The organism is Serratia fonticola (genome assembly GCF_001006005.1).
GTDB classification, from domain to species: domain Bacteria; phylum Pseudomonadota; class Gammaproteobacteria; order Enterobacterales; family Enterobacteriaceae; genus Chania; species Chania fonticola.
The window spans coordinates 4550351-4606963 of sequence record NZ_CP011254.1 but is presented as its reverse complement, the minus strand read 5'-3'; the positions used below and the strand labels follow the sequence as shown (position 1 = coordinate 4606963).

At 54.4% G+C, this 56613-nt stretch carries 60 protein-coding genes (2 of these 60 only partly in view); 36 read left to right on the top strand and 24 right to left on the bottom strand.

Annotated features, from left to right (window positions below):
* Positions 1 to 14, top strand: the 3' end of a protein-coding gene (locus WN53_RS20445; protein WP_021178043.1) for a MalY/PatB family protein. Its footprint begins 1168 nt before the window's first position; 14 of the gene's 1182 nt are visible here — the last part of the coding sequence; its start codon lies off the left edge, out of view; its stop codon occupies positions 12 to 14.
* Between the two features lie 295 nt (positions 15 to 309).
* Entirely contained in the window at positions 310 to 1308 is a 999-nt protein-coding gene (gene add, locus WN53_RS20440) for an adenosine deaminase (RefSeq protein WP_046808212.1), read from the top strand.
* A gap of 43 nt (positions 1309 to 1351) precedes the next feature.
* On the opposite strand, the gene WN53_RS20435 is transcribed toward add, so the two are convergent.
* The 7 genes from WN53_RS20435 to WN53_RS20405 form a co-directional block, all read right to left on the bottom strand.
* Positions 1352 to 1657, bottom strand: coding sequence for a hypothetical protein (locus tag WN53_RS20435; protein ID WP_024486988.1), 306 nt, complete (start codon positions 1655 to 1657; stop codon positions 1352 to 1354).
* A 16-nt stretch (positions 1658 to 1673) separates the two neighbouring features.
* Complete coding sequence (locus tag WN53_RS20430; RefSeq protein ID WP_024486987.1) at positions 1674 to 2669, bottom strand: bile acid:sodium symporter family protein; 996 nt, start codon at positions 2667 to 2669, stop codon at positions 1674 to 1676.
* A gap of 74 nt (positions 2670 to 2743) precedes the next feature.
* Positions 2744 to 3784 carry an oxidoreductase gene (locus WN53_RS20425; RefSeq protein ID WP_024486986.1) on the bottom strand — a complete coding sequence of 347 codons (1041 nt, stop codon included), beginning with the start codon at positions 3782 to 3784 and terminating at the stop codon, positions 2744 to 2746.
* A 247-nt stretch (positions 3785 to 4031) separates the two neighbouring features.
* Positions 4032 to 4949, bottom strand: coding sequence for an arabinose operon transcriptional regulator AraC (araC, locus tag WN53_RS20420; RefSeq protein WP_046808211.1), 918 nt, complete (start codon positions 4947 to 4949; stop codon positions 4032 to 4034).
* Between the two features lie 884 nt (positions 4950 to 5833).
* Entirely contained in the window at positions 5834 to 6817 is a 984-nt protein-coding gene (araH, locus tag WN53_RS20415) for an L-arabinose ABC transporter permease AraH (protein ID WP_024486688.1), read from the bottom strand.
* 17 nt (positions 6818 to 6834) lie between these two features.
* A complete protein-coding gene (araG, locus tag WN53_RS20410; protein ID WP_024486689.1) occupies positions 6835 to 8358 on the bottom strand; it encodes an L-arabinose ABC transporter ATP-binding protein AraG in 1524 nt (507 codons plus the stop codon).
* A 60-nt stretch (positions 8359 to 8418) separates the two neighbouring features.
* Entirely contained in the window at positions 8419 to 9402 is a 984-nt protein-coding gene (locus WN53_RS20405) for an arabinose ABC transporter substrate-binding protein (protein WP_024486690.1), read from the bottom strand.
* A 359-nt stretch (positions 9403 to 9761) separates the two neighbouring features.
* Between WN53_RS20405 and WN53_RS20400 the strand changes: the two genes are divergently transcribed.
* From WN53_RS20400 to rsxC, 7 genes are all read left to right on the top strand, one after another.
* Positions 9762 to 11441 carry a ribulokinase gene (locus tag WN53_RS20400; protein ID WP_024486691.1) on the top strand — a complete coding sequence of 560 codons (1680 nt, stop codon included), beginning with the start codon at positions 9762 to 9764 and terminating at the stop codon, positions 11439 to 11441.
* A 55-nt stretch (positions 11442 to 11496) separates the two neighbouring features.
* Positions 11497 to 13002, top strand: coding sequence for an L-arabinose isomerase (gene araA / locus WN53_RS20395; protein WP_024486692.1), 1506 nt, complete (start codon positions 11497 to 11499; stop codon positions 13000 to 13002).
* 101 nt (positions 13003 to 13103) lie between these two features.
* The gene (locus WN53_RS20390) at positions 13104 to 14516 is read left to right on the top strand and encodes a glycoside hydrolase family 1 protein (protein WP_046808210.1); all 1413 of its coding nucleotides are present in this window, start codon (positions 13104 to 13106) and stop codon (positions 14514 to 14516) included.
* 298 nt (positions 14517 to 14814) lie between these two features.
* Complete coding sequence (locus WN53_RS20385) at positions 14815 to 15255, top strand: DUF2569 domain-containing protein (protein ID WP_024487067.1); 441 nt, start codon at positions 14815 to 14817, stop codon at positions 15253 to 15255.
* 144 nt (positions 15256 to 15399) lie between these two features.
* Positions 15400 to 15981, top strand: a complete 582-nt coding sequence (gene rsxA / locus WN53_RS20380) for an electron transport complex subunit RsxA (protein ID WP_021178056.1) — start codon at positions 15400 to 15402, stop codon at positions 15979 to 15981.
* The gene (rsxB, locus tag WN53_RS20375) at positions 15981 to 16556 is read left to right on the top strand and encodes an electron transport complex subunit RsxB (RefSeq protein ID WP_021804523.1); all 576 of its coding nucleotides are present in this window, start codon (positions 15981 to 15983) and stop codon (positions 16554 to 16556) included. Before rsxA ends, rsxB begins: the two co-directional genes overlap by 1 nt.
* Positions 16549 to 18768 carry an electron transport complex subunit RsxC gene (gene rsxC / locus WN53_RS20370; protein WP_046808209.1) on the top strand — a complete coding sequence of 740 codons (2220 nt, stop codon included), beginning with the start codon at positions 16549 to 16551 and terminating at the stop codon, positions 18766 to 18768. The genes rsxB and rsxC overlap by 8 nt, the downstream gene beginning before the upstream one ends.
* A gap of 34 nt (positions 18769 to 18802) precedes the next feature.
* On the opposite strand, the gene WN53_RS20365 is transcribed toward rsxC, so the two are convergent.
* On the bottom strand, positions 18803 to 19696 hold the full coding sequence (locus WN53_RS20365) for a helix-turn-helix domain-containing protein (protein ID WP_024486622.1): 894 nt from the start codon (positions 19694 to 19696) through the stop codon (positions 18803 to 18805).
* A 295-nt stretch (positions 19697 to 19991) separates the two neighbouring features.
* On the opposite strand from WN53_RS20365, the gene rsxD reads away from it, so the two are divergent.
* The 6 genes from rsxD (at position 19992) to WN53_RS28055 (ending at position 25600) form a co-directional block, all read left to right on the top strand.
* Positions 19992 to 21077, top strand: coding sequence for an electron transport complex subunit RsxD (rsxD, locus tag WN53_RS20360; RefSeq protein ID WP_024486621.1), 1086 nt, complete (start codon positions 19992 to 19994; stop codon positions 21075 to 21077).
* 9 nt (positions 21078 to 21086) lie between these two features.
* The gene (rsxG, locus tag WN53_RS20355; RefSeq protein ID WP_021804527.1) at positions 21087 to 21716 is read left to right on the top strand and encodes an electron transport complex subunit RsxG; all 630 of its coding nucleotides are present in this window, start codon (positions 21087 to 21089) and stop codon (positions 21714 to 21716) included.
* Positions 21713 to 22414 carry an electron transport complex subunit E gene (locus tag WN53_RS20350; protein WP_024486620.1) on the top strand — a complete coding sequence of 234 codons (702 nt, stop codon included), beginning with the start codon at positions 21713 to 21715 and terminating at the stop codon, positions 22412 to 22414. The genes rsxG and WN53_RS20350 overlap by 4 nt, the downstream gene beginning before the upstream one ends.
* Positions 22411 to 23052 carry an endonuclease III gene (nth, locus tag WN53_RS20345; protein ID WP_024486619.1) on the top strand — a complete coding sequence of 214 codons (642 nt, stop codon included), beginning with the start codon at positions 22411 to 22413 and terminating at the stop codon, positions 23050 to 23052. The genes WN53_RS20350 and nth overlap by 4 nt, the downstream gene beginning before the upstream one ends.
* Positions 23053 to 23645: 593 nt before the next feature.
* Positions 23646 to 25154: a dipeptide/tripeptide permease DtpA gene (gene dtpA / locus WN53_RS20340; RefSeq protein ID WP_024486618.1), complete on the top strand. Its 1509-nt coding sequence runs from the start codon at positions 23646 to 23648 to the stop codon at positions 25152 to 25154.
* 293 nt (positions 25155 to 25447) lie between these two features.
* A complete protein-coding gene (locus WN53_RS28055) occupies positions 25448 to 25600 on the top strand; it encodes a Hok/Gef family protein (protein WP_080660769.1) in 153 nt (50 codons plus the stop codon).
* Positions 25601 to 25703: 103 nt separating this feature from the next.
* Here the strand turns inward: WN53_RS28055 and WN53_RS20335 are convergent, their stop codons facing one another.
* Positions 25704 to 26267 (bottom strand): helix-turn-helix domain-containing protein, encoded by a 564-nt coding sequence (locus tag WN53_RS20335; RefSeq protein ID WP_046808208.1) that lies wholly within the window; start codon positions 26265 to 26267, stop codon positions 25704 to 25706.
* Between the two features lie 110 nt (positions 26268 to 26377).
* Here WN53_RS20335 and WN53_RS20330 point away from each other — a divergent pair, with 110 nt between their 5' ends.
* Entirely contained in the window at positions 26378 to 27562 is a 1185-nt protein-coding gene (locus WN53_RS20330; protein WP_021804532.1) for a benzoate/H(+) symporter BenE family transporter, read from the top strand.
* Between the two features lie 6 nt (positions 27563 to 27568).
* Here the strand turns inward: WN53_RS20330 and WN53_RS20325 are convergent, their stop codons facing one another.
* Positions 27569 to 28423: an aminoglycoside phosphotransferase family protein gene (locus WN53_RS20325; RefSeq protein ID WP_024486504.1), complete on the bottom strand. Its 855-nt coding sequence runs from the start codon at positions 28421 to 28423 to the stop codon at positions 27569 to 27571.
* A 126-nt stretch (positions 28424 to 28549) separates the two neighbouring features.
* Here WN53_RS20325 and WN53_RS20320 point away from each other — a divergent pair, with 126 nt between their 5' ends.
* Complete coding sequence (locus WN53_RS20320; protein ID WP_024486505.1) at positions 28550 to 28927, top strand: RidA family protein; 378 nt, start codon at positions 28550 to 28552, stop codon at positions 28925 to 28927.
* 11 nt (positions 28928 to 28938) lie between these two features.
* On the opposite strand, the gene WN53_RS20315 is transcribed toward WN53_RS20320, so the two are convergent.
* Positions 28939 to 29319, bottom strand: a complete 381-nt coding sequence (locus tag WN53_RS20315; RefSeq protein ID WP_021804535.1) for a nuclear transport factor 2 family protein — start codon at positions 29317 to 29319, stop codon at positions 28939 to 28941.
* A 31-nt stretch (positions 29320 to 29350) separates the two neighbouring features.
* A complete protein-coding gene (locus WN53_RS20310) occupies positions 29351 to 29662 on the bottom strand; it encodes a hypothetical protein (protein ID WP_024486506.1) in 312 nt (103 codons plus the stop codon).
* Positions 29663 to 29849: 187 nt separating this feature from the next.
* On the opposite strand from WN53_RS20310, the gene WN53_RS20305 reads away from it, so the two are divergent.
* From WN53_RS20305 to gstA, 5 genes are all read left to right on the top strand, one after another.
* Complete coding sequence (locus WN53_RS20305) at positions 29850 to 30119, top strand: hypothetical protein (RefSeq protein WP_024486507.1); 270 nt, start codon at positions 29850 to 29852, stop codon at positions 30117 to 30119.
* A gap of 38 nt (positions 30120 to 30157) precedes the next feature.
* Positions 30158 to 30823: an HD domain-containing protein gene (locus WN53_RS20300; RefSeq protein WP_024486508.1), complete on the top strand. Its 666-nt coding sequence runs from the start codon at positions 30158 to 30160 to the stop codon at positions 30821 to 30823.
* A gap of 83 nt (positions 30824 to 30906) precedes the next feature.
* Positions 30907 to 31170 carry a YjbD family protein gene (locus WN53_RS20295; RefSeq protein WP_024486509.1) on the top strand — a complete coding sequence of 88 codons (264 nt, stop codon included), beginning with the start codon at positions 30907 to 30909 and terminating at the stop codon, positions 31168 to 31170.
* A 357-nt stretch (positions 31171 to 31527) separates the two neighbouring features.
* Positions 31528 to 32409, top strand: a complete 882-nt coding sequence (gene dapA, locus WN53_RS20290; RefSeq protein WP_024486510.1) for a 4-hydroxy-tetrahydrodipicolinate synthase — start codon at positions 31528 to 31530, stop codon at positions 32407 to 32409.
* A gap of 97 nt (positions 32410 to 32506) precedes the next feature.
* Positions 32507 to 33109 carry a glutathione transferase GstA gene (gstA, locus tag WN53_RS20285; protein WP_021178076.1) on the top strand — a complete coding sequence of 201 codons (603 nt, stop codon included), beginning with the start codon at positions 32507 to 32509 and terminating at the stop codon, positions 33107 to 33109.
* Between the two features lie 54 nt (positions 33110 to 33163).
* On the opposite strand, the gene tyrS is transcribed toward gstA, so the two are convergent.
* The 4 genes from tyrS to anmK form a co-directional block, all read right to left on the bottom strand.
* Positions 33164 to 34438 carry a tyrosine--tRNA ligase gene (gene tyrS / locus WN53_RS20280; protein ID WP_024486511.1) on the bottom strand — a complete coding sequence of 425 codons (1275 nt, stop codon included), beginning with the start codon at positions 34436 to 34438 and terminating at the stop codon, positions 33164 to 33166.
* A gap of 141 nt (positions 34439 to 34579) precedes the next feature.
* Positions 34580 to 35233, bottom strand: coding sequence for a pyridoxamine 5'-phosphate oxidase (pdxH, locus tag WN53_RS20275; RefSeq protein ID WP_021804541.1), 654 nt, complete (start codon positions 35231 to 35233; stop codon positions 34580 to 34582).
* 230 nt (positions 35234 to 35463) lie between these two features.
* A complete protein-coding gene (locus WN53_RS20270; RefSeq protein ID WP_024486512.1) occupies positions 35464 to 35781 on the bottom strand; it encodes an MliC family protein in 318 nt (105 codons plus the stop codon).
* A gap of 44 nt (positions 35782 to 35825) precedes the next feature.
* The gene (gene anmK / locus WN53_RS20265) at positions 35826 to 36947 is read right to left on the bottom strand and encodes an anhydro-N-acetylmuramic acid kinase (RefSeq protein ID WP_046808207.1); all 1122 of its coding nucleotides are present in this window, start codon (positions 36945 to 36947) and stop codon (positions 35826 to 35828) included.
* A 368-nt stretch (positions 36948 to 37315) separates the two neighbouring features.
* Here anmK and WN53_RS20260 point away from each other — a divergent pair, with 368 nt between their 5' ends.
* Positions 37316 to 37780: an outer membrane lipoprotein gene (locus tag WN53_RS20260; protein WP_021178081.1), complete on the top strand. Its 465-nt coding sequence runs from the start codon at positions 37316 to 37318 to the stop codon at positions 37778 to 37780.
* Positions 37781 to 37869: 89 nt separating this feature from the next.
* Here the strand turns inward: WN53_RS20260 and slyA are convergent, their stop codons facing one another.
* A complete protein-coding gene (slyA, locus tag WN53_RS20255; RefSeq protein WP_021178082.1) occupies positions 37870 to 38304 on the bottom strand; it encodes a transcriptional regulator SlyA in 435 nt (144 codons plus the stop codon).
* A 179-nt stretch (positions 38305 to 38483) separates the two neighbouring features.
* Between slyA and WN53_RS28800 the strand changes: the two genes are divergently transcribed.
* From WN53_RS28800 to WN53_RS20240, 3 genes are read left to right on the top strand one after another with little or no spacing between them, the layout of a single operon-like run.
* A complete protein-coding gene (locus WN53_RS28800) occupies positions 38484 to 38720 on the top strand; it encodes a DUF1656 domain-containing protein (RefSeq protein ID WP_024486868.1) in 237 nt (78 codons plus the stop codon).
* Positions 38721 to 38723: 3 nt separating this feature from the next.
* A complete protein-coding gene (locus WN53_RS20245; protein WP_024486869.1) occupies positions 38724 to 39587 on the top strand; it encodes an efflux RND transporter periplasmic adaptor subunit in 864 nt (287 codons plus the stop codon).
* Between the two features lie 3 nt (positions 39588 to 39590).
* Positions 39591 to 41618, top strand: coding sequence for an FUSC family protein (locus WN53_RS20240; protein ID WP_024486870.1), 2028 nt, complete (start codon positions 39591 to 39593; stop codon positions 41616 to 41618).
* Positions 41619 to 41632: 14 nt separating this feature from the next.
* Here WN53_RS20240 and sodC read toward each other — a convergent pair whose 3' ends face one another.
* The gene (gene sodC, locus WN53_RS20235; protein ID WP_024486871.1) at positions 41633 to 42157 is read right to left on the bottom strand and encodes a superoxide dismutase family protein; all 525 of its coding nucleotides are present in this window, start codon (positions 42155 to 42157) and stop codon (positions 41633 to 41635) included.
* A gap of 239 nt (positions 42158 to 42396) precedes the next feature.
* On the opposite strand from sodC, the gene WN53_RS20230 reads away from it, so the two are divergent.
* A complete protein-coding gene (locus WN53_RS20230; RefSeq protein ID WP_046808206.1) occupies positions 42397 to 43734 on the top strand; it encodes a histidine phosphatase family protein in 1338 nt (445 codons plus the stop codon).
* Between the two features lie 39 nt (positions 43735 to 43773).
* Here WN53_RS20230 and WN53_RS20225 read toward each other — a convergent pair whose 3' ends face one another.
* From WN53_RS20225 to WN53_RS20215, 3 genes are all read right to left on the bottom strand, one after another.
* Positions 43774 to 44670 carry an aldo/keto reductase gene (locus tag WN53_RS20225; RefSeq protein ID WP_024486929.1) on the bottom strand — a complete coding sequence of 299 codons (897 nt, stop codon included), beginning with the start codon at positions 44668 to 44670 and terminating at the stop codon, positions 43774 to 43776.
* A gap of 108 nt (positions 44671 to 44778) precedes the next feature.
* A complete protein-coding gene (locus tag WN53_RS20220; protein ID WP_021804547.1) occupies positions 44779 to 45018 on the bottom strand; it encodes a DUF1289 domain-containing protein in 240 nt (79 codons plus the stop codon).
* Positions 45019 to 45039: 21 nt separating this feature from the next.
* Positions 45040 to 45969, bottom strand: coding sequence for a LysR substrate-binding domain-containing protein (locus tag WN53_RS20215; RefSeq protein WP_024486928.1), 930 nt, complete (start codon positions 45967 to 45969; stop codon positions 45040 to 45042).
* 138 nt (positions 45970 to 46107) lie between these two features.
* Here WN53_RS20215 and WN53_RS20210 point away from each other — a divergent pair, with 138 nt between their 5' ends.
* The 6 genes from WN53_RS20210 (at position 46108) to rnt (ending at position 51920) form a co-directional block, all read left to right on the top strand.
* Positions 46108 to 46749 carry an NAD(P)-dependent oxidoreductase gene (locus tag WN53_RS20210; RefSeq protein ID WP_046808205.1) on the top strand — a complete coding sequence of 214 codons (642 nt, stop codon included), beginning with the start codon at positions 46108 to 46110 and terminating at the stop codon, positions 46747 to 46749.
* Positions 46750 to 46871: 122 nt separating this feature from the next.
* Complete coding sequence (gene eptA, locus WN53_RS20205; protein WP_024486439.1) at positions 46872 to 48503, top strand: phosphoethanolamine transferase EptA; 1632 nt, start codon at positions 46872 to 46874, stop codon at positions 48501 to 48503.
* A 162-nt stretch (positions 48504 to 48665) separates the two neighbouring features.
* A complete protein-coding gene (locus WN53_RS20200) occupies positions 48666 to 49271 on the top strand; it encodes a TetR/AcrR family transcriptional regulator (RefSeq protein ID WP_037413224.1) in 606 nt (201 codons plus the stop codon).
* Positions 49272 to 49352: 81 nt separating this feature from the next.
* Positions 49353 to 50450: an alkene reductase gene (gene nemA / locus WN53_RS20195; RefSeq protein ID WP_021178092.1), complete on the top strand. Its 1098-nt coding sequence runs from the start codon at positions 49353 to 49355 to the stop codon at positions 50448 to 50450.
* 312 nt (positions 50451 to 50762) lie between these two features.
* Positions 50763 to 51170 carry a lactoylglutathione lyase gene (gloA, locus tag WN53_RS20190; protein WP_021178093.1) on the top strand — a complete coding sequence of 136 codons (408 nt, stop codon included), beginning with the start codon at positions 50763 to 50765 and terminating at the stop codon, positions 51168 to 51170.
* A 69-nt stretch (positions 51171 to 51239) separates the two neighbouring features.
* On the top strand, positions 51240 to 51920 hold the full coding sequence (rnt, locus tag WN53_RS20185; RefSeq protein WP_024486437.1) for a ribonuclease T: 681 nt from the start codon (positions 51240 to 51242) through the stop codon (positions 51918 to 51920).
* 85 nt (positions 51921 to 52005) lie between these two features.
* Here the strand turns inward: rnt and WN53_RS20180 are convergent, their stop codons facing one another.
* Positions 52006 to 52353, bottom strand: a complete 348-nt coding sequence (locus WN53_RS20180; RefSeq protein WP_172413932.1) for a Grx4 family monothiol glutaredoxin — start codon at positions 52351 to 52353, stop codon at positions 52006 to 52008.
* A gap of 410 nt (positions 52354 to 52763) precedes the next feature.
* Here WN53_RS20180 and WN53_RS20175 point away from each other — a divergent pair, with 410 nt between their 5' ends.
* The gene (locus tag WN53_RS20175; protein WP_024486436.1) at positions 52764 to 53579 is read left to right on the top strand and encodes a C40 family peptidase; all 816 of its coding nucleotides are present in this window, start codon (positions 52764 to 52766) and stop codon (positions 53577 to 53579) included.
* A 214-nt stretch (positions 53580 to 53793) separates the two neighbouring features.
* Positions 53794 to 54372: a superoxide dismutase [Fe] gene (gene sodB, locus WN53_RS20170; protein WP_021178097.1), complete on the top strand. Its 579-nt coding sequence runs from the start codon at positions 53794 to 53796 to the stop codon at positions 54370 to 54372.
* A gap of 64 nt (positions 54373 to 54436) precedes the next feature.
* Here sodB and cydH read toward each other — a convergent pair whose 3' ends face one another.
* Complete coding sequence (gene cydH, locus WN53_RS28255; RefSeq protein ID WP_158645289.1) at positions 54437 to 54526, bottom strand: cytochrome bd-I oxidase subunit CydH; 90 nt, start codon at positions 54524 to 54526, stop codon at positions 54437 to 54439.
* Between the two features lie 324 nt (positions 54527 to 54850).
* On the opposite strand from cydH, the gene purR reads away from it, so the two are divergent.
* Positions 54851 to 55876, top strand: coding sequence for an HTH-type transcriptional repressor PurR (gene purR / locus WN53_RS20165; RefSeq protein ID WP_021804552.1), 1026 nt, complete (start codon positions 54851 to 54853; stop codon positions 55874 to 55876).
* Here purR and punR read toward each other — a convergent pair.
* Positions 55873 to 56613, bottom strand: partial view of a DNA-binding transcriptional activator PunR gene (gene punR / locus WN53_RS20160; RefSeq protein ID WP_046808204.1) — the 3' portion only. It continues 237 nt past the right edge of the window; only the last 741 of its 978 coding nucleotides appear in the window; its start codon lies beyond the right edge, outside the window — the gene reads right to left on this strand; the stop codon is at positions 55873 to 55875. The genes purR and punR overlap by 4 nt on opposite strands.

Below are 56613 nucleotides of genomic sequence, written 5' to 3'. Positions count from 1 at the left end.
TGGATGCAAAATAAGTTATATCGCCAGGGGCGTAGTGCCCCTGGTTTTTCATTGAGCGTCAACTCCCCTCAGCATTGTCATGCTACCCGTTAAAACCAGAACCCATTGCGATTGACCTGATTTCATCGACTAATGACCTGAGAGCATGCCTCTGCTTACCCGCCTTATACATCTTCCTCTTATCCTGAAGTGCGAACTTACGATTTAATGTGATTACAATCACTTTTTTATGCAACGCAATAGCTATTTTCATTCGTTTGTTTTTATACTGATCTGCACTTTACCTATACAAAAACAATGAGTGCCGCCATGATTGACTCCCGCTTGCCCCTTACCGATATTCACCGTCACCTGGACGGTAACATCCGCGCGCAAACCATTCTTGAACTGGGCCGCCAGTTCAATCTAGCCCTGCCAGCCAACGAGCTAGCTGCCCTGCTTCCCCATGTGCAAATCACCCAGACTGAACCCGATCTGATGAGCTTTTTACAAAAGCTGGACTGGGGCGTGGCGGTGCTGGGCGATCTGGATGCCTGCCGTCGCGTGGCCTATGAAAACGTGGAAGATGCAGCAAACGCTGGATTGCACTACGCCGAACTGCGTTTCTCCCCATACTACATGGCGATGAAGCACCAGCTACCGGTGGCTGGCGTGGTGGAAGCGGTAATTGACGGCATTCGCTCTGGTTGCCGCGACCGCGATATTGATGTGCGCCTGATCGGCATCATGAGCCGTACCTTCGGCGAAGCGGCCTGCCTGCAAGAGCTAGACGCTTTGCTGGCCCACCGCGACGGGATTACCGCGTTGGATCTGGCCGGTGATGAGCTGGGCTTCCCTGGCAGCCTGTTCCTCAGCCATTTCAACCGTGCTCGTGACGCAGGCCTGCGCATTACCGTTCATGCCGGTGAAGCCGCTGGCCCAGAAAGCATCTGGCAGGCGATCCGTGAGTTGGGTGCAGAGCGCATCGGCCACGGGGTTAAAGCGGTAGAAGATCCGGCACTGATGGATTACCTGGCGCAGCATGCCATCGGCATTGAATCGTGCCTGACCTCGAATATACAAACCAGCACTGTAGCTTCGTTGGCACAACATCCGCTGGCCACCTTCCTGCGCCATGGCGTGGTGGCCTCAATCAATACCGACGATCCGGCCGTGCAAGGCATTGAGATTGAGCATGAATACCGCGTGGCGGCTCCACAGGCGGGATTAACGCCGCAGGAAATCCGCACCGCGCAGGAAAACGGCCTGAAGATGGCCTTCCTCAGCGAGCAGGAAAAACAGGCGCTACGCGCGAAAGTACTTGGCTAAGGCAATATCCAGGCTCAGCCGCTGTTAAGGCTGAGCCTGTTTTTCATGATTGATATGGCAGCACCACCCGGTGGCTCTCTTCGATCAGGGCCACAATCTCGGTACGTGGCCCCTCCAACCAGGCTTTGCTGCGGTAGAAGGCCTGCAATACCTGTTCCATTTCCGCCATGCCGTCAAACCGCCGCATCAGGTAGTAGGCATCAGGATCGTGTAGCGAGACACCGTGCTCCAGCACGGTGATCCCTGCGGCCTTATGGAGCGGCACGCTATCATGCTGCATGAGGTGGTGAAAACGCTTGCCACTGCCCGCTTGTAAACGATATTGCAAAATCTCGACTACCTTGCTCATGCTACGTCCTTGTCTTTTATTTAGTTACGGCAACTTCGCGTTGCTGTGCTGTTTTACGCGCATAGCGCTGTGCCAGTACTGCACATACCATCAACTGTACCTGATGGAAAATCATCAAGGGTAATACCATAGCCCCAACGGCAGCGGCCGGAAATAGCACGTTAGCCATCGGAATGCCGTTGGCCAGGCTCTTTTTCGAACCACAAAACACGATAGTGATCTCATCGGCGGTATCAAACCCCAGCCAACGTGCAGCATAGGTGTTGATAATCAGTACCACCGCCAACAGCACCAGCGACATCACCAGGATCGTCAGTAGCGACCAGCCGTCAATGGTGTGCCAAATCCCCTCAACCACAGCCGCGCTGAACGCGGTATAGACCACCAGCAGGATCGAGGAACGGTCGGTGAGGTTAATCAGTTTGCGATGGCGATCGATCCATTTGCCAATCAGCGGACGCGCCAGATGGCCAATAACAAACGGCACCATCAGTTGCAGAATAATCGAGCCGATGGCATGCAGCACGTCAGTATTGCCTCCCTGCGTATGCATCAATGCCCCCACCAGCAGCGGAGACAGGAATACCCCAAGAATGCTGGATGCCGAAGCGCTGCAGATCGCCGCCGCCACGTTACCTCCGGCTGCGGAGGTGAAAGCGATTGCCGATTGCACCGTGGCAGGCAGAGCACACAGATAGAGGAACCCCAGATAAACGGTGGGCGTCATCAAGCCCGGCACCAGTACGTTCATCGACAGCCCTAGCAGCGGGAAGAGCGCAAAGGTACTGAGAAACACCACCAGGTGCAGCTTCCAGTGGCTCATTCCGGCAACGATCGCCTCACGGGAAAGTTTCGCCCCATGCATGAAGAACAACAGGGCTATTGCGGCGGTGGTTAAATGTTCGAAGAAGGTCTGCCAAATCCCTTTACAGGGCAACAATGAGGCCAACAGCACCACCATCAGCAGTACCAGTAAAAACTTGTCGATACGTAGACGTTGTAACCAGGACATCCTGCAAAATTCCTTGCTATTAATGCGTAAAAAAGGGTTCAGAAGCGCTCTGAACCCTACTGTTATTATTGATATTAGCTGACCGGTAGCGCTTTTTGCTGTTTGGCCGACTCAATGCCCAGCTCGATCATTTCCATGACCTGTATCGCCTCGCTGGCCGGAACCGGGTTGGTACCGGCACCGGAAATTGCGTCGCGAATGGCGGCGTAATAGGCCGGGTAATTGCCCGGAATGGTCAACAGCGGCTGTTCCGCCAGCATGCCGTCACGTGACAACGTCACCACTCCGTCGCGCATGTCGTAACCCCAGTCGGCCTGCGGCAAACGCTCACCGGCTTTCAGGCGGTCTTCCTGCGGATCCAGACCATATTTGATAAAGCTGCCCTGCGTGCCGTGCACAATGTAACGAGCAGTTTCTGCCGCGGCCAGCACCGTGCCATGCAGCACCACACGCCGATGGCCGTAATTAAGCACCGCATGGAAGTAATCTACCGATTGTGAACCCGGGCGTAGCTCGCCGAGATCGACAAACAGCGTTTGTGGCTTGCCAAACAGCTGCAACGCCTGGTCGATCAGATGCGGCCCCAGATCGTACCAAATACCGCTGCCAGCACCACCTTGCTCACGCCAGCGCTGGCGGACTTCCGGGCGGAAACGATCGAAATGGGATTCAAAATAGACCACTTCTCCTAAAGCGCCGTCTTTCAGCAGGGTTTTTAAGGTCAGGAAATCGCTGTCCCAGCGGCGGTTGTGAAACACTGAAAGCAGTTGTCCACTCTGCTCTGCCTGCTGTTGTAGCTGCTGCGCCTGTGACAGTGTCACGGTAAACGGTTTATCCACCACCACATGCTTGCCCGCCGCCATCGCCTGTTGTGCCAATGGGAAGTGGGTATCGTTCGGGGTTGGAATGACAATCAGGTCAATCGAGGGGTCGTTAAACAGCGCCTGCAGGTCGCTGACCACCGTCATCATCGGCCAGTCGGCGTGGACTTTACCGGCGTCGCTGCTGGAAACGGCGGCCAACTCCATGCCAGGGGTTCCCGCGATCAGCGGAGCATGAAAGGTCTTGCTGGCGTAACCATAGCCCACCAGGCCAACGCGGATTGTTTCAGACATCTTGTTTCCTCATACAGGGCGATATACGCATCAATTCCAGGCGGTTGAAATGCTACGTCCATATAAGTCAGGGGCAAGAAACCCGCTCCTAGTGTTGCCGCGAGAAAAGATGAAGTCGTGATTGATTCGATTTGACACCATGATGCGGGCTGGAACAAGAGCTAAATGCAGATTGTTAACAAACTGGCAATAAACTGAACCGGCGCAGCATGCTGCGCCCCCAACAACGGTCGTATCCGCATGCCAATTAACGGGATGCGGCAATCAGTGGCCGATCCCGGGAAGGGTTCACCGGGTAGTTGATCTCCAGGCTGCGGCGGCGAAAATCGCTGGGGCTGACGCCAACCCGCTTGCGAAACACCCGGGAAAAATAGAGCTGATCGTCATAGCCAACTACCCGGCCAATAGTGGCAATCGATTCCTGGGTAGTTTGCAGCAGCAGTTTGGCGCGGATCACCCGCTGATCTTCACGCCAGCGCAGGATATTTATCCCGACCTGGTCACGGAACAGATGTGCCAGCCGCGAAGGCGAAAGGCAAACGTGGCGGGCCACTTCATCGATACGCAGCTCCCCTGCCAGATTGCCGGTAATAAACTGGCAGGCCTCAATCACCCGTGGGTCCATAATCTTCTGTGGGCTGAGGGGATCCTCCTCCATCGCGCGCAGCAACAGTCGTTCCAGCAGGTTCATGCCAATTTCTTCGGCAAAACGGCGGCCGGAGCGTTGGGTCTGCTCAATGTTGGCAAATAGCCGGTCAAACTCGGTCAGCAACTGGTTGTTGGGCAGCGTCAGACGCCCTACCTGATGTGCCTTGCTGTGCCATTCCAGCCAGTCGGCCCAATAGGCACGCGGGCGGAAATAAACCCAGCGGTGATACCAGCAGTCACTATCCGGTGATCGGCCATAGTTATGTGCCGCCTTGGGCGGAAATAGCAGTAGATCGCCGGGGTTACAGTAAAGCGTCTCCTCACCGTCAAAAACTTTGCCCTGGCCTTTAATGGTCAGATTGAGGATGTAACCCTTCATGCCGCCGGGGCGGTCGATAAAGAAATCCAGCGGCCCGTCCGCCATAATCGGCGTCAGCCCGGCAACCAGGTAGGCGTTAAAGGTGTAACCCGGCAACAACGGGTTCGGTTGGGGTTCCTGAACCATGCGATGATACATCTGGCCTCCAAAAGTGTCGTTTCTTTATCCCAATACTTGGCAAAATGAGTGGCCTGTTCCCCTCACCCTAACCCTCTCCCACAGGGAGAGGGGACCGATCGAGTTCATTGATTTTTCTGTGTAAAACCTATCTTTCCTCTTACTCCCTACTTTCCGAAGCTGCACGGGCCAACCACGCGCTCCATGCAGCTCCCACTCCCTGCGGGAGAGAGTTCATTGATTTTTCTGTGTAATACCTATCTTTCCTCTTACTCCCTACTTTCCGAAGTTGCACGGGCCAACCACGCGCTCCATGCAGCACCCACTCCCTGCGGGAGAGAGTTCATTGATTTTTCTATGTAAAACCTATCTTTCCTCTTGATCCCTACTTTCCGAAGTTGCACGGGTCAACCACGCGCTCCGTGCAGCTCCCATTCCCTACGGGAGAGAGTTCATTGATTTTTCTGTGTGAAACCTATCTTTCCTCTTACTCCCTACTTTCCGAAGTTGCACGGGCCAACCACGCGCTCCGTGCAGATCCCATTCCCTACGGGAGAGAGTTCATTGATTTTTCTGTGTAATACCTACCTTTCCTCTTACTCCCTACTTTCCGAAGTTGCACGGGCCAACCACGCGCTCCGTGCAGCTCCCACTCCCTACGGGAGAGAGTTCATTGATTTTTCTGTGTAAAACCTATCTTTCCTCTTACTCCCTACTTTCCGAAGTTTTCCGAAGTTGCACGGGTCAACCACGCGCTCCGTGCAGCTCCCTCTCCCTGAGGGAGAGGGTTGGGGTGAGGGGAAAATAGAGATTGCTGAATAAACGACAAAACACTATCCACCTATAGCAAGTTTACCCATTCGGCAAAATGCTGCTCATGGCAATCGCAAAATTGTGATGGGTCTTCACGCCCTGCTCTTCGCTTGTTGCTTGTAGCGGTCAAAAATCACCGCGGCCAGCAGGATCACGCCGCGCACCACATACTGCGAGAACGGTGAGATATTCAGCAGGTTCATGGCGTTCTCCACCGTGCCCAGGATCAGGATCCCAGCGATAACATAGGAAATTTTGCCAATGCCCCCTTTGAGCGAAACGCCCCCCAGCACGCAGGCGGAAATCACGATCAGCTCATAGCCGATGGAGGTCATCGGCTGGCCGCTGGTCATACGCGAAGCCAGAATGATGCCCGCAGCGGCTGATACCAGCCCGGAAAGCACAAAGATGATGATCTTGGTACGCACTACCGGCACCCCGGCCAGCCGAGCCGCCTCCTCGTTACCACCGATCGCCAGAGTATTGCGGCCAAAGGTGGTTTTATTGAGCAGGAAACCAAACAGGATCAGGCAGCCAATGGTGATCCAAATCGGTGCAGGCAGCCCCCACCAGTTGGCATAGCCGAGCGCAAAGAAACGCTCGTCTTCGATCCCCACCGCTTTCCCATCGGAAATGATATAGGCCAGGCCGCGGAAGATCTGCATGGTGGCCAAGGTGGTGATCAGCGCGTTAATCTTCAGCCGGGCGATCACAAAACCATTGATCAGCCCAGAGAGCACGCCCAACAGCAAACCGGCAGCCACGCCGATCCACAGGCTCTCGGTCATGTTGATGACCACCGCCGCGGTGACACCCGCACAGGCGATAACCGACGCCACCGACAGGTCAAAATCGCCCGAGGCCAGACAGAACAGCATGCCGCACGCCACCATACCGGACATGGATATCGCCAGCCCCAAGCCCTTCATATTGATAAAGCTGCCAAAATTCGGCACAAACACGACGCAGGCAACAAACAGCACGGCAAATACCACCAGCATGCCATAGCTGTCCCAGATACGCGCCAACCCAAGGCCGCCGCGGTTTTTCACAGAATTGGTTGTCATGCTCGACATCTCTTGCTCCTTCGCAATCAGGCCATCGCCGCTGCAATATCGGGGGTACGTAACATCGCCAGGCTGAGGGCTTTTTCCTCAGTGGCCTCGCTATGGGTCAACTCGCCAGAGATCGCCCCTTCACGCATCACGATGATGCGATCTGCCAGCCCCAGTACTTCGGGCAAATCGCTGGAGGCGAACAGCACCGCAATGCCCTGCTGCGCCAGCTGATAAATCACGTGGTAGATTTCGTGTTTTGCGCCAACGTCAATACCGCGTGTCGGCTCATCCAGCAGGATCACCTTCATCTCTTCCGACAACCAGCGGCCCAGGATCGCCTTCTGTTGGTTGCCGCCGGAGAGATTCATGATCAGCTGTTCGGCGGTGGGGGTTTTGATATTCAGCGCGCGGATATGGTGATCGGCATTGCTGGTTTCCCAGGCGTTATCGATCAGGCAGCCCGCCTTGATGCTTTTGCGGCGTGCGCTGATGTTGATATTGTCACGCACCGAGTGCACCGGAATGATGCCGTCGGCCTTACGATCTTCCGGGCACAGCATCACGCCCGCACGGATAGCGTCGATCGGTGAACGAACATCGAGCCGCTTGCCATCCAGCATCAATTGGCCCGCAGTTACCCGCGTAGCGCCAAAAATTCCTTTCATCAATTCGCTACGCCCTGCGCCTACCAAGCCAAACAGGCCAACAATTTCGCCAGCGCGTACGTTAAGGCTGATAGGCGTTTTCACCCCGGCGGCCTGCAAATCGGTAAGCTGCAAACGCACTTCTCCCAGCTCGCGTGGCTGATAGCCATAGACATCACCGAGATCCCGCCCCACCATCGCCTGCACCAGCACTTCATTGTTCACCTGCTGCATATCGTCGAAGGTGCGTACATAGCGGCCATCCTTAAACACCGTAATGGCATCACTCAGTGCAAAGATTTCCTCCATCCGGTGTGAGACATACAGGATCACTCGCCCTTCGGCCCGCAACTCGCGGATCACCCGGAACAACTGTTCAATTTCACGTGCCGACAGCGAACTGGTCGGCTCATCAAACGCAATCACTTTGGCATTACGCGCCAAGGCCTTGGCAATCTCCACCATCTGCCACTGGCCAATCGACAGATACTTCAACGGGGTATCCGGATCGATGTCCAACCCGAGGTGTTCCAGCTGTAAGCGGGACTCATAACGCAGCAGTTTGCGATCCACCAGGCCATGTTTGGTCGGCAACTGGCCAAGGTAGATGTTCTCTGCCACGGTCATTTCCGGCACCAGATGCAGTTCCTGGTAAATAATCGCCACCCCGGCGTTCAACGCGTCGGTGGTATTGGCAAACTGCACCGCTTGTCCCTGGAGATGGATCTCCCCTTTGCTTGGGGCGTAATTACCGCTGAGAATTTTCAGCAGCGTCGATTTCCCGGCGCCGTTTTCCCCCATCAGCGCGTGGATCTGTCCGGCCTGACAGTTGAAACTGATATCATCCAGCGCTTTGACGCCAGGGAAGCTTTTACCGATGCCTTTGAAAGCCAGATAGGGCGTGACGGCAGTCATAGTGCTTTCCTCAATGCTATGCGATAAATGGCCGCCCGCTTGATGCAGGCGGCTCGCCCCTTACATCAGACCTTTTTTCTGCAGTTCCACCTGGAAGTTGTCGCGGGTGATCAGCACCACGTCAGTCACTTCGGTGAACTTCTCTGGTTCCACGCCTTTCTCTACCCAGTCATGCAGCATCTGAATGCTCTTGTAGCCATGAATATCCGGGCTTGGCAGCAGTGAACCGTAGAAGCCGGTTGCCTGTTTCTTGGAAAGCTCGCTTACCGCGTCAACGCCGTTGATACCAATGCCGATCACGTTAGGCGCTTTAAAGCCCTGGCCTTCGGTGGCACGTACACCGCCCAGCACGGTGTTGTCGTTCATCCCGACGATCAGCCAGTTTTTCACTTCCGGATGCTGCACCAGCATCGAGTTGGCGGCATCGAACGCCCCTGGGATGTCGTTGGATTTGGTCGGTACCTTGTAGATTTGCTGCTCTGGGAAACCAGCGGTTTTCAATGCGTCCATCGAGCCACCGGTACGGCGGCGTGCCGTGTCCAGTTCATCGGAGGTAATCGCCATTACGCCGGTCTCTGCCACTTTCCAGCCACGTTTGTTCATCTCTTTCCACAGCTCTGCGCCTTGGCGTTCACCTATCTTGGTGGCCGCCATCATCACTAGCGGCACGCTCTCCATCGGTTTGCCTTTGGCGTTAACAAACTGGTCGTCAACCGCGATCACTTTCAGATCGTAGCTGCGTGCCTTGGCGACAATCGCCGAGCCGAGTTTCGGGTCTGGGGTGCAGATGACAAACCCTTTGGCCCCGCTGGCTGCCAGGCTGTCGATGGCATTGAGGGTTTTCTCGCCGTCCGGTACGGCAATCTTGATCACTTCAAACCCCAGGTCTTTACCCGCCTTGTCGGCAAATTTCCATTCAGTCTGGAACCAGGGCTCTTCTGGCTGTTTAACCAAAAAACCCAGTTTCATGGTCTCTGCGACAGCTGAATGTGACATAACCGCCGTCAGACCAATCACTGCCAACGCCTTAGTGAATTTATGCATGGTACTCTCCGCTGTTTTGCTTTCATCGGCAGAAAAACCGCGCCACCGTGAAAACGTTATCATTATGAGAACCTGTCACGACAATGGCCTTATATCTCGCTTCTTGCCGTCGACTCAGGTAAGACGCAAACAGTTTTAGCCGGTATTTGTTAGTTAAATGTAGAGCGCTATCACATCCCGAGATAACAGCAGATATGTGCATACATTTAGCAAATTTAACCAAGTGATAACTTTTGACCCCCATCACAAAATCACTGTAGCAAGCAGAAAAGTGCATACTTCCAGCCAATGATTCCTCACCTGCCTCGCCGTCCCGCTCCTATCGTTAACCTCAACCTAACAAGTAAGGAGTCCGCATCATGACGGCAGGTGCTATTGCCCTGGGATTAGACTTCGGCAGCGATTCAGTGCGGGTACTGGCTGTCGACTGTCAAAATGGTAACGAACTGGATACCGAGGTGGTCTACTACCCTCGCTGGCAGCGTGGTGACTTTTGTAACGCCGCGCAGAACCAGTTCCGCCACCATCCACTCGACTATATCGAAGCCATGGAGCAGGCCATCGTCGCCGTGGTGCAGCGCATGAGCCAGGAACAGCGGCAGGCCGTGGTCGGGATTGGGGTAGATTCCACCGGATCCACTCCCGCCCCGATTGATGAACATGGCGATGTATTGGCGTTGCGGCCGGAGTTTGCCAGCAATCCCAACGCCATGTTTGTGCTGTGGAAAGACCACACCGCCATCGAGGAGGCGGAGGAGATTAACCAACTGTGCCGCCGTGGCGATTTCCCCGACTATTCGCGTTATATCGGTGGCGTTTACTCCTCTGAGTGGTTCTGGGCCAAGATCTTGCACGTTTCACGCCAGGATGAAGCGGTACGCCACGACGCCGCCTCTTGGGTAGAACTGTGCGACTGGGTGCCAGCACTGCTTTCTGGCACTACCGCACCGGATCGGTTAAAGCGCGGCCGTTGCAGCGTTGGGCATAAAACGTTATGGCATCCGGACTGGGATGGTTTGCCACCTAAAGCCTTCTTTGCGGCTTTGGATCCGTTGCTGGTGGAAGATCTGCCCTATCCGCTGTTTACCGGTTCTTACACTGCCGATCTTCCGGTAGGGACTCTGAGCAAAGAGTGGGCCACACGGCTTGGGTTATCAGAAAGCGTGGTGCTGTCCGGTGGCGCGTTTGACTGTCACATGGGGGCCGTCGGAGCCGGTGCGCAGCCTTATACGCTGGTGAAGGTGATTGGCACGTCGACCTGCGACATTCTGATCGCCGATCGTGAGCGCGTGGGCGATCGTGCCATTAGCGGCATCTGTGGCCAGGTGGACGGCAGCGTAGTGCCGCAAACTATCGGGATGGAGGCCGGGCAATCCGCTTTTGGCGATATGTACGCCTGGTTCAGCCGCCTGCTGAGCTGGCCACTGCGTGAAGCCGCCAAGACGCAACCGCAACTCCAGACACAGCTGCAACAAATCGAGCATGACATGCTGGCCGCCCTGACCGCCGCCTGGGCCAAAAACCCGTCGCTTGACCATCTACCCGTGGTATTGGACTGGTTCAATGGCCGCCGCACCCCCTACGCCAACCAGCGCCTGAAAGGAGTGATCACCGATCTCAACCTCGGCACCGATGCGCCCACGCTGTTTGGTGGCTTTATCGCCGCAACGGCTTTTGGCGCTCGTGCCATCATGGAGTGCTTCGAACAGCAGGACATTCCCGTCGATAACGTGCTGGCTTTGGGCGGTATTGCCCGCAAGTCACCGGTGATCATGCAGGTTTGCGCCGATGTGATGGATCGTCCGCTACAGATCGTCGCCTCCGACCAATGCTGTGCACTGGGTGCGGCCATCTTCGCCGCAGTGGCCGCCGGGCACTTCAGCGACGTTCCGCAAGCTCAGCAGCATATGGCTTGCAGTATTGAACGTACTTTGCAGCCCGATCCGGCAAACGTCGCGCGCTACCAACAACTTTATGAACGCTATCAACAGTGGTGCCAAGCCGCAGAGCCGCGCTTTGCCGCAACCACCAAAAATTAATACGCCGGGGCAGACCCCCTCGGCTCAATAAAACCTCTAGATCCAGGAGTTTTTGATGAACATCTTTAAGCAACGTGAAGTGTGGTTCGTGATCGGTAGCCAGCATCTCTATGGTCCCAAAACCCTGCAACAGGTGATGGAAAACGCCGAGCAGGTCGTGAACAGCCTGAACCGCGACGCAGGTTTACCTGTGAAGATGGTGCTGAAACCGCTGGTCACCACGCCGGACGAAATCACCACCGTCTGCCGTGATGCCAACTATCACCAGGACTGTGTCGGCATCATCACCTGGCTGCACACCTTCTCACCGGCAAAAATGTGGATTGCAGGCTTGTCGATCCTCGATAAGCCGCTGCTCCAGTTCCATACCCAATTTAATGCCGAGGTTCCCTGGGACAGCATGGATATGGACTTTATGAACCTGAACCAGACCGCCCACGGTGGCCGTGAGTTCGGGTTTATCGGTGCTCGTATGCGCCAGCAGCACAGCGTGATCGCGGGCCACTGGCAAGACAAAAATGCCCAGGAACGTATCGCTCAATGGATGCGTGTTGCCTGTGCCAAACAGGAAAGCCAGCAGCTGAAAGTGGCGCGTTTTGGTGACAACATGCGCCAGGTCGCCGTGACCGATGGCGATAAAGTGGCCGCGCAGATCCAGTTTGGCTACTCCGTGGATGCTTACGGCATCGGCGATTTGGTCAGCGTAATCGATGAAGTGAGCAAGGGCGATATCGATACCCTGGTCGAAGAGTACGAAGCCAGCTATGAGCTGAGCGACGTAGCAAAGGTTAACGGTGCCAAACGGCAGAACCTGATCGATGCCGCGGCTATCGAACTGGGTATGAAACGTTTCCTCGAACAGGGCAAGTTCCACGCCTTCACCACCAATTTTGAAACGCTGCACGGCATGAAGCAGTTGCCAGGTTTAGCGGTACAGCGCCTGATGCAGCAAGGCTACGGCTTTGCCGGCGAGGGCGACTGGAAAACCGCGGCCCTGCTGCGCATTATGAAAGTGATGGGCAGCGGCTTAAACGGCGGCACTTCGTTTATGGAGGACTACACCTACAACTTCCAGCCGGGCAACGATCTGGTGGTGGGTTCCCACATGCTGGAGGTCTGCCCTTCCATCGCCAAAGAACACAAGCCGCTGCTGGATATTCAATATCTGGGCATCGGTGGCAAGGCCGATCCGGCCCGCCTGATCTTCTCTACCCCGGCAGGCCCGGCGGTAAACGCCAGCCTGATCGATATGGGCGATCGTTTCCGCCTGCTGGTCAATCAGGTTGATACCATTGAGCAGCCTAAACCGTTACCTAAACTGCCGGTGGCGCGGGCGATCTGGCGTGCTCAGCCTTCCCTGGCTACGGCGGCGGAAGCCTGGATCCTGGCAGGTGGCGCACACCACACGGTGTTCTCGCAGTCACTGAACGCAGACTACCTGCGTCTGTATGCCGAAATGCACAACATCGAATTCCTGCTGATCGATAACGACACCACCCTGCCAGCGTTCAAGAACGAAATCCGCTGGAATGAAACCTACTACCAAATCAACCGTCGCTAAACGCTCCCGCAAAAACTGCAACCGGTTTCAGAAACCGGTTGCAAACTCATTTCAACTCGACCTAAACTAGACTCAATATTTAACGTATAGAGAGAATAGTTATGTCTGCTTTCCCGAAAGAGTTCCTCTGGGGCGCGGCTAGCGCGGCGTATCAGGTTGAAGGCGCACACGATGCCGACGGCAAAGGCCCATCCATCTGGGATACCTTCTCCCACCTGCCAGGCACCACTTACCAAGGCACAAACGGCGACGTTGCCGTCGATCACTATCACCGCTTCCGTGAGGACGTGGCGCTGATGGCCGAAATGGGGATGCAGAGCTACCGCTTCTCTATCTCCTGGCCGCGCCTGCTGCCACAGGGCCGGGGCACCATCAATGAGGCCGGGGTCAAATTCTATAGCGATCTGATCGATGCCCTGTTGGAACACAACATTGAGCCGATGATCACCCTGTACCACTGGGATCTGCCGCAGGCATTGCAAGATGAAGGCGGTTGGGAAGCACGCAGCACTGCGGAGGCTTTTGAAGAGTATGCCCGCCTGTGTTACCAGCGTTACGGCGATCGTGTCAAACTATGGTCTACCTTCAATGAGACCGTGTGCTTTATCGGCTTCGGTTACATCACCGGCGGCCACCCACCAGGCGTACAGAGCCCGGCGCGCGCTATCCAGGCCTGCCACCACGTCTTTGTGGCCCACGCCAAAGCGGTGGCTGCATTCCGCACTAGCGGCATTGCCGGCCAAATCGGCTTCGTCAACGTGTTGCAAACCCATACCCCGCTCAGCCAATCTGCGGAAGATCTGGCGGCCTATCAGTTGGCCGAAGGGATCTTTACCCACTGGCTGTACGATCCGGTACTGAAAGGGGAATATCCGGCTGAACTGCTGGCGCAGACTCAGGCACTGTGGGGCGTGCCACAATTCGCACCTGGTGATGAGCAACTGCTGCGCGACAATATCTGTGACTTTATTGGCCTGAACTATTACAAACGTGAAACCATCGCGGCCAATAATCAACAGTCACATCTGACCATCAACACCACCGGTGAGAAAGGCAGCGGCCACCAGCAGGGTAACGAATTCGGCTTTAAGGGGCTGTTCAAGTTCGTCCGCAACCCGAATGGCGTGTATACCGATTGGGACTGGGAGATTTATCCCCAAGGCCTCACCGAAGGCATCATGAATATCAAGGCGCGTTACGGCGATATTCCTATCTACATCACCGAGAACGGTCTGGGAGCCAAAGATCCGATTATTGATGGTGAAGTGGTGGATGACGATCGTATCGACTATCTGCGCCAGCACATTGGTGCCATTGAAGACGCCATCAAACAGGGCGCCGACGTACGCGGCTACTACCCATGGTCGTTTATCGATCTGCTGAGCTGGCTCAACGGCTTCCAGAAGCAGTACGGCTTTATCTACGTTGACCACAACAAAGATCTGGCACGCCAGCGTAAGAAGAGCTTCTTCTGGTACCAAAAGCTGATCGCCAGCAACGGTGCGGAACGTTAATCACATTCCCATTGTTACTGGACATAATACCGCAACACCCGAGCTTGAGGCAGGTGGGAGTCATTGCAGGTAAGCCGACCGTTGAGCGCAGGGATGCGCGATACGAGCCTCCAAGGATGGATTCACGGCGTGTCGGTGTTCTGTATGACTCTCACCTGTTGCACCATTACCTGCAGCGACCCAACCTGACTAACATTTTTATAGGTTAGGCCAACGAAATCGCCTTCTCCTCGCGCATTGGCTCATATTTGAGTAAGCTATGCCGCTTACTTCGTTGGAATACCACTCAGGATCTCGTATGACCCAAGCTGAATATTCGCGCATCGGCGGTTGGCTGCTAGCCCCGATGGCCTATCTGATCGTTACCCTGCTCAGTGCCAGCCTTATGTTGGCCCTGTACGGTATGGCCATTTTTATGCCGGAATCACGCGAGTATCTGAGCACCAATGCTCACGCCTTCTCCACGCAGTGGTATCTATCGGTGATCACTACGCTGGTGATGTGGTGCTTTACGCTGTACCTGCTGTGGCTGTTCTGCCAGCGTTCACAACGTTTTCCAAAGCTGTTCCTGGTCTGGCTGCTGATCACCGTGCTATTGGCAATCAAGGCGTTCGCCTTTGCCCCCGTGCCCGATGAACTTGCCGTGCGTAGCCTGCTATGGCCGTTGGTGATGGCCGCCCTGCTGGTGCCCTATTTTAAGCGTTCCCAACGCGTGAAAGGCACCTTCACCGAGAAGTAACCACGGCAAGGCACGATTTGATCGCACTGCTGTGTAAATTTTCAGCAAAACAGGCAAAAAAGCGCAATACCCTTGCGATTAGTATGTTGTCGTTACGCCGCCGATTACCGATAATAGGCGGCTTTTATTTTTTTAGGCATTGCAATGACCGAATACCTGCTCTTGTTTGTTGGCACCGTACTGGTGAACAACTTTGTCCTGGTGAAATTCCTGGGCCTGTGCCCCTTTATGGGCGTTTCCAAGAAACTGGAAAGTGCCATCGGCATGGGTATGGCTACCACATTCGTGATGACGTTGGCCTCGGTCTGCGCCTGGCTAATCAACAGCTTTATCCTGATCCCGTTGGATCTGGTTTATCTGCGCACGCTGTCCTTTATTCTGGTGATCGCCGTCGTGGTGCAATTCACCGAAATGGTGGTGCGTAAAACCAGCCCGGCGCTGTATCGCCTGTTGGGGATTTTCCTGCCGCTGATCACCACCAACTGCGCCGTGTTAGGCGTGGCGTTGCTCAACGTCAACCTTGGCTACAACTTCCTGCAGTCTGCGGTTTATGGCTTTAGTGCCGCCGCAGGCTTCTCATTGGTGATGGTGCTGTTTGCCGCCATCCGTGAACGCCTGGCGGTCGCCGATGTGCCCGCGCCGTTTCGCGGTTCCTCTATCGCCTTGATCACCGCTGGCCTGATGTCTCTGGCCTTTATGGGCTTTACCGGGCTGGTGAGATTCTAATGACTGCGTTGTGGATTGCGGTGGCGGCATTAAGCGCCTTGGGATTGCTGTTTGGCCTGGTGCTGGGCTTTGCCGCGCGCCGCTTTGAAGTGGAAGAAGATCCGGTTGCCGAACAGATCGACGAAATTCTGCCGCAGAGCCAATGTGGCCAATGCGGGTATCCCGGCTGCCGCCCCTATGCCGAAGCGGTAGCCAATGGCGAGATGATCAACAAATGTGCCCCGGGTGGCGAGCAGGTGATGCTCAAGCTGGCCGAATTACTCAACGTCGAGCCACAACCGCTGGACGGCGGTGCTGCCGTGGCCGAGCCGGTGCGTAAGGTCGCCTTTATTGACGAAGCCAACTGCATCGGCTGCACCAAGTGCATTCAGGCCTGCCCGGTGGACGCCATCGTGGGTGCCACCCGCGCCATGCACACGGTCATTACCGATCTCTGTACCGGCTGTGATCTGTGCGTTGCACCCTGCCCAACCGATTGTATTGAAATGAAACCGGTCGCCACCACGACCGCCAGCTGGAAGTGGGATATGCAAACCATTCCGGTGCAAGTGATCCCCGTGGAGCAACATGTTTAATCTGTTCGCCGCTTTGAAAAAAGATCGGATTTGGGATTTTGACGGTGGCATTCATCCACCCGAAATGAAGACCCAGTCCAGCGGTGTGCCACTGCGCGTGGCTCCCCTGCCCGACATTTTTATCGTCCCCTTGCAACAGCATCTGGGACCAGAAGGTGAGCTGTGCGTCAAAGCCGGTGACCACGTACTGAAAGGCCAACCACTGACCTTTGGTCGTGGCCGCACCTTGCCGGTACATGCGCCCACCTCGGGCACCATCCGCGCCATTGAACCTCACGTTACCGCCCATCCTTCAGGGCTGGCGGAACTGTGCGTGATTATCGATCCAGACGGTGAAGATCGCTGGTGCGAACTGATGCCGGTCGCCGATTACCGCCAACTGGATGCGGCAGAGCTGATCCAACGTATTCATCAGGCCGGGATTGCCGGACTGGGGGGCGCGGGTTTCCCAACGGCCAGTAAGCTGCAAGGTGGCCGTGAAGAGGTGGAAACCCTGATCCTCAACGCTGCCGAATGCGAGCCCTATATCACCGCCGACGACCGGCTGATGCAGGAACAGGCCGCTCAGATTATCGAAGGCACCCAGATCCTGCGCCACCTGTTACAACCCAAAGTGACGCTGATCGGCATCGAAGATAACAAGCCGGAAGCCATCGCCGCGCTGAAAGCCGCTTTGCGCGGGCAGGATGGCATCGCCCTGCGGGTGATCCCTACCAAATACCCTTCTGGTGGTGCCAAGCAGTTAACCAAAATTCTGACGGGCAAAGAAGTGCCTCACGGCAAGCGTTCGTCCACCATCGGCGTGCTGATGCAGAACGTGGGCACCGCCTTTGCCATCAAGCGGGCGATTGTCGATGGCGAGCCGTTGATTGAACGCGTCGTCACCTTAACCGGTGAGGCCATGAGCCGACCGGGCAACGTCTGGGCGCGCCTCGGCACGCCGGTGCAACACCTGCTGGCCTTTGGCGGCTATCAACCTCAATCCCAACAGATGGTGGTAATGGGCGGCCCGCTGATGGGCTTTACGTTGCCAACGTTAAACGTGCCGATTGTCAAAATCAGCAACTGCTTACTGGCCCCGACGGTTGACGAAATGGCCGTACAAGAACCAGAGCAGTCCTGTATTCGCTGTGGGCTGTGCGTTGATGCCTGCCCTGCCGGGCTGTTGCCGCAGCAGCTTTACTGGTTCAGCCGTGGCGAAGAGCACGAGAAGGCGCGTAAGCACAACCTGTTCGACTGTATCGAATGTGGTGCCTGTGCCTACGTTTGCCCCAGCAATATTCCGCTGGTGCAATATTATCGCCAAGAGAAGGCCGAGATTAACGCGTTGGATCAGGAAGCGGCACGTACCGCCGAAGCCAAGGCACGTTATGAAGCCAAGCTGGCCCGCTTAGAGCGTGAGAAGCTGGCGCGCGAAGAGCGTCATAAAAAGGCCGCGGTGAAACTGACCGACAGCGATCAAGATGCCGTTCAGGCGGCTTTGGCTCGCGTTCGCAGCAAAAACAGTGAGGCTGCTGGCGTTGCTATCAGCGGCCAGGAGCCGGATAACAGCGCTGCCATTGCTGCCCGCGAAGCGCGTAAAGCACAGGCTAGAGAGCGCAAGCTCGAGCAAACTAGTGAAATGCCTGCCGCAGCGGTGCAAGATGAAGATCCACGTAAAGCGGCCGTGTCTGCAGCATTGGCACGAGTCAAAGCCAAGAAAGAGGCGCAGGCACAAGACGCTGAAAGCGTGGCGGAAACTGTAGCTTCAGAGGATCCGCGTAAGGCTGCGGTAGCGGCGGCATTAGCCCGCGTGAAGGCGAAAAAGGCCGCGCAGCAGGCTGAGCTTTCACAACCGCAGGTTGACGAGGAACCCATCCCTACGGCTGAACCGGAAGATCCACGCAAGGCCGCCGTTGCCGCCGCGCTGGCCCGAGTCAAAGCCAAAAAGGCCGCACAGCAAGCGGAGCTTTCTCAACCAAAAGTTGACGAAGAACCCAACCCTACGGCTGAACCGGAGGATCCACGCAAGGCCGCCGTTGCTGCCGCGCTGGCCCGCGTGAAGGCGAAAAAGGCGGCGCAGCAAACTGAGCTTTCTCAACCGCAAGTTGACGAGGACCCCATCCCTACGGCTGAACCGGAAGATCCACGCAAGGCCGCCGTTGCTGCCGCGCTGGCCCGAGTCAAGGCAAAAAAGGCCGCTCAGCAACTGGCGATGGTAGATAAAGAGTAAGCGGTATGGGGTCTTGCCGAATGCAAGGCCCCACTTAATCGATAGAAATCAGGTAGGTGTAATTGACATCGATCTGCCGCAGTTTCGCATCCTGGTTCCACGCCTTAGCTTCGATCATCTCCATCTCTACGCTTCCGCGTACTTCATTACGCAGCCCTGGCATCACATGCGAGATCAGGTAAGAGATAAATTTCACGCACTCTTTGGCCGTCCCCTGATGGGTAATCGCGATGTACTCACGCGCTGGCAAGCGAATATCTTCAATCTTGTGACCAGAAAGGATGTCCTTCTTGAATTCCGGCTCCACCGCCATGGTATGCGTGACTGAACACTCGCCTTCGCCGCGCTCATTGTCAGAATGGATGCTGTAAACCTTGTGGCACTCCATATTCAGCCCTTTGAAGAAGTCATTAAAGATTTCCCCCTTCATGGCGATACAGGAAGAAATGGCCATCTCTTGGGCAGTATCAAATTCCATCTCACGTGTAAAACCGACCAGGTGCGTATCTGGCAACGTCAGCCGTTGAATCTCCGGATAGAAACCCGCCTCATATACGGCTTCGAAGTCGAAGCGCGGCATCAGGCTCTTCACGTCCCATTTCTCCATGGTACGGTAGCGGTTTGGCGTAATGCCAAAACGTTGCTTAAACATCCGGGTGAAGGTTTGCTGTGAATCAAAGCCCAATTCATCGGAGATATCGATAATCGTACGATTGCTGATGCGCAGCGCGACCGCCGCACGGGTAAGAATGCGTGAGCGAATATAGGTGGCGAGCTGGATACCGGTGATACGCTTGAACTTACGCTGCAGGTGCCACTTGGAGTAGCCGGAGATACGCGCAACTTCATCCAGATTGGGCCGCGTTTCCAGATGAATTTCGACCCATTCAATCAGCTCTTCAATAAATAAAATATCTTCATTAGTCATTATTAGATGTTCGCTACTTCAAAAATGCTCAGGATAGTAACCTGCGTTAATTATATGAAAGTTGTTATTCCGTGCGCAAAGCAGTCCAAAAATAGCAGCTCGATCATCAGTATGACAACCCATACTGCACGTTTTACATCCAGCCTGGCTTTTTCTCACCGCAAAAGCTGAATATCCTTATGATTAGCACGTATTACCCGGCATATGATTGAGGTAGAATGCAGCGCTGTAATTTCCCCCGGTGCCCGCACCGTGAATGCACTGATTAACATGGCAAAGAAATGGTAGTTATTCTATGAAGTTCAGGCCGGTACAACAGGCAGCCCCCAAGGGCTTACACATCGCCAGCTCTCCGTTTACCCATAACCAGCAAAGCACCAGCCGCATCATGCTTTGGGTTATGCTGGCCTGCATTCCCGGCATGGCCGCACAGGTGTGGTTCTTTGGCTATGGCAACCTTATTCAGACCGCGCTGGCCATGGTGACCGCCCTCGGGGCCGAGGCCGCCATTCTTGCGCTACGTAAACAGCCAGTCAAGACACGGCTGGCAGATAATTCCGCCCTGCTCACTGCGCTGTTGCTGGGCATTAGCCTGCCACCGCTGGCTCCCTGGTGGATGATCGTTATCGGCACCTTCTTCGCCATTGTGATCGCCAAACAGCTATACGGCGGACTGGGGCAAAACCCTTTCAACCCGGCCATGGTGGGTTACGTGGTGCTGCTAATCTCCTTCCCGGTACAGATGACCAGTTGGTTACCGCCGGAAGAGCTGCGCGCAACCGCCCTGACCCTGCCGGATACCCTGCTAGCTATTTTCAGTGGCCACACCGCCCAGGGAGCCACTCTGCACGAATTGCAGATGGGCGTTGATGGCATCAGCCAGGCGACGCCATTAGACGGTTTTAAAACCGGCCTACGCAGCGGCCACTCGGTCGAACAGGTACTCCAGCAACCGCTGTTCGGTGGCACCCTGGCCGGTATCGGCTGGCAGTGGATTAACCTGGGCTTCCTGCTCGGCGGCCTGTTTATGCTGGGTCGTAAGCTGATCCACTGGCAAATCCCGTTCAGCATGGTGGCCGTCATTGCCCTGTGCTCAGGATTAGCCTGGACGTTAGATCCGGCCCATCAGGCTTCCCCGCTGATCCACCTGTTTTCCGGGGCCACTATGCTCGGGGCTTTCTTTATAGCCACCGACCCGGTCAGTGCCTCTACCACGCCCAAAGGTCGGCTGATTTACGGCGGCCTGGTTGGCTTGCTGGTCTGGCTGATCCGCGTGTATGGCGGTTATCCCGACGGGGTAGCCTTTGCCGTACTGCTGGCCAACATTACCGTGCCTTTGATCGATCACTACACGCAGCCACGCGTGTATGGCCACCGTTGAGGAGTCATTATGCTTAATTCCATGAGAAAGCATGGCACCACACTGGCCGTGTTTGCCGCTGTCACCACCGGCCTGACCGCCGTGGTGTACCAGTTAACCAAAACCACTATTGCTCACCAGGCGGCGTTGCAACAAAAAGCGCTGCTGGACCAGGTCGTCCCGCCGGAACATTATGACAACGATATGCAGAGCGAATGCCTGCTGGTCAGCGATCCGGCGTTAGGCAACGGCGCGCCGCATCATCTGTATCTGGCCCGCAAGAATGGTCAACTGGTGGCAGCCGCGTTGGAAACGACCGCGCCAGACGGTTATTCTGGGGCGATCCAACTGCTGGTCGGGGCCGATTTTAACGGCACGGTATTGGGAACCCGCGTGATAGAACATCACGAAACGCCAGGGCTGGGCGACAAAATCGAATTACGTATCACCGACTGGATCACCTTCTTCAGCGGTAAAAAGATCGACGGTCCGGATGATAAACGTTGGGCAGTGAAGAAAGACGGCGGCATGTTTGATCAGTTCACTGGGGCTACCATCACCCCGCGAGCAGTGGTCAACGCCGTGCGTCGTACAGCGTTGTTTATGGAGACGCTGCCGCCTAAACTGGATACCTTGCCTGCCTGCGGAGCCAGCGAATGAGTGAAGCCAAAGAGTTAATCGTACAGGGGTTGTGGAAAAACAACTCTGCGTTAGTGCAATTATTGGGGCTGTGCCCGCTGCTGGCGGTAACGTCAACTGCCACCAACGCCTTGGGGCTTGGGCTGGCCACCACGCTGGTGCTGACCATTACCAACGGTTCTATTTCCGCCCTGCGTCGTTGGATCCCGAGTGAGGTCCGCATTCCGATTTATGTGATGATCATTGCTGCCGCGGTGAGTATCGTGCAAATGCTGATCAACGCCTACGCTTTCGGCTTGTATCAGTCGTTGGGGATTTTTATCCCGCTGATCGTCACCAACTGCATCGTGGTGGGCCGAGCTGAAGCAGTAGCGGCGCGAAAACCGGTAGGACTGGCATTGATCGACGGTATGGCCATCGGCCTTGGTGCCACCAGTGCCATGTTTGTGCTGGGCTCGCTACGCGAGCTGATTGGTAACGGTACGCTATTTGATGGCGCTGACCTGCTGCTGGGCAGTTGGGCCAAGGTGTTGCGCATTGAGATTGTCCATTTCGACACCCCTTTCCTGCTGGCTATGCTGCCACCGGGTGCCTTTATCGGTCTGGGCTTGATGCTGGCAACCAAATATCTGATTGACGAAAAAATGAAGGCGCGTAAAGCCAAGGCCTTGGCAGTTGAACCTAACATGGAACAGGGACACGTAGAGAAAGCGCTATGAATAAAGAGAAACGCCTGGAGATCCTGACCCGCTTGCGGGATAACGACCCGCATCCGACCACCGAGCTGGTGTATACCACCCCTTTTGAGCTGTTAATTTCCGTGCTGCTCTCCGCTCAGGCAACCGACGTCAGCGTTAACAAGGCCACGGCCAAGCTCTACCCGGTTGCCAACACGCCAGCGGCCTTGCTGGCGTTAGGGGTAGACGGCGTCAAGGAGTACATCAAAACCATCGGCCTGTTTAACAGCAAAGCCGAGAACGTGATTAAAACCTGCCGCATCCTGCTGGAAAAGCATGAGGGTGAAGTGCCGGAAGATCGCGCTGCACTCGAAGCCCTGCCCGGCGTGGGGCGCAAAACGGCCAATGTGGTGTTGAATACGGCCTTCGGTTGGCCAACCATTGCTGTTGATACCCATATCTTCCGCGTCTGTAACCGCACCCACTTCGCCCCAGGGAAAAACGTGGCGCAGGTAGAGGAGAAGCTGCTGAAAGTGGTTCCCGCCGAGTTTAAAGTCGACTGCCATCACTGGTTTATCCTGCATGGCCGCTATACCTGTATCGCCCGTAAACCGCGCTGCGGTTCATGCATTATCGAAGACCTATGCGAGTTTAAAGAGAAGGTCTATCCGCTTGATTGAGAGTACCGGGCACGGCGATCCGTGTCCGCGACTCTTCCCTCCGGTTTTTTATCAAAAATGTGACGTCGGGCAGCATTAACCTTGGTGGAACCCGGGATTACCCTACAAACTCGCTGTTTCAGATATTTTCAACCGTAAAATTAGTCAAAAATTGTGGTTAACCTCACGTCTTGACGATCACATCTCATTTACAAACCTCACTACCGATCTGTTCATTTTCAGATATTTTGCATAACCCAATTTATGCACAACAAACCAAGGCCTAATCAATCATGAGCATTGATATGGACTGGATATGACTTAAATAGCAGAAGATATAACTAAATTAATTCAGGATAGCTTTTAATCAAAACAAAAACTCGGCAAATTTAAAAATGGCAAACGTTAATACTGCATAACATTTGCAACATAGTTGCATAGCGTTGCCTATGTTATATGTAACAGAACATGTCAAAAAGCTTGCCACGTTGACAAAGATAGTGAACATTAACCGCCGGCATTCATCCTATAAAAATGCAGAAGTGTGCAGCCCTGCATCACATTCTGCTTTTCCCGTCCTGACAATACGGGTAGTGAAAAAACCAGAGGTACCAGTGTCAACTGCAAACAACAATTCTTCGGAAAACATTAGCCTTAACGCGTTTAAGCAACCTAAGGCCTTCTACCTGATCTTCTCGATTGAACTCTGGGAACGTTTCGGCTACTACGGTCTGCAAGGCATCATGGCGGTCTATCTGGTCAAGATGCTTGGCCTGAGTGAAGCCGACTCGATTACGCTGTTCTCCTCATTCAGCGCGCTGGTGTACGGTTTCGTGGCCATTGGTGGCTGGTTGGGGGATAAAGTTCTTGGCTCCAAGCGGGTGATCGTCTTGGGAGCCATTGTGCTGGCCGCCGGCTACGCCATGGTGGCCTATTCTGGCCATGATATTTTCTGGGTTTACCTGGGGATGGCCACCATCGCCGTGGGTAGCGGTCTGTTTAAAGCCAACCCTTCTTCCCTGCTGTCTACCTGCTATGAGAAAGACGATCCGCGTTTGGACGGTGCATTTACCATGTACTATATGTCCGTCAACATCGGCTCATTCTTCTCCATGCTGGCAACCCCATGGCTAGCGGCCAAATATGGCTGGAGCGTCGCCTTCTCACTGAGCGTGGTGGGGATGCTGATCACTCTGGTCAACTTTATGATGTGCCACGGCTGGGTTAAGCAATACGGTTCAAAACCTGACTTTAAGCCCCTGCAGGTCAAAAAACTGCTGATGGTGATCGTTGGTGTAGTGGCGTTGATCGCCATTTCCAGCTGGTTGCTGCACAACCAGATTATCGCACGCTGGGCACTGGCTATCATCTCTGTGGGTATCGTCATCGTGTTCGCCAAGGAAACCTTCGCCTTACACGGTGCCGCTCGTCGTAAAATGATCGTGGCCTTCCTGCTGATGCTCGAAGCGGTGGTGTTCTTCGTGTTGTACAGCCAGATGCCAACCTCACTGAACTTCTTTGCTATCCACAACGTTGAGCACAATATTCTGGGGATCGCTTTTGAACCAGAGCAGTATCAGGCACTGAACCCGTTCTGGATCATGATGGCCAGCCCTATTCTCGCCGCGCTGTATAACAAGATGGGCGATCGTCTGCCAATGCCGCACAAGTTTGCCTTCGGCATGATCCTGTGTTCCGGTGCATTCCTGGTGCTGCCGTGGGGCGCAAGCTTCGCCAACGACCAGGGCATCGTGTCCGTTAACTGGCTAATCTTGAGCTATGCGCTGCAGAGTATCGGTGAGTTGATGATCTCTGGTCTGGGTCTGGCCATGGTCGCCCAGTTGGTACCACAACGCCTGATGGGCTTTATCATGGGCTCCTGGTTCCTGACCACCGCCGCCGCCGCGCTGATCGCCGGTAAGGTCGCGGGTCTGACCGCCGTCCCAAGCGACATCAACGATGCGCATGCTTCTTTGGCTATCTATAGCCACGTGTTTATGCAGATTGGTATCGCCACGGCAGTGATCGCCGTGCTGATGATGCTGACCGCACCGAAGCTGTATCGCATGACGTTGGATACCGCAGAAGATACGGCAGCAAAAGCGAAAGCTGCTGCTCTCTAATCTCTGCTGTAACCTGACCTCAAAAACGCCGGAGCCTAGCTTCGGCGTTTTTTTATGATGCACAGAAAAATTGCGAAACGCTTCGCTATCTGAACAATCGTGCGCATTCAACAGCATGGGTATTAAGTAGACTGCAGGTGGGTGCTCTGGATCTTTCCGTCTGGAGCATTTGGTAAAGGATGGAAAGAGAAAAGCCCCGGACCGATTTACATCAATCCGAGGCCGATCTCACTCCTAAGCAAGGTGAGGTTAGCCTCTTAAAATCCCAAAATCAAGGGACAAGGAGGTTAAGAATGCCGCAAAAACTGCTGGTTTTATGCCTGATCGTTATCTGTGTGACGCTGATCGCAGTCATCTGGATAACACGTGATTCGCTGTGTGAATTACGCGTCAGGCAAGGAACAACGGAAATTGCCGCCATTCTGTCTTGCCTGAAACAGCGGTAAGGCGATCCCACGGATGGGGTTCGCCCCATCCGTAACTTGCTGGGAGGCGGTCCGTGAGCACCCTTTTTGCACGTCAAAATTCACTGCTGCGAATAAATCCGGTTTAAACCAGGGGGTAATGGATCAAGTCGTGAATACGTACCGGCTCTGCGCTGGCATTATGATACGCATGTGGGCAATCCGCCTGGAAACGCATGGCTTCTCCGCTGGCAAGGCTATGCCACTCACCGTTAATCGCCAGTTCAAGTTGGCCACTGATGACAATGACATGTTCAATCACGCCCGGCTCATGAGCCGAGGATTCACTGAGCGCGCCAGGGGCTAAATCGATGACAAACATATCAAAACCCAGTTGGTGGTCGAACGGGAAAAGCGGCACCACACGCATGTCGGCATTGTCTTGATTGAAGATTGGCAACTCGCCATAACGATGCAACATAGCTGCCGGCTGTAACGGCGCCGTTTCCAGAAAGGCAGAGAAAGCCACGTTAAACCCGGTAGCAATTTTCCATAAGGTCGCCACCGTTGGGCTGGACTCGCCCCGTTCGATCTGCCCCAGCATCGCCTTGCTGACGCCGGTATTTTCGGCAGCCTGATTAAGGCTCCAACCGCGTTGCGTACGTAATGACTTCAGCGTTTGCGCCAAATGGCTGGCAAGATCCTGCATAGCTATTCTCCTGAAAAACCTGCGGCGATTATAGCCCCTTGTGCGCTATAACGCACGATGCTATGCTCCGTCAATTCGACCGTTATAACGCACAATACTCGGGAGCGGTTATGCGTCCTGCACTCTCATTACGTGATATCTCCTTTTCTGCCATCGTTGCCGGTTTTGTCGCCGTGCTGGTAGGCTATACCAGTTCTGCAGCGATTATCTTCCAGGCCGCTGCTGCTGCGGGGGCAAGCCCGATACAAATTGGCGGCTGGTTGAGCATGCTTGGTCTAGGCATGGGTATCACTTCGTTGGGGCTCTCGCTCTATTACCGTACGCCAATCCTCACCGCCTGGTCGACGCCTGGTGCCGCGTTGCTGGTCACCAGCTTGCCCGGTACCCCGCTCAATGAGGCCATCGGGGTATTTATTTTCGCCAGTGGGCTAATCCTGCTGTGTGGTGTCACCGGCCTGTTTGCCAGGTTGATGAACCATATCCCGCAGGCCATATCGGCAGCGATGCTGGCCGGAATATTGCTCCGCTTCGGGTTGGATGCCTTTGCTTCCTTGCAGATCAACTTTTCTCTCAGCGCCGGTATGTGCCTGGTGTATCTGTTCACCCGCCGTTATCTGCCGCGTTACGGGATCGTTCTGACGTTGCTGGCCGGGCTGATCATCGCAGCGTTACAGGGTAACATTCATTTCACCCAACAAACGCTATCCTTCGCCAAGCCGGAATTTATCGCTCCGCACTTCACGCTGTCGACGTTGCTGGGCATAGGTATTCCTTTCTTTGTCGTGACGATGGCCTCGCAGAACGCGCCTGGCATCGCCACTCTCAAGGCTGGCGGGTATGACGTCCCCACTTCGCCATTAATCAGTTGGACTGCCCTGACGGCTCTGGTGCTGGCCCCCTTTGGCGGTTTTACGGTATGCATTGCGGCCATCACCGCCGCCATCTGTATGGGGCCGGACGTTCATCCCGATCCCAAACGCCGCTATATGGCTGCCGTGGCCGCCGGCGGCTTTTATCTGTTAGCCGGGGTGTTTGGCGGTACCATTGGCATGCTGTTCAGCGCGCTGCCGGTAACCTTGATCCATACCATCGCCGGGCTGGCGTTATTAGGCACCATTGCAGGTAGTTTGCAACGCGCGCTCCAGGATGATAAACAGCGGGACGCTGCGGTGATCACTTTTCTGATCACCGCTTCCGGGCTGACGTTGTTAAACGTGGGGGCTGCGTTCTGGGGGCTGATTGGCGGTGTACTGGCATACGCTATTTTCTCATTACCACGGCGCAAAATGCCTTGAATCCCGCTATTGGCTCTCAACGATTGGCAGGATAAATCCGCTATCACCCTGCGGCAGTGCGATACCCAAGGCACGCGCTGCCAGTTCTGCTACGCGAAAATCGATATCCGCTTGCTCACCATCTTCCAAAAACCAGGCCGCGGAAAGCCCCGCCCAGGCCAGGATCCACTGCAGCAGACGGTAACGTTCCAAGCCAGCCAGCGAGCAAACCTGTTCAACGCGACGATGGAAGATATCGGGATCGGTGGCGACACCGTAATTGGGGTTGCAGAAGATATTGGCGTAATCAAATCCACGCTCGCCATACAGACGCTTGGGATCGATCACTAGCCAGCCGCGTTCGGCAAAATCCAGCACGTTGTCATGGTGAATATCCCCATGCAACACCCCTTGATCCCGCGGGCTGGTCAACAGTTCTGCCGCAGCGGTGGCACTCAAGCGCAGCATGCCTCCGTGAGCCTGCGCTGCGGGCCATAGGGCATTAAACCACTGATGCAAGGGGATCAGTTCAGGGTAAGGTTCATCTCGTGGCGCATGCAATCGAGCAATGACCTTGCACAGAATAGCGGTTGCCCGTTGGTCTTCACCGTTGCGTACCAGCTGTGCCAATGATAAAGGCCCCATGGCCCTTTCCAGCAAAATGCCGTCATCATGCCAGGCCAGCACCCGCGCAGCACCTTCTCCACGCCACCAGCACATCAGCTGGCCGCCAAATTTTTCTTCCTGTTCGCGGGCAATTTTCAGCATTGCAGGCATCATTTGATAGCGTACCGGCATCAACAGGCTGCTATGGGTTTCAAATGCTGGCCCGTCTGGCTCAAGTTGCCAACGTTGCAGATAAGGAATAAATGCCTGGTTGATCACCCTTATGCACCCTTATTGCGTGAACGACTGCCTGGGATGATAGTATTATCAGGCAGCATCCTGCAAAACTTTCGGCTGCACGTGCTGATGAGTGCGTGCTCTTGGTCATCTCGTGGGGTCATCATGTCATTACTCAAACGTACCAACTATACAAAATTACCTAAGCCAGGTGGGCCCTATGTGCACGCGGTACGCCACGCCGATACGCTGTACGTTTCTGGCCTGACAGCCTTTGCCACCGAAGCCCAGGGGCAAGCGGTACAAGACCAGGCTCGCGCCATACTGGAACAACTGGCGGCCGTGGCTGCCAGCGAAGGCACCAATCTTAAATCACTGATCAAAATCACCGTTTTTCTGACCGAGATAGCCGACCTGGCCGCCATCCGTGACGTCCTGTTCGACTATCTGGACGGTGCGCTCCCTGCCAGTTCTTTGGTTGCCGTCAGCGCCCTGTTTTCGCCCGATCTCAACGTCGAGATCGAAGCCATTTTGGCACTGTAAATCAGGGGGCGCTATAACGCGCCCTCATCCAGTTCACAAGGCCCAATCTTAAACCAGGCCTTGGCGATCTTTCCTTGCTCAATCTCATAGATGGCAATAACGTCCATCTTCCCGCGTCCCTGTGGAAAATTGCGCGTGACCACCTCTTGGTCGATGACCAAATTCTCCACCACCATACGTTTGATTCGCTCACCGTATAGGCTAGGCTCTTGGAATCGGGCAAGATGACGCTCACGAATTTCACCTTTACCACGGGCAAGCAGCGTATCCGGATGCTGATAATACAGCGCATCATCGGCCCAGCAGGCCATAAAGGCGTCGATATCACGGGCATTGTAGGCATCAAGCTGCTGTTGCACGATCTCTTCTGGGCGTACTGTTTTGCTGTTCATCGTAATCCCCTGCATAACGTTGAATCCGAGGTTAAAGCTCGACGATTTCATCAACCTGATGGTGAAATACGTAAGGATCGGAGATCAGCGCGAAGGCTTCATCATCCGGATAAGTGACCGCCACCTGATAGGCTTCACCCGCGAAACACTTGATGGCCTCCAGCGAGGTCCAATAGGTTGCCAGAAAGAAATGCGCATACTCTCCCTGCACTTCTTGCCTGACAAAAGCCCCACGGTTGCCCGCAATCTCTTTAGCATGCTTGACGCCTGTGACATGCAAATGATCGGCAAATCCTTGCCGATGTTGTAGCGGCACGCAGCCGTGCCAGGTTCTGACAATCATCGCCACCTACTGAATATAAAACCGGAAATAGTGAATAAATAACCTATCATGTTTTTGGCCGATTTCAATCCGTCAGCGCATGATTTTTAAACCGATGCAGAAAGTGACATAACAGCCATTATCCGCTATGACGCTGTCGGGAATAATCTGCTAATTTAGCAACTGGACTGATTGATGATGAGTGACTATGCAGCAAAAGCCGGTTTTGCATGAAGCCAGACAGTTGAAACGCCTTAACGCCGCAACGCGGCGGCAGTCGCACATGTATAAGTGGATTGCCCTGGTGGCGGCGCTGGATGCATTGTTGGTGTTTTATTATGACCGGGATATGCGTAATGTCTCATTTTCAACGCTGGTGGCCCTGGTTTGCGGCTATCTATGGATACGCGATCGCAATAAGGCGCGCGGCTATCGGCGCGAGTACGACAACAAATACGGCAACCTTCACAACGAGTAATCCCTCCTCACTTCCAGCCTATTGATAAGGATCGATTTGTGCATTCTCCAACTGTCTCCCCAGAGCTGTTACAACCCTTCTCTCCATTTCAAGCATTAGCCCAGGAGTTACTGCCGCTGACGCTAGAGGGCGATGATGGCTCGCATGATGTGGCCCACCTGCACCGCGTGTGGAAAAATTGTCGCCAAATCAGCCAGGATGAAGGGGGAGACCAGCAAATTCTGTGTGCCGCCGTGTTGCTGCATGACTGCGTTGCAGTAGAGAAAAACTCCCCTCAGCGCCATCTGGCCTCCCGCATGGCGGCAGAAAAAGCCGGCATCGCGCTGGCAACCCTTGGTTGGTCTGATGAGAATATCAACAAGACCGCGCACGCGATTGAGGCTCACAGCTTTTCTGCCGCTATTCCGCCGCAAACGCTGGAGGCCAAAATCCTGCAGGATGCCGACAGGCTGGATGCGATTGGCATGATCGGCGTTGCCCGCTGCTTCTACATCGGTGGCCGCATGCGTAGTGCCCTATACGATGCCGCCGACCCGCTGGCGCAACAGCGCCAGTATGATGACAAGCGATTCACTCTGGATCACTTCGAAACCAAGCTGTTCAAACTACAGGAAGGTTTTCAGACTGCGGCAGGCCGAAGGATGGCGGCATTACGCACCGAACGCATGCGCCGCTTTCTCAGCGAACTACTGGAAGAAGTTTGATAGGCTCGTTGATAACTTCAGAACAATATCTTTGCCATAAATGCTGTACACTGAAAGTCAACTTCACAACACAGGTTGCCAAAATGAAGAGACTAACGCTGAAAGAGATGACAGAAAGCGAACAACGTGAAGTAAAAACCGATCTGGACAGAGCAAGCAAAAACCTCGAGCGCCAGTTGACCAACTCCGAACATAATAGAATTAAAGACGAAGCCATCGATCGCATTATGGCCGCGCGTGAAAAGATTGCCAAAGCGACCCGCGCAGAACGCAAAGCCAACCGGGCACAGCCAACAGGTGCCACCTTCAGTTGGACTGCCTCCATCAGCACGCGCCCACATCGTTGATCACAGACCCCGCTTCGGCGGGGTTTCTGTTTGATAAGCCAGATTCATATGCACCCTGCCATTATTAATATCCCTATTATCATCTGGTTATCCATTGACAGCTAACCGTGACCTGTCCACTATCGGGTGACATTCACTGGTTACGAGATCGCCATGACCCCTTTCATCCAACAGGCCACACCGCAGCAAACCGCGTTGACCGTGGGTGAAGCTTTGGCGCTTACTTCGAAGAAACAGCCGCTCATTTGACCGGGGCGCGCTGTCCCGTCAGATGAGCTGACTGGATGGTGTGCAACGCGATACTCCTCTCTGGTTTTCTCATCTGACTCCTAGTCGGTCACGCAGCAGGAGTTTTACATGGCTTCATTTTCCGGTATTTGGGTAGCACTGGTTACCCCATTCAATCATGACGACGTAGATTTCCCGGCAGTCAAAAGGCTGGCTCAGCATCTGATCGCCAAAGGCGTCGCTGGCGTGGTGGTCTGCGGTTCAACCGGCGAAGCCGCGGCCCTGAGCAAAGAAGAACAGTTGGCGGTGCTGGATACCGTTCTCGAGGTGGTGCCAGCCTGCCAGGTGGTCATGGGCCTTTCCGGAAATAACATGGCTAGCACCTTGCAGATGCAGCAAGCCATCAACCAGCGCGATATCGCCGGTGTGCTGATCCCCGCCCCATACTATATTCGCCCTTCGCAGGCGGGCCTGGTGGAGTATTTTACCCGCCTTGCCGATGCCTCTCGCGTGCCGGTGATTTTATATAACGTACCTTATCGCACAGGAGCAACCTTTGAGCTGGCAACGCTGCGACAACTCGCCCGCCACCCGCAAATCAAGGCGATCAAAGATTGTGGCGGCTGCCCCGAGGCCACCATGGCGCTGATCCAGGACGGCGAGATCGACGTGCTGACCGGCGAAGACCATCTGATCCTGACCACGCTATGTTTGGGAGGAACTGGCGCGATTTCCGCTGCGGCACACCTGCACCCGGAACGCTTTGTTGCTCTGGTTGAACAAGTCGTGCAAGGCGATCTGGCCGCCGCACGCAGCAATTTCTATACCCTGCTGCCGATGATCCAGCAAATGTTCAGCTATCCGAACCCAGGCCCGGTTAAAGCGGCGCTATCTCAGCAGGGGCTGATAAAAAACGAGCTTCGTTCTCCTATGCAAACGGCACCACAGGCGTTGCAGCAGCAAATCGCCGATTTACTGGCGCAGATGCCAGCGCTCACTCTGATGAAGTAATAAAATATTGTTGGCAAAACCGCTGTAATTTTTCTGGCCTAGGACTAGGATGGGAGGTTAAACCTGCCTGTCCTTCATCACCATCAAGGAGTTTTCGATGAAATTGTTCTATAAAGCTGGCGCCTGTTCCCTGTCCCCTCACATCGTATTACGTGAGGCCGGGTTGGATTTCACCGCAGAGAAAGTCGATTTAGCTCACAAGAAAACCGAAAGTGGTGCCGACTATCTGGCGATCAACCCGAAGGGGCAAGTCCCGGCGTTGGTACTTGACGATGGCAGCTTGCTGACCGAAGGCGTGGCGATTGTGCAATACCTGGCGGATCGTGTACCGGATCGTAACCTGATCCCGGCCGCTGGCACGCTTTCTCGCTATCATGCGATCGAATGGCTGAACTACGTGGCCACCGAGTTGCATAAAGGCTTCAGCCCGCTGTTTAACCCGAAGACGCCGGACGAATATAAAGCGATTGCCCGCGATAAGCTGGCTAGCCAGTTCAGCTATCTGGACTCGGTGCTGGAAAAGCAGCATTACCTGTTGGGCCAGCGTTTCAGCGTGGCGGACGCGTATCTGTTCACCGTGTTGCGTTGGGCGAAGGCGTTACAGTTTGATCTCACGAAGCATGCACACCTGACGGCTTATTTCGATCGCGTAGCGGCTCGCCCGGCGGTGGCTGCGACGTTAAGTGCCGAAGGGCTATAAACCCAGAATAAAAGAAAGGGGCCACATTGGGCCCCTTGTCAGCATCAAAACAGATTATTTCCAGTCAATCAGGCAGTAATGCTTTTTGCCACGACGCAGCAGCGTGTAACGGCCAAACAAGCGATCGCTATCGGTAAACAGATATTCTGGGTTGGATTGCTTCTCACCGTTGATGGTCACCGCGTTGGAACCGATCATGGTGCGAGCCTGGCCACGAGAAGGAACCAGCTCCGCATTAACCAATGCCTGTTGCAGATCGGCATCGTTCTCCAGCTTGATGGTTGGCATGCCATCCTGAGCCAACTGCGCAAAGTCCTCCTCGGTCATATCATGCAATGCGCCAGAGAACAGGCTCTGGGTGATACGTTTCGCCGCGGCCAAGCCCTCAGCGCCATGCACCATACCGGTCACTTCCTCTGCCAGCACATACTGGGCGCGCGGCGCTTTGCCGCTGTTCTTGTCTTCTTCTTCCAGCGCATTAATCTCTTCAATGCTCAGGAAGGTGAAGAACTTCAGGAAGCGATAAACGTCCGCATCCGCGGTGTTGATCCAGAACTGGTAGAATTTGTACGGGCTGGTTTTTTCCGGAGCCAGCCATACCGCACCGCCTTCGGTTTTACCAAACTTGGTACCGTCTGACTTGGTGATCAACGGCACCGTCAGGCCAAACACCTGTTTCTGGTGCATGCGGCGAGTCAGGTCGATACCCGAGGTGATGTTGCCCCACTGGTCTGAACCCCCGATCTGCAGCTCCACCTGATGGCGGTTATACAGCTCGGAGAAGTCGAACCCTTGCAGCAGGTTGTAGGAAAACTCGGTGAAGGAGATCCCGGAATCATCACGGTTCAGGCGCTGCTTGACCGCTTCCTTGTTGATCATCTGGTTAACCGAGAAGTGTTTACCGATGTCACGCAGGAAGGTCAGCACGTTCATGCCGCCAAACCAATCGTAGTTGTTGGCCGCAATGGCGCTGTTGCTGCCACAGTCGAAATCGAGGAACGGAGAAACCTGCTTGCGGATTTTCTCGACCCATTCGTTGACCGTTTCCGTGGTGTTGAGTTTGCGTTCGGCGGCTTTAAAGCTTGGGTCGCCGATCATACCGGTCGCGCCACCTACCAACGCTACCGGCGTATGGCCGGCCAGTTGGAAACGCTTCAGGCACAGCAGAGGCACCAGATGGCCCAAATGCAAGCTGTCAGCGGTCGGATCGAAGCCGCAATACAGTGCAATTGGCCCTTGCGCCAGTCGCTCTGCTAACGCTTCCTCGTCCGTCACTTGAGCCACCAGGCCCCGCTCTTGCAGTTGTTGAATCAGGTTGATGCTAGCCATCAATTTCTCCATGTATAAACGAATGCACCTTTGCCGGTACACGGCCTTCGCCCATTGGCGAAAATCACAAAATTCGGGGTAGCGCATAGAATAAAGCGCCAGCGGCATCAGTGCCAGCGCTTAAGGGGGATTTTCCGTCTATCAGGGTGCCAGTCGGTCAATTTTCCAGTCATTTCCCTCGCGTTGATACAGGAAACGGTCATGCAAGCGGTGCGCGCCCCCTTGCCAGAACTCAACGGAGTCGAATCTGACGCGGAAACCGCCCCAGAAACTGGGCAATGGCACTTCCCCTTGCTGGAACTTTTGCTTCAGTTCGAGGAACTTGCTTTCGAGGATGCCACGGGCAGAAATGCGTGTTGACTGTTGCGACACCCAAGCGCCGATCTGGCTGTCTTTGGGCCGACTGTTGAAATACTTCATCACTTCCAGCGTTGACAGCCGCTCGGCCTTGCCGAGGAAGATCACCTGGCGATCCAGCATATGCCACGGGAACAGCAGGCTGATATGCGGGTTTTGCGCCAGTTGTTGCGCTTTGCGGCTGCCCAGGTTGGTATAAAACACCAGGCCCTGGTCATCGAAGTGCTTTAGCAACACGATGCGTTGGAAAGGCTGCCCCTGCTCGTCCACGGTAGCGACGCACATGGCGGTAGGATCGGCCAGACGCGCCTCACAAGCCTGTTTGAGCCAGCGTTCGAACAAATCCAGGGGGTTGGCAGTCAGATCGTTACGGCGCAGACCGCCACGGGTATATTCACGGCGCAGATCCGCCACATCAAACTCATTATTATCAGTCATCTGGATTAGCAACCAAGCGGTAAATTCGTTGTCATATTCTGCGCCTGTAGCAGCAGGATCTCAATCATTCAGCTAGCAAATAGCTCCCCCGATAATGCAACAGGTGAGAGTCATGCAGAACGCCGACACGCCGTAAATCCATCCTTGGAGGCTCATATCGCGCATCCTTGCGCTCAACGGTCGGCTAACCTGCACAACTCCCACCTGCCTCAGGCTTCAGTGGCGCGGTATTAAGCGTGGTTCGCGTCTTGAGCCAGCACGCAGTCGCTCATGATCACTTTATCATTGCGCTCGATAAAGGCATTTGGCCCTTTCGACCAGAAGGTATATTTACCGTCGCTGTATTTGGCACCGGACGCCGCCAGCACCTGTTTCAGCTTCAGCTGTTCGCCGTCCATCAGGAAGCTGACCGTGCTCTCTTCACCATTGAGCTCTACGGTGAGCGGCGTCGTTCCGCATTGATAGTGCAGCGTTTCGCTTTTTTGCGGGACTACGTAACTGCAACCCGCCAACACGAGAACCCCGACAACCATCGCTATTTTTTTCATCTGGTGCTCCTTAAGATATTAACCCTTTCTTTATCCTAACAGAGCTAGCGGTAGCCCAACGGCAAAACCGGATAAATCCCACCCAGCAGAGTTTCACAACTGGCACCGGTAACCGAGGGCAGATTTCCCGGCAGACCGGAAATGGTCCGGAATGCCAGCCAGGCGAAGGCTAACGCCTCCATGTCATCCCCACTGACTCCAAAGTGATCGGTGGTAGCCACCTCGGTCCCCGGCAGTAAAGCGGACATTCGCGCCATCAGCAGTGGATTACGGGCACCACCACCGCAGACCAGCAGCCGCTCGCAGCCCCCAGCCAGCATCACCTGCTCGCAGATGGTGGTGGCGGTCAGCTCCACCAGCGTGCTCATCACATCCACCGGAGTTAACCCTGGCAACGTCGCCAGCTGTTTTTCCAGCCAACTGATATTGAAATATTCCCGACCGGTACTTTTCGGTGCCGGTAAGGCGAAATAAGGATCGGCCAACATCTGTTGCAATAGCGGTAAGCAGACGCGCCCTTCCATCGCCCAAAGGCCGTCTTTATCAAAAGGTTTTGAGCGGTGGCGCCATACCCACGCATCCAGCAGCATATTCCCCGGCCCGGTATCAAAACCGCGCACCGGTGCGCCGGGCAGTAGCAGTGACAGGTTGGCGATGCCGCCAATATTCAGCACCATACGGCGCTCGGTTGGGTGAGCCAACAAAGCCTGATGAAACGCGGGAACCAAGGGCGCGCCTTGGCCACCATAGGCCATATCACGGCGGCGAAAATCCCCCACGGTAGTGATATTGGTCAATGCCGCCACCCGGTTATTGTCCCCAAGCTGCATCGAAAAGCGCGTCTCGCCCTCCGGTTCATGCCACACCGTTTGGCCATGACAGCCAATGGCGGTGATTTCATGGGCAGGAATACCGGTTTGCTTTAACAGCCCCAGCACCGCTTCACCGAACAGCGTGCCCAACTGGGCATCCAACCGTCCTACGGCAGAAAGCGTGGTCTGCTGCCCTTGGCACATCCCCAGAATCTCTTTTTTCAGTTGGATCGGCATTGGGTGGCTATAGCTTGCCTGTTGCGCCACCATACGTTCATCGATCGCGGCAAGCACCACGTCGATCCCATCCAGACTGGTGCCAGACATAACACCAATATAGCGGCCTGACTTCATCAGCACTATCCTTTACCCTTTCCAGGTTGCAACCGTTTTCACCCTTTAAATAGACCAGAATTGTGCGATTAACGCCATGAATTATGATGTCTTTTTTACAGCCTGTGAGCGAAGTTGTTTATTTTATGTCGAGTATTGGTTACATAATAAACAATTCAGAGGAGGATAAAGCGCCGGTTATTTGTTTTCAGTTCTGTCACAAAGTTAAACCACCGTTTATTATTGGTTGAACAGAGAAAAGCTAAGCTGTATACAGAAGGCAACACATGGGTGATATCAAACCGATTCAACCATAATTGCTGTAAGATTTATAGAACTTGGTTTGGGCCTATCTCCCAGATCTGGATTACCAACTGCAGGAGCTTTATATGATCAAGCGTCTTCTTGTTGTCGCTCTCGCCTCCGTCACACTGGCGGGCTGTGCAAACCAAACCGCGTCCGGTGATGTCTATTCCGCCTCTCAGGCCAAACAGGTACAAACCGTGACCTTTGGGACCTTGGTGTCCGTACGCCCGGTGCAAATTCAGGGCGGTGAAGGCTCAAGCATGCTTGGCACTATCGGCGGCGCAGTCCTGGGTGGATTCCTGGGGAATACCATTGGTGGCGGCACAGGCCGTAGCCTGGCAACTGCAGCGGGCGCCGTAGCCGGTGGTGTGGTAGGCGACAGCGTCGGTAGCGCAGCTAGCCGTAGCAACGCTTGGGAGCTGGAAATCAAAACCGATAATAAAGAAAATATCGTAGTGGTACAGAAAGCCGGGTCGACTAAATTCAGCCCAGGCCAGCGCGTTCGTATGGCGCAAAATGGCAGTACCGTTACCGTGTCTCCACTGTAACGTCCTTGCCTGAATGCAAAACCGGAGGCCCCTGGGCCTCCGGTTTCTGTTTGTTGCTGTGACTAAGCATAATAATAAAGGCGCTGGATTTATTGTTTTTCTTGCAGTTCGATGATGTTCTGTTCCAGCTTGCTAATCAGACCAACTAAAAGTCTTACTTCTTCTGCCGAGATACCGCTGAGAATTTCGCCTCTGGTCGACGTGATCACACTATCCACTTCACGAATAATCGGCTCTGCCGCCTCGGTCAATTTGATGCGCTTGGCACGGCGATCGTTAGCGCAGGTGTGTCGGGTGATCAACCCTTTTTCTTCCAGTTGATCCAAAGTACGAACCAATGAAGGCTGCTCAATACCTATCGCTTTTGCCAATTGGATTTGCGACTGTTCTGGCGGTAATCGATTGATATTGTGCAATGTCACCCAATGCGTTTGTGTAAGCTCCAACGGCTTTAGCCGATGATCGATCAGCGCACGCCAAACACGAACTAATCGTGCTAAATCTGAACCTAACGTTGATTCCACTTCCCCCTCCTTATAGTTAGCATGCTAACATTACTCCCCAAAGTGTAGCCCATTTTGGTTAATTAACATTAAAAACACAAATGTATATAATCCAAATCGCAAAAATAGACACATTTTTATCGGTAATTGGTTATCCTCTATGCAAACATCCTTCATATTCACTCATCGGGATTGCTAACGTGAATACGACTTGGCTCCATACTGCGTCACCACTGCCCGATCTGGTGCTGGGTGCATCGCTTTATTTCCCACCTCTATTTAAAGCTTTCTTACTCGGTTTAGTCTTCTGGCTGCTGGTGCATCATTTGCTACGCGACTGGATGTACTCCGGTGATATCTGGCACCCTATGCTGATGGATCTGTCCATCTTCGTCATTACCGTCAGCGGTTCCCTGTGGCTCCTAGCGAGTTGGTAGCTCATGAAGCATAAGACATTAAAGTATTTTTCGACGGTTATTGTTTGCGCCATCGCGCTTTGTGCCGGCTGGTGGTTATGGAATTACTACATGCAATCCCCTTGGACACGCGACGGTAAGGTGCGGGCTGAGCTGGTCAATATTACTCCGGAAGTCTCTGGTAGATTAGAGAAGATACTAGTTCATGATAACCAGTTCGTTTCTGCGGGCAGCTTGATTTTCAGCATTGATCCCGTGCCTTACCAAATTGCGTTGGACAATGCCGAGGCGGCACTAGCCAAAGCGCAGGCCGATATGGCCAAGGCCGACCATGAAGCGGCCCGCCGCCGCAGCCTGCCCCGTAACGTCATCTCCTCTGAAGATCTGGATGAGTCAAACCTGGCCGCCGCCTCCATGAAAGCCTCGTATAAGGCGGCTCAGGCCAATCTGGAACAGGCCAAATGGAACCTCAGCAAGACGCGGATCTATGCCCCAACCGACGGTTACATCACCAATTTACAGGCCCGCGTCGGCAACTACGCCACCGCAGGAACGCCGTTGGTGGCGCTGGTAGACATCCATTCGTTCTATGTGCTCGGTTATTTCGAAGAGACCAAGCTCAGGCATATCAGAGAGGGTCGCAAGGCGGATATCGTGTTGTATAACGGCAATATTCGGCTGCAAGGGGTAGTTGAAAGCATTGGCCGGGCCATTTACGACCAAAGCGCCGACAGCAGCAGTGACTTGCTGATGGATGTGAAACCCAACGTGCCTTGGGTGCGCCTGGCACAGCGGGTGCCGGTACGTATCAAGCTGTTCGATATTCCGGCCGACCTGACTCTGGTAGCCGGTACCACCTGCACCATTTCAATTCATCAGCAGGACTAATGTGTGAACCTGCCCTTTCTTGAATGGAAGCGCTCGCCCTGGGGTAAAGCCACCGCAGGGCAGTGGCGCTATGCATTACGCAACACCCTGGCAATGTGCCTGGCGCTATGGGTCGCCTTCGTTCTACAGCTGGATGAGCCCTATTGGGCACTGACTTCCGCCGCGGTCGTTAGCTTCCCGACGGTTGGCGGCGTGATCAGCAAGAGCATTGGCCGCATTTTTGGCAGCCTGATCGGTGCCATGGCTTCACTGCTGATTGCCGGTTGCCTGAACGATCCCTGGTTGTTCACCCTGTCGATTGCCAGTTGGTTGGGGCTGTGCACCTACATTTCCAACCACTACCAGAACAATGTCTCCTACGCCTTTGCCCTGGCGGGCTATACCGCCGCGATCATCGTGTTTGGCACGGTTAATATTACCGACACCCAGCAAATTTTTGATATCACCCAGGCACGCGTCTGTGAGGTGATCACCGGTATCCTGTGCGGCGGCCTGATGATGATGATCCTGCCAAGCACGTCGGATGGTGAGACTTTGCTGGTATCGCTACGCCGCATGCACTTACGCCTGCTGGAACACGCCGCCATGCTGTGGCAACCGGAAATCAGCCTGCGGATGCGTACCTCCCACGAGGGCGTTATCGGCCAGATCCTGACCATGAACCTGCTGCGAATTCAGGCCTTCTGGAGCCATTACCGGCTGCGTCGGCAAAACAATATCCTCAACTACATGCTGCACCAGCAATTGCGCATCACCAGCGTCATCTCCAGCCTGCGCCGCATGTTGTTAAACTGGCCAGATCGTCCGGAGAATCTGGCGGCGGTGTTGGAGCAGGTGTTGAATGAATTACGCGACCCCACCACAGATAAATACCGGCTGGCTCATATTCTGGTCGCCATCGCCCCCCAGGATCCAGCCGATTATCGCCATCGGGCCTTCTTCCTGCGCCTGCGCCACTTCTGCTGGCTCTATCTGCGCTGTACCCGTTGGCAACAACGGCTGGAAAGCGCTACCCAGGTCAGCGATATCGAACCACCGCGGGTTACCTCACTCGCGCGCCATACCGACAGCGTTGAGGCCGCCTACAACGGGCTTCGCACCTTCTTGTGCATCCTGATCGGTTGCGCTTATTGGATCACTACCCAGTGGGACGCCGGTAGCTCTGCGCTGACGCTGATCGCGATAAGTTGCGTGCTCTATTCCTCTACCCCTTCGCCGATCAAATCCATCACCACCTTACTGAAGGCCGTTTCCCTGCTGTTTGCCTTCTGCTTTGTGATGAAGTTTGGCCTGATGATCCAGATCGACGACTTCTGGGTGTTCTGCGCCTTCCTGTTCCCGACCCTGGTCACGATGCAGATGATGAAACTGCAAAATCCCCCCTATGCCCCACTCTGGGGTCAGTTGATCGTGTTTATGGGATCGTTTCTCGCCGTGACCAACCCGCCGAGCTACGATTATCAGGGCTATATCAATGACAGTCTCGCCAAGATTGCCGGCGTGCTGTTGGCCGGATTGGCGTTCCAAATCCTGCGGCCCAGTTCGGACAAACGCAAAAGCCGACGGATTATCCGCGCGTTACGCCGTGATTTTATCGATCAGTTGAGTAAGAAACCGCAGCAAAGCGAAAGCCAGTTTGAGTCGCGTATCTATCACCGCATCAGTCAACTGAATCAAAGCCTGGATCAGGAGGCTCGCACCTGGCTATTGCGTTGGGGAGTCGTGCTGCTGAACTGCAGCCACGTGGTCTGGCAACTGCGTGATTGGCAAACCCGTTCAGATCCGCTGGCCGCCGTGCGCGACGTCTGTATTCATTGTTTGAAGGGAGTCATGACTGAGAAAGGGGTGCAGCATGCGTCGTTGGACGCCACCTTGCAGGAGCTGCAGCGTATGAGTAACGCGCTTGCCCAGCATCCAGAACAGGCAGCACGTGATTTGGCGGGTTTGATTTGGCGGCTGTACTGCTCACTGCAACAATTGCAGCAGGCGATCATTCCACCGGAAGCGGTAACAGCGCCCACGCCAGGCTGACGCGGGCGGCTGATTTATTTGATTACGCCACAGGCGAAGCGATCGCCACCACCACCCAGAGGCTTGGGTTGATCGGAGTGGTTATCCCCCCCGGCGTGTACCATCAGCGCTTTGCCTTCGATTTCGCTGATTTTCTTCAAGCGCGGAGCCAGGACCTGGGTGTCAGCCATACCGTCCGCCGTGACATAGATTGCTGGCAAATCGCCTAAATGCCCGTTGGCATCATAAGGCCCGAGATGCTTGCTGGTTTTTTCAGGGTCAAAGTGGCCACCCGCAGCCAGTGCGGCTACCGCCTTGCCGTCTTTCATACCCGGCTCACAACTGCCTTTCTCATGAACGTGAAAACCGTGCACACCAGCAGGCAAGGCTTTCAGCTGCGGGGTAAACAACAGGCCATAAGGCGTTTCGCTAATTGTGATTTTACCAATGTCCTGACCAATTCCCTGGCCGGTCACCAGATTCATTTCGACATCAACCGTTGCCGCCTGCGCAACGCCACAGGCCATCAAACCCAATGCCGCACACCAATAACGTTTCATCACTCAATCTCCATGCGATAGTTATAGTCCTTAGGGAGTATATACCGAATAAATCCTGCCACAGTGGAAACCGCCGTTAATCAGCGCAGCCACTGAGTCGGTTATAATATTTTGTGACCTTCCTCCCGTTATTCCTTGGTTTTCTGCCACCCTGCATCGGCAAGTGTCATTAACACAAAGGTCCCAGCGCCATTTATTTCTTAAGCTGAAATCTTGCTGATAATTAAAAGGAATAGTGCGTGAAAAAGAAAATAATCCCGCTGGTCACTCTGTTTTTAGCCATGATATGGCAGCCCACCGCAGCGCTATCGCAAGATCAGGCCAACACAGAACAGACAAAAACGCTGCGCTTTTATTTAGTTCGCCACGGGCAGACCTACTCCAATATCAAGGAAATGACCATCGGCGGTGGCGGTAACGCCCAATTGACCCCAAAAGGCCGTTATGACGCCAGCAGTTTAGGGTTGGGGCTGGCAGAAGTAGAGTTTATCGCCGGTTATAGCAGCACCTTGGGCCGGGCCTATGAAACCGCCAACCAGATTTTGCGTGGCCGCAACATACAGGTGAAGCAGATTGACGATCTGAAAGATATCTCGTGGGGCGACGCCGAAGGAGGCCGAATTGACGATCTGACGGATAAATTCGGCCATTCTGGCAACGACTTCGCGTTCTATTTCGGCGCCTATAACGATCCCGCGTTCAAATCCCCGGTCAATGCCGAAAATATGGCTGATTTTTCGGCGCGCTTTGAAGGTGCATTGCGACAGATTGCCACACAGCATGCCGATCAGGATGGTAATATTCTGGTTACCGCCCACTCATCAATGGCGTTCTACCTGCAAAAATACCGCGCCAACCAACCACTGGCCGGGTTAGCTAATACCAGCGTCTCGGTGCTGGAGTTCAAGGATGGCCAATTCCATCTTATCGATTTTAATAATACCGATTATCTTAAATCTGGCTACGCCAGAGCAAAGGCCCTGCCACCGCTGGAAATCACTCTGGTCGTTAATCCGCTGACCCAATTGCAGCAGGCTGGTGTCATGGAAGGCACCACAGATTCAGACTTCACCGACGCGGGCGAAAAGGCTAACCAGCAATTACACCGCACACTAAAATCCACCCGGTTTATCGCGGCTTATAGCAGCGAGTTGGGGCGTGGCTACAAAACCGCCCAACGCGTGATGGCTGACCATCAAATCCCGGTTCAGCAAGATAACCAATTGAACGAAATGTTCCTGGGGCACTGGGAGGCAGAAAAGGTGGCAACGCTGATAAACGACCAGAGCGAAGCGGCGAGAAACCTGTTCTCTGCCAACAACCTGATCCGCTTTGTTGCGCCAGATGAAGGCGAGAATGGCGAGATTGCCGCCTACCGTTTGGATAAGTTCCTGTCCGCTATCGGTCAAAAATATGAATTTAGCCAGGGTAAAGTGATCGTCTTCACCCACCCGCTAATACTGAATGCATTCTTTAACAAGCGGTTGCCAGATTCCTCATGGCAACCAAGCCAAGGGCTGCAAGTTGTCACCTTGGCATATAAAAACGAAACCTTCAGCGTTATGCAAGTGAAGTAGTGGCAAAGGCTGGCACAATGCCAGCCTTACCTGCTCAACTTAAGGTACGTCGTAACCCAGTGCCGCTTTACGAATGCGGAACCACTGCTGGCGGCTCAAGGCCAGCTCTTGCGCCTTCAGGGCCGAACGTACGCGTTCGATCTTGCCGGAACCGATAATTGGCAGCGGTGCCGAAGGCAGACGCATCACCCAGGCATACACCACCTGCTCAATGGTTTCGGCACCAATCTCTTGTGCCACCGTTTGCAGCTCATCGCGTAACGGCTGGAATTCAGCATCGCTGAACAACCGCCCGCCACCCAGGCAAGACCAGGCCATCGGTTTAATACGCAGTTGCTGGCATTGATCCAAGGTGCCGTCGAGGATCGCTGGCTGATAAATCGGGGATATCTCGACCTGGTTGGTCACCAGTGAGAACGGCAGACGCGACTGCAATAAGGAAAACTGTGCTGGCGTAAAGTTCGAAACGCCGAAATGGCGCACCTTGCCGCTTTTATGCAGCGCCACAAAGGCTTCTGCTACCTCATCGGCCTCCATCAACGGATCGGGACGATGGATCAACAATAAATCCAGGTAGTCCGTATGCAGGTGCGATAAAGACTGCTCTGCGCTGTGCACAATATGCTCGCGATCGGTGATGTAATGCCCGATTGGGTTACCTGGCTTGGCGGTGGTAGCGATGCCGCACTTCGACACCAGCTCCATCCCCTGGCGCACCGAGGGCTGTAGCTTGATAGCCTCGCCAAAAGCCTGCTCACAGGCATAGCCACCATAAATATCCGCGTGGTCCGCCGTGGTCACCCCTAGCTCAACGTGTTGCTTGATAAACGTCAGCAACTGCTGCGGTGACATGCCCCACTCCATCAAACGCCAGTAGCCGCAAATCATGCGTGAGAACTCGGGCCCAAGTGGTGCCAGCTTTATACGATTCAGCATTGTTAAACCTCATGACAATAGTTAACGCCAGCATACACAAGCGCCCAAGCCGTAGGAAACGCAAAAGTGGCCTTAACGTGCGGCAGATCGAGAAAATCAGCAATAAAGTTAAAACAGCGAGGGCTGTTCTGGCGGGATCTCTTCTGGCTGCTTGCCGGTACGCAATGAACGCAGGTAACGCTGGCGACACAGGCGCAGAACGTCCTTTTTCTGGACATCGTTCATTTGCATCCAGCCAAAGCGCTCCTCGCGGCTGCGCAGGCAACCACGACAATAGCCGCGCTCATCGGCCTGGCAAATGCCACGGCACGGGCTTGGGATGTCAAAGAACTCGAGTTGCTGCGCCACACGTCCTCCTGCGTTGTCATGCTAATTGAAGACGTCATCGGGGCCATTGGCAAGTGGCTTTTCCCCATGACGGCGAAAATATTCTCGCAAATAGTGCAGCGCCTGGCGCGTTTTCTCCGGCAGAACCCGTTCCAGAGTCAACGCATGCAGCCGATATGGCGCAGGCCGCCACTGCGGTAACAGGGCGATTAATTCTCCCCGGCGCAGTTCGTCACCAATTTCATACAGCGGTTGGCCGGAAATCCCCAGACCATTGCGGGTAAAGGCCCGGATCACGTTCATACTACCGCTGACAACCTGCCCCGCCGCCAGGCGTAGTTTGAATGTTTCACCCGCATGGTGATGTAAATCGAGATGCAGCCCGTGACCGCTGCCGGTGATCCAGCGGTGTTGCACCAGTTCCTGGGGCGTTTCTGGCACGCCATGCTGGCTAAGATAACGCGGCGCGGCGCAGAGCACCATGGGCCAGGCGGTCAGCGGGTGAGCAATCAGGTTGGTATCTGCCAGTTGTAGATTTACGCGCAGTGAGATATCTACCCGCTGCTCGATCATATCCACCACCTGGTCGTCTGCCAGAATGCGCAGCGTCAGCTTTGGGTGCGCCAGCAGCAAGGGAGCCAGGGCCTCCGCCAAGGGGCCGCTACCGATCCCGACGGTGGTGGCAATACGTAGTTCGCCCACCAATGTATCCCGCAGTTCCGCCAGCCGCTGCTCCGCGCGCTGTGCTTCCTGCAACATGGCTTCGCAGCCGGGGTAAAAGGCTTCCCCCGCATCGGTGAGTGCCAAGCGGCGAGTCGAGCGGTGCAATAACGGCACGCCCAACGACTTTTCTAGCGACCTCATATGCTGGCTGACCGCAGAAGGCGTCATCTCTAGCCGACGGGCCGCCGCAACAAAAGATCCCTCGGCCACCACGGTGGCGAATACCGCCATTCGATTCAGTTTATCCATGATTATGAAGTTTTACTTAATCAAGAAAGCATAAATATGGCACTAATCAGCCACATTGTTAAGGCTTATAGTATTTCTACTGCACCGCCACTGAGTGGTACGGCAACCCGTTAAAAAACATTTCACAGGAGAGACCTCATGAAAGTCGCCATTATTGGAGCAACCGGTTTTGTTGGCCGCCGCGTAGTCGATGAAGCTTTGGCCCGCGGCCTGCAAGTGACCGCCATCGCCCGTCAGAAAAAAGATCTGCCGGATAATGCCAATCTCACCATCGCCCTGGGTGACGTGGCCGACGGCCCGTGGTTGGCACAACAGTTAGCTGGCCATGATGTCGTGATCAGCGCCTATAACCCAGGTTGGGCAGAAGCAGATCTGTATGAGAAAACCGCTAAAGGTGCTCAGCAGATCCTGGCGGCGGTAAAACAATCCGCGGTTAAACGCCTGCTGTACGTTGGCGGTGCCGGCAGCCTGGAAGTGGCTCCAGGAGTTGAGCTGGTTGATACCCCGCAGTTCCCGGAAAATATTCGTCCAGGGGCCCAGGCGGTACGGGATTTACGTAATGCGTTGAAAAAAGAAACCCAGTTGGATTGGACCTACCTTTCTCCTGCCGCGTTGCTGGAACCCGGCAAGCGTACCGGCCAGTTCCGTTTGGGTACGACACAATTGCTGATGAAGGGGGACGCACCGGCCAATATTTCGGTAGAAGACCTCGCGGTTGCCATTATCGACGAAGTTGAAAAACCGCAGTTCATCAAGGCACAGTTTACCGCTGCCTATTAATCGTCCGCCAGCGGCTGTAATCGTTGCAGCCGCTGTCCTGCCGCTCACTACGTCTAAGGTTATCTTAAGTTTCATCTGGTAAATTTCGGCGCATTACCTCATGGCAGGATCCAGATTTGGCAATGCGCTTACGTCAATCATTACAATGCAACAGCTTGGGTTTTATCCTGGCTTGCGCCCTATTCTTCACGCTTTTCCAGAACCTGCTATTTATTCACCAGGCCTGGTCATATATCACCTTTGATAGCGTACATAGCATCATTTTTGCGGCGACTATGCCGGTGGTTATTTTCTGTGCCCTGAATATTATCTTCAGCGTATTAACCATTCCGTTCCTGCGTAAACCTCTGGTTATTCTGTTGCTGCTCGGCAGCGCGGCGGCCAACTATTTTATGTTCAGCTACGGCGTGGTGATTGATGGCAATATGATGCAGAACGCCTTCGAGACCAACCCGCAGGAAGCGACGGCGTTGCTCACCCCTCGTATGGGGCTATGGCTGCTGTTGCTGGGTATTTTGCCTGCCGTTTTCGTGTGCTTTGTACGCATCAATAAAACCCGCCCTTGGTGGTACATGATTGGCCTGCGCGCGGCCAATGTGATGCTTTCCGTGGTGGTGATCCTTTTGGTTGCGGCGTTGTTCTACAAAGATTACGCCTCGCTGATCCGCAACAATAAAAGCGTGGTGAAAATGCTCACCCCAAGCAATTTTGTGGCTGGCACCATCAAGTACGCTCAACACCGCTATTTCCACCAAAATCTGCCGCTGGTCAAAATTGGTGAAGATGCCCATTTAGGCCCGGTGATTAGCAGCCAGGCCAAGAAGACCCTGGTGATACTGGTGGTCGGTGAAACCGCGCGGGCGGAGAATTTTTCGCTAGGTGGTTACTCACGGGAGACCAATCCCCGCTTGAAGCAGGACGATGTGGTTTATTTCAAGAATGCCAGTTCCTGCGGTACCGAAACGGCTATCTCCGTGCCCTGCATGTTCTCCAACATGCCACGCAGCGATTACGACGCCACCTTGGCCGCACACCAGGAAGGCATACTGGACGTGATGGCACATGCCGGAGTCAACCTGCTGTGGCGCGAGAATGACGGCGGTTGTAAGGGCGCCTGCGATCGTATCCCACATATCGACATGACCAAACTGAAGCTTTCACAGTATTGCGACGGCGATGTCTGCATGGATAATGTGCTGCTGCATAAACTGGACGATTATATCAACGGCCTGCAAGGGGACGGTGTGATCGTACTGCATCAGATGGGGAGCCACGGCCCGGCCTACTATCGCCGCAGTACGCCAGAATTACGACAGTTCTCACCAACCTGTGACAGCAACCAGATCCAGGACTGTACCCACGAGCAACTGGTGAATACCTACGACAATTCGCTACTGTACACCGACGCCATGCTGGACAACACCATCAAGCTGTTGCAGCAATACAGCGGCAAATTCAATACGGCGATGGTCTATCTTTCCGATCACGGTGAATCGCTCGGGGAGAATGGCATGTATCTGCACGGTACGCCGTATATGTTCGCCCCTTCTCAGCAGACCCACGTGCCTTTCCTGATGTGGATGTCGGCCGATTATGAACGCAACTTCGGCATTAACCGCCAATGCCTGCAATCCCTGGCGGAGACCGATAAGGTTTCACAGGATAATCTGTTCCACACCCTGTTGGGTATGTTAAACGTGCAGACAAGGCAATATCAGCCCGACCTGGATATTCTGCAGCGCTGTCGCAACTAGACGGGCGCAGCATGCGGCGCCCCTACGGTATGAGGTCTTGTGCAGCACCTCGATAGAATGTAAGTTGGTCGACTGTTTACCGTCAGAGCCGGGAATTTTTTTACCGGTTTTTTTATCTGCGACTTGACCTAGACCAATCGGTCTATTATTCTCATTTTCATTATGACAAAACAGACGAATTGCAACGGGGATACCCGAGAACATCTGCTCGCTACCGGCGAAACGCTCAGCCTGCGCCTTGGTTTTACCGGCATGGGCCTCAGTGAGTTGCTCGCTACCGCTGGCGTGCCCAAAGGGTCGTTCTATCACTATTTTCGCTCGAAGGAAGCCTTCGGCGAAGCAATGTTGCAACGCTATTTTGCCCATTACGACGCTCAAATGCAGGCTCTGTTTGCTGACAGCCGCAGCGATGCGCGTAATCAGTTATTAAGTTATTACGCCCAGGCCATCAGCTTCCACTGCCGTAGTGAGTGCCATAACGCTTGCCTGGCAGTGAAACTCTCCGCAGAGGTCAGCGATCTTTCTGAACCTATGCGCCATGCCTTGGAAGCGGGCACCAGCCGCGTGATCGGTCATCTGCAAGACGCGATCGAACGCGGCATCCGTGAAGGTTCACTGGCTGTCACCATGAGCCCAGCGGCCACGGCGGAAACGCTGTATTCGCTGTGGTTGGGCGCATCGTTGCGGGCTAAAATCCGCCACTCGGTCGCCCCACTGACCTGTGCGCTGGAAAGTATCGAATTGCTGTTGCGCCCAGCGCAGCCATAAACTCCCTTTTTTACCCGAAAGACATTGTAGCGATATTGTTTATCATCACTAGTCGACTGGTCTAATACTATAGGATGCACTATGAAGATTGAAAAATTGTTCTCTCCGCTCAAAGTTGGCCACACCACCCTCCCCAACCGTGTGTTCATGGCTCCGCTGACTCGTCTGCGCAGCATCGAGCCAGGTGACATCCCAACGCCGTTGATGGCGGAATATTATGCACAGCGTGCCAGCGCTGGCCTGCTGATCACCGAAGCCACCCAGATTTCTTTCCAGGCGAAAGGTTATGCCGGAGCTCCCGGTCTGCATACCCCAGAACAAATCGCCGCGTGGAAAAAAATCACCCAGGCGGTACATGACAAACAGGGCCATATTGCCGTGCAGCTGTGGCACGTAGGGCGTATCTCCCACTCAAGCTTGCAGCCGGGCCAGCAGGCTCCGGTCGCGCCTTCAGCGATCAATGCCGAAACCCGCACCACGGTGCGTGATGAAACCGGTGCCTGGGTTCGTGTGCCAACCTCAACCCCACGTGCGTTGGAAACCAACGAAATCCCGGGGATCGTCAACGATTTCCGCCAGGCTGCTGCCAACTCGCGTGAGGCCGGTTTTGACTATATTGAACTGCACGCCGCGCACGGTTACCTGCTGCACCAGTTTATGTCTCCGGCGTCCAACCAACGTACCGACCAATACGGTGGCAGCATTGAAAACCGTACCCGTCTGACGCTGGAAGTGGTCGATGCCAGCATTGCCGAAATCGGTGCCGATCGCGTTGGTATCCGTATCTCACCGTTGGGCCCGTTCAATGGCTTGGACAACGGCGAAGATCAGGAAGAAGCGGCGCTGTATCTGATCGAAGAGCTGAATAAACGCGGTATCGCCTACCTGCATATTTCCGAGCCGGATTGGGCCGGTGGCAAGCCTTACTCAACCGCCTTCCGCGATGCAGTAAGAGCACACTTCCAAGGCGTGATTATTGGCGCGGGTGCCTATACGGCGGAGAAAGCGGAAGAGTTGATCGCCCAAGGCTTTATTGATGCCGTCGCCTTTGGTCGCAGCTATATCGCCAACCCAGATCTGGTGGAACGCTTTAAACAGCAGGCTCCACTCAACGAGCAGCGTGCCGATTTCTTCTACGGCGGCGGTGCCGAGGGTTATACAGATTACCCGACACTGTAAAGCTCAGCTAAATAGGTGCGCTTAATACCGCGACGCCTCAAGGCTGAGCCGGGTGGGAGCCATACAGGTTAGCCGACCGTTGAGCGCATGGATGCGCGATACGAGCCTCCATGGATGGATCCACGGCGTGTCGGCGTTCTGTATGGCTCCCGCCTGCTGCACTATTATCCGCAGCTATTTTTTGTTTGTGACAACGTAACCTACCCCATCACCAACCGCACGCGTTGAATTGCCTTATGCGACAAGGCTATACTGTCTGACGCTGTTCAAGTCACCTGCCGTCAGCCGCGGCATATCCAATCAGAGGAAATTATGCGCTTACTCCATACCATGCTCCGTGTCGGCGATCTGCAACGCTCCATCGACTTCTATACCAAGGTATTAGGCATGCGCTTACTGCGTACCAGCGAAAACACCGAGTACAAATACTCGTTGGCCTTCGTGGGTTATAGCGATGAAAGCGAAGGCTCGGTCATCGAGCTGACCTATAACTGGGGCGTAGACAGCTACGACATGGGCTCCGCATTTGGTCATCTGGCACTGGGCGTCGATGATGTAGCAGCCACCTGCGACAACATCCGTCAGGCCGGTGGCAAAGTCACCCGCGAAGCCGGCCCAGTCAAGGGCGGTACCACCGTGATTGCCTTCGTCGAAGATCCGGACGGTTACAAGATTGAACTGATCGAGAACAAGCACGCAGGTCACGGCCTCGGTAACTGAGGTTTCTCCAGGGCGCACCCTGCGCCCTGCTTTCTATCTCCGCTGCACCAAGACAAGAAATTTGTCATAATGCGCGCTGAATTCGCTAAAGATAAGAAACTGATGGCCGAAAAAAGTGATCTTAACGCCCTGAGTGGCCGTTTCCGTGGGTTTTATCCCGTTGTTATTGATGTGGAAACCGCTGGGTTTCATGCTCAGACCGATGCGCTGCTAGAGATTGCCGCCGTCACGCTGAAAATGGATGAAAATGGTTGGTTGCAGCAAGATGAAACACTGCATTTTCATGTAGAGCCGTTTGAAGGGGCGAACCTGCAACCGGAAGCGCTGGCCTTCAACGGTATCGATCCACATAACCCACTGCGTGGTGCAGTGAGTGAATATGATGCGCTGCATGCGATTTTCAAAGCCGTACGTAAAGGCCTTAAGGATCAGGGGTGTAACCGGGCAATCATCGTGGCGCATAATGCCAATTTTGATCACAGCTTCCTGATGGCTGCCGCCGAACGTGCCAGCCTGAAGCGCAACCCGTTCCATCCTTTCGCCACCTTTGATACCGCTGCGCTTAGCGGGCTGGTATTGGGGCAGACGGTGCTGGCTAAAGCCTGTATTGCCGCTGGCATGCCGTTTGACAGCAGCCAGGCGCACTCAGCCCTGTATGATACCCAGCAAACCGCCCAACTGTTCTGTGAACTGGTTAACCGCTGGAAACGTCTCGGTGGCTGGCCGATTGCCAACGTTGAATCGCAATAGCTTGCTGGCAAACTGACAGACATAAAAAAATCGGGCGGCACTGTTAAAGGTGCCGCCCGATTTTATTTGGTAAAAACCTGCGCCATTAAGGCTGCTGGTCTTCCTGATCTTTATACTTCTCGGCCGTTTCTTTGATCAACGGCTGCAGTTCACCGCGCTGGTACATCTCGATGATGATATCGCAGCCGCCAACCAGTTCACCATCGACCCACAGCTGCGGGAAGGTTGGCCAGTTTGCGTACTTTGGCAGCTCGGCGCGGATGTCCGGGTTTTGCAGAATATCAACATAGGCAAAACGTTCGCCACAGGCTGAAAGCGCCTGCACGGCCTGAGCAGAGAAACCGCAGCTTGGCAATTTCGGTGAGCCTTTCATATACAGCAGGATCGGGTTGGCAGAAATTTGCTGCTGAATTTTTTCAATCGTCGTCATTATTGCTTCCTCAAGCCACATCATGGCTACAACATGCATCACACTGGCTATTGTAGCGGCAGGACCGGTGCCAAGAAAACGCCATCTTTTGCAGGGACATTCTCTGATTGCCTTAGCAAAAGCGGCGGACACACCGAACCGGTTAAAACATGGCCCCAGAATAACATTTTTAATCGGGACGTTTCACTATTATATTTGCCCTGCCCAATGCCGGAGAGCAATAAGCCAACCACATGATCTCTGTCGCTTTTTTAGGCGCCAGGCGTTTGATTTTGCAACAAAAAAAATGCCATTAACGTTTTCTCACAATATGGATTAGTATTTATGAGATCCACGCTGTTTTATAGGGTGAATTTCGGGAATACTGTGACTCATTCGATTTCTGTTTCGGAGCCAAGGTTGGTAATGTCGATATGCGGTTAATTATTACACTTTTTGTGCTGCTATTTACGCAGCTCTTCTTCAATTTGGCGCACGCTGCGCCACAGGCACGTGTTTCTGCCGAGCAGCGCAAGAGTCACGTTAATGAAGCCCGGCCAGACGACCGCAAGAAAAAGAAAGCGGTGAAAGCCAATAAAAAAGTGAAGGCAGCCACCCCTCCGAAAACGCTAAAAACCAAACCAGCAACCTTAAAGACCGCCAAAAAAACCACCAGCGTTAAAACCAAAAGCCAGGCAACCAAAACGGCCAAGCTAAAAGTAACTCCGCCTAAAAAAGGCTATAAAAAAGGTTATGGTCGCCATCGTGAAGAAGGCAAAGCTACGGCAAAATTAGCTGGCCGCGAAAAGCCGTTAAAACTTTCCGCCGCTCACAAAAAACGTTATCAGCACGCCAAGCAGACCGCCATGGCCAAGCTGATGGGGCAAATGGGTAAACCCTACCGCTGGGGTGGGTCTTCACCTGGTACAGGCTTCGACTGCAGCGGGCTGATTTATTACGCGTACAAAGACGTGGTGAAAATCAAAATGCCGCGTACCGCCAACGAAATGTACCACCTGCGTGATGCAGCGCCGATCAAGCGTAATGAGCTGGAGAAAGGCGATCTGGTGTTCTTCCGCATCAACAACCGTGGCACCGCCGATCACGTTGGAGTCTATCTTGGTAACGGTAAGTTCATCCAGTCACCGCGCACCGGTGAAGAAATTCGCATCAGTCAGTTGGATAACGACTATTGGCAGAACCATTACATTGGTGCCCGCCGCGTAGTGACCCCTACCACCATCCGTTAACCTTTCACGGCTGAGCCAACTGCTCGGCCGTGCTCTCAATCTCCCGCTGCAACTTTAAACAATCAGTCACTTGGCACACTTTGGATGTTCTTTTCCCCCCGAAAGTTGTTAAGATTAATAACCATAACAAAAGTGGTGCAATTGCGTTTTTCCGCCCTCGGCCCCTTAGGCCTGCAGCGTCGGAGAGGCGTATTGTCTATAAAAGGAGAAAGCAATGTCGTTTGAATTACCTGCATTACCATATGAGAAAAACGCTCTCGAACCGCACATTTCCGCAGAAACGCTGGAATACCACTATGGCAAGCACCATAACACCTACGTGGTTAACCTGAACAATCTGGTGAAAGGCAGCGAGTTCGAAGGCAAATCCCTGGTCGAGATCGTCAAGACCTCCACCGGCGGCGTGTTCAATAACGCCGCTCAGGTCTGGAACCACACCTTCTATTGGCACTGCTTATCACCGCAAGGTGGTGGCGAGCCAACGGGCGCAGTGGCAGAGGCCATCAATAAGTCATTCGGCTCCTTCGCCGCCTTTAAAGAGCAATTCACCGATGCCGCCGTGAAAAACTTCGGCGCGGGCTGGACTTGGCTGGTGAAAAAAGCGGACGGTAGTCTGGCGATCGTCAGCACCTCAAATGCGGCAACCCCGCTGACCGGCGCAGACGTTCCGTTATTGACCGTTGACGTGTGGGAGCATGCTTACTACATCGACTACCGCAATGCGCGGCCAAAGTACCTGGAAAACTTCTGGGCGTTGGTGAACTGGGCGTTCGTGGCAGAAAACCTGGCTTAACGGCGGGTGACTAGCTAATAATAAGGCGCGGCATCAAGCTGCGCCTTTGTTTTTCTGCTGCGGATCAGTTCAATGCGGCAATAAAACTGAAAGCAATAATCATTGCCAAGGCACCCACGGTGGTGAGTAATGACATCTTCAAATCGGTATCCATATACAACTCCCTCTCAGATTGGCTTTTCAAGAGCATAAGCCACACAGTTTATACGTCAAATCATTTTCCCACAGTTCGTGATTAAAATCTTGTTATGCTTTCCCCGCTGATAATTACCGATTAGCTCTTCCACTTTTCTTCAATATGCGACAAAATCCGCAGTTCACAACTGCGTACCGATAAACTGCCCCTCCCTGTTCAAGCGATTTACGACTTCAGCACTAAAAACTCAGTTTTCGCTTATCTGGGAAAGGATCTACGTAGGCAAACGATTAACATCATACTTACATGCTGTAACATGTGGGTTTAGGAGTCATTTTTTACATGGCAACGATTAAAGATGTGGCCAAACGCGCTGGCGTTTCTACCACTACCGTATCGCACGTTATCAATAAAACGCGTTTCGTCGCCGAAGATACCAAAACGGCCGTTTGGGCCGCCATCAAAGAGCTGCACTATTCACCCAGCGCCGTCGCCCGCAGCCTCAAGGTCAATCACACCAAATCGATCGGTTTGCTCGCCACCTCGAGCGAGGCCCCCTATTTTGCCGAAGTGATCGAAGCGGTAGAAAACAGCTGCTACAGCAAAGGCTATACCCTGATCTTGTGTAACTCGCACAATAATCTGGATAAACAGCAAGCCTATCTAGCGATGCTGGCGCAAAAGCGCGTCGATGGCCTGCTGGTGATGTGCTCAGAATATCCAGATCAGCTACTGGGCATGCTGGAAGATTACCGTAATATTCCCATGGTAGTGATGGATTGGGGTACCGCACGCGGAGACTTCACCGATACCATTATCGACAATGCCTTCGAGGGCGGTTACCTGGCAGGCCGCTACCTGATCGAACGTGGCCACCGGGACATCGGTGCAATTCCTGGTCAACTGGCGCGTAATACCGGTGGAGGTCGCCACCAGGGCTTTCTGAAAGCCATGAAGGAAGCCAACATCGAAGTGCGCGAAGAATGGATCGTGCAGGGGGATTTCGAGCCTGAATCTGGCTACAAAGCCATGCATCAGATCCTGTCGCAAAAGCATCGTCCAACCGCCGTTTTCTGTGGCGGCGATATTATGGCCATGGGGGCGATCTGTGCCGCCGATGAGCTGGGGTTGCGTGTACCGCAGGATATCTCGGTTATTGGCTACGACAACGTGCGTAATGCCCGCTACTTCACCCCGGCGCTGACCACCATTCACCAGCCGAAAGAGCGACTGGGCGAAATGGCCTTTACCATGCTGTTGGATCGCATCATCAGCAAGCGTGAAGAATCGCAGGTGATTGAAGTGCATCCAAAACTCATCGAGCGCCGCTCAGTCGCCGATGGTCCTTTTGTCGATTACCGCCGCTAAATACTGTGCCTTAACCCCATATTTCTCCGTAGGGGCGCCGCATGCTGCGCCCGATTCCCCCCCGGGTCCTCTTCACTGAGCCATTCCTGATTGAGCGTTTCGCTATCGCCCAGATAGTCCAGCAGCCAGGCCATGGCCGGAGACTGGGCGTTTTGCTGCCAGGTCAGGCAGCAAGCGCTGGGCGGGAAAGGCTCATGCAGTGTCAACACCACCAGTTCGCCACTTTGCACCAACGGCAATACGCGATGTGCAGGCACCATGCCCACACACAGCCCGGCACGCAAACAATCTACCGCCGAAACCCAGTCCGGCACGGTCAGCCGCCGCTGGTTGTCCAGCGACCAGGTCACCCGCTTGGGTAAATTGCGCGAAGTATCTTCCAACAGCAACGAGGGATAGGGCCGTAGCTGATCGTCGCGCAGCTTTCCTTGCAAGGCGGCGAGCGGATGTTTAGCATGTACTACGCAGAGCCAATTCATAAAGCCCATATCGCGAAAGGCAAAACCGCCACCCACCGGCACCGCCCGCGTTGCACCAATGGCCATCTCCGCTCGGCCATCGACTAGCGCATCCCATACGCCGTTGAATACTTCCGGCTGCACTATCAGTTCCACGTCGGGGAAATGGCGATAAAAATCCAGCACCAGTTGGCGGCTGCGCTGAGGTTTGACGATCAGATCGACCGCAATCCGCAGTTGCCCGCGCCAACCGTTGGCCACCTGCTGGCACTGTCGTCG

Excerpts from the sequence above, each read along its gene's own strand:
- WN53_RS20335 (WP_046808208.1), bottom strand. The coding sequence starts at position 26,267 with ATGCAGGATCTTGCCAGCCATTTGGCGCAAACGCTGAAGTCATTACGT.
- rsxC (WP_046808209.1), top strand. The coding sequence starts at position 16,549 with ATGTTTAATCTGTTCGCCGCTTTGAAAAAAGATCGGATTTGGGATTTT.
- WN53_RS20350 (WP_024486620.1), top strand. The coding sequence starts at position 21,713 with ATGAGTGAAGCCAAAGAGTTAATCGTACAGGGGTTGTGGAAAAACAAC.
- WN53_RS20330 (WP_021804532.1), top strand. The coding sequence starts at position 26,378 with ATGCGTCCTGCACTCTCATTACGTGATATCTCCTTTTCTGCCATCGTT.
- nemA (WP_021178092.1), top strand. The coding sequence starts at position 49,353 with ATGAAGATTGAAAAATTGTTCTCTCCGCTCAAAGTTGGCCACACCACC.
- WN53_RS20270 (WP_024486512.1), bottom strand. The coding sequence starts at position 35,781 with ATGAAAAAAATAGCGATGGTTGTCGGGGTTCTCGTGTTGGCGGGTTGC.
- rsxG (WP_021804527.1), top strand. The coding sequence starts at position 21,087 with ATGCTTAATTCCATGAGAAAGCATGGCACCACACTGGCCGTGTTTGCC.
- WN53_RS20430 (WP_024486987.1), bottom strand. The coding sequence starts at position 2,669 with ATGTCCTGGTTACAACGTCTACGTATCGACAAGTTTTTACTGGTACTG.
- add (WP_046808212.1), top strand. The coding sequence starts at position 310 with ATGATTGACTCCCGCTTGCCCCTTACCGATATTCACCGTCACCTGGAC.
- WN53_RS20320 (WP_024486505.1), top strand. The coding sequence starts at position 28,550 with ATGTCATTACTCAAACGTACCAACTATACAAAATTACCTAAGCCAGGT.
- anmK (WP_046808207.1), bottom strand. The coding sequence starts at position 36,947 with ATGAAGTCAGGCCGCTATATTGGTGTTATGTCTGGCACCAGTCTGGAT.
- nth (WP_024486619.1), top strand. The coding sequence starts at position 22,411 with ATGAATAAAGAGAAACGCCTGGAGATCCTGACCCGCTTGCGGGATAAC.
- sodC (WP_024486871.1), bottom strand. The coding sequence starts at position 42,157 with ATGAAACGTTATTGGTGTGCGGCATTGGGTTTGATGGCCTGTGGCGTT.
- gstA (WP_021178076.1), top strand. The coding sequence starts at position 32,507 with ATGAAATTGTTCTATAAAGCTGGCGCCTGTTCCCTGTCCCCTCACATC.
- WN53_RS20400 (WP_024486691.1), top strand. The coding sequence starts at position 9,762 with ATGACGGCAGGTGCTATTGCCCTGGGATTAGACTTCGGCAGCGATTCA.
- WN53_RS20210 (WP_046808205.1), top strand. The coding sequence starts at position 46,108 with ATGAAAGTCGCCATTATTGGAGCAACCGGTTTTGTTGGCCGCCGCGTA.
- rsxD (WP_024486621.1), top strand. The coding sequence starts at position 19,992 with ATGAAGTTCAGGCCGGTACAACAGGCAGCCCCCAAGGGCTTACACATC.
- rsxA (WP_021178056.1), top strand. The coding sequence starts at position 15,400 with ATGACCGAATACCTGCTCTTGTTTGTTGGCACCGTACTGGTGAACAAC.
- tyrS (WP_024486511.1), bottom strand. The coding sequence starts at position 34,438 with ATGGCTAGCATCAACCTGATTCAACAACTGCAAGAGCGGGGCCTGGTG.
- pdxH (WP_021804541.1), bottom strand. The coding sequence starts at position 35,233 with ATGACTGATAATAATGAGTTTGATGTGGCGGATCTGCGCCGTGAATAT.
- WN53_RS20175 (WP_024486436.1), top strand. The coding sequence starts at position 52,764 with ATGCGGTTAATTATTACACTTTTTGTGCTGCTATTTACGCAGCTCTTC.
- WN53_RS20315 (WP_021804535.1), bottom strand. The coding sequence starts at position 29,319 with ATGAACAGCAAAACAGTACGCCCAGAAGAGATCGTGCAACAGCAGCTT.
- WN53_RS20215 (WP_024486928.1), bottom strand. The coding sequence starts at position 45,969 with ATGGATAAACTGAATCGAATGGCGGTATTCGCCACCGTGGTGGCCGAG.
- WN53_RS28055 (WP_080660769.1), top strand. The coding sequence starts at position 25,448 with ATGCCGCAAAAACTGCTGGTTTTATGCCTGATCGTTATCTGTGTGACG.
- WN53_RS20245 (WP_024486869.1), top strand. The coding sequence starts at position 38,724 with ATGAAGCATAAGACATTAAAGTATTTTTCGACGGTTATTGTTTGCGCC.
- WN53_RS20405 (WP_024486690.1), bottom strand. The coding sequence starts at position 9,402 with ATGCATAAATTCACTAAGGCGTTGGCAGTGATTGGTCTGACGGCGGTT.
- WN53_RS20435 (WP_024486988.1), bottom strand. The coding sequence starts at position 1,657 with ATGAGCAAGGTAGTCGAGATTTTGCAATATCGTTTACAAGCGGGCAGT.
- WN53_RS20390 (WP_046808210.1), top strand. The coding sequence starts at position 13,104 with ATGTCTGCTTTCCCGAAAGAGTTCCTCTGGGGCGCGGCTAGCGCGGCG.
- WN53_RS20200 (WP_037413224.1), top strand. The coding sequence starts at position 48,666 with ATGACAAAACAGACGAATTGCAACGGGGATACCCGAGAACATCTGCTC.
- araG (WP_024486689.1), bottom strand. The coding sequence starts at position 8,358 with ATGACTGCCGTCACGCCCTATCTGGCTTTCAAAGGCATCGGTAAAAGC.
- eptA (WP_024486439.1), top strand. The coding sequence starts at position 46,872 with ATGCGCTTACGTCAATCATTACAATGCAACAGCTTGGGTTTTATCCTG.
- araA (WP_024486692.1), top strand. The coding sequence starts at position 11,497 with ATGAACATCTTTAAGCAACGTGAAGTGTGGTTCGTGATCGGTAGCCAG.
- WN53_RS20310 (WP_024486506.1), bottom strand. The coding sequence starts at position 29,662 with ATGATTGTCAGAACCTGGCACGGCTGCGTGCCGCTACAACATCGGCAA.
- araC (WP_046808211.1), bottom strand. The coding sequence starts at position 4,949 with ATGTATCATCGCATGGTTCAGGAACCCCAACCGAACCCGTTGTTGCCG.
- cydH (WP_158645289.1), bottom strand. The coding sequence starts at position 54,526 with ATGGATACCGATTTGAAGATGTCATTACTCACCACCGTGGGTGCCTTG.
- WN53_RS20260 (WP_021178081.1), top strand. The coding sequence starts at position 37,316 with ATGATCAAGCGTCTTCTTGTTGTCGCTCTCGCCTCCGTCACACTGGCG.
- WN53_RS20305 (WP_024486507.1), top strand. The coding sequence starts at position 29,850 with ATGCAGCAAAAGCCGGTTTTGCATGAAGCCAGACAGTTGAAACGCCTT.
- WN53_RS20385 (WP_024487067.1), top strand. The coding sequence starts at position 14,815 with ATGACCCAAGCTGAATATTCGCGCATCGGCGGTTGGCTGCTAGCCCCG.
- WN53_RS20365 (WP_024486622.1), bottom strand. The coding sequence starts at position 19,696 with ATGACTAATGAAGATATTTTATTTATTGAAGAGCTGATTGAATGGGTC.
- sodB (WP_021178097.1), top strand. The coding sequence starts at position 53,794 with ATGTCGTTTGAATTACCTGCATTACCATATGAGAAAAACGCTCTCGAA.
- dapA (WP_024486510.1), top strand. The coding sequence starts at position 31,528 with ATGGCTTCATTTTCCGGTATTTGGGTAGCACTGGTTACCCCATTCAAT.
- WN53_RS20295 (WP_024486509.1), top strand. The coding sequence starts at position 30,907 with ATGAAGAGACTAACGCTGAAAGAGATGACAGAAAGCGAACAACGTGAA.
- araH (WP_024486688.1), bottom strand. The coding sequence starts at position 6,817 with ATGTCGAGCATGACAACCAATTCTGTGAAAAACCGCGGCGGCCTTGGG.
- gloA (WP_021178093.1), top strand. The coding sequence starts at position 50,763 with ATGCGCTTACTCCATACCATGCTCCGTGTCGGCGATCTGCAACGCTCC.
- purR (WP_021804552.1), top strand. The coding sequence starts at position 54,851 with ATGGCAACGATTAAAGATGTGGCCAAACGCGCTGGCGTTTCTACCACT.
- WN53_RS20225 (WP_024486929.1), bottom strand. The coding sequence starts at position 44,670 with ATGCTGAATCGTATAAAGCTGGCACCACTTGGGCCCGAGTTCTCACGC.
- rnt (WP_024486437.1), top strand. The coding sequence starts at position 51,240 with ATGCGCGCTGAATTCGCTAAAGATAAGAAACTGATGGCCGAAAAAAGT.
- rsxB (WP_021804523.1), top strand. The coding sequence starts at position 15,981 with ATGACTGCGTTGTGGATTGCGGTGGCGGCATTAAGCGCCTTGGGATTG.
- WN53_RS20425 (WP_024486986.1), bottom strand. The coding sequence starts at position 3,784 with ATGTCTGAAACAATCCGCGTTGGCCTGGTGGGCTATGGTTACGCCAGC.